The organism is Actinophytocola algeriensis, from assembly GCF_014203735.1.
In the GTDB taxonomy this organism is placed as follows: Bacteria; Actinomycetota; Actinomycetes; order Mycobacteriales; family Pseudonocardiaceae; genus Actinophytocola; species Actinophytocola algeriensis.
On sequence record NZ_JACHJQ010000009.1, the window covers coordinates 56,375 to 110,048 of the forward strand.

The 53,674-nt window shown below is 70.8% G+C and carries 61 protein-coding genes, 1 tRNA gene and 5 pseudogenes (2 of these 67 cut by a window edge); 38 read left to right on the plus strand and 29 right to left on the minus strand.

The features are described 5' to 3' along the window. A protein-coding gene (locus FHR82_RS36235; protein ID WP_184815160.1) for a zinc-binding dehydrogenase crosses the window boundary here: on the plus strand, positions 1 to 256 show its 3' portion. 704 nt of this gene lie to the left of the window's left edge; only the last 256 of its 960 coding nucleotides appear in the window; its start codon lies beyond the left edge, outside the window; it ends in the stop codon at positions 254 to 256. 366 nt (positions 257 to 622) lie between these two features. Here FHR82_RS36235 and rpsR read toward each other — a convergent pair whose 3' ends face one another. The 4 genes from rpsR to rpmB are packed head-to-tail and all read right to left on the minus strand — an operon-like array spanning position 623 to position 1,558. Then, positions 623 to 856, minus strand: coding sequence for a 30S ribosomal protein S18 (rpsR, locus tag FHR82_RS36240; RefSeq protein WP_376706466.1), 234 nt, complete (start codon positions 854 to 856; stop codon positions 623 to 625). Next, positions 853 to 1,158, minus strand: coding sequence for a 30S ribosomal protein S14 (gene rpsN, locus FHR82_RS36245; RefSeq protein ID WP_184815161.1), 306 nt, complete (start codon positions 1,156 to 1,158; stop codon positions 853 to 855). Before rpsN ends, rpsR begins: the two co-directional genes overlap by 4 nt. Next, a complete protein-coding gene (gene rpmG / locus FHR82_RS36250) occupies positions 1,158 to 1,322 on the minus strand; it encodes a 50S ribosomal protein L33 (RefSeq protein ID WP_184815162.1) in 165 nt (54 codons plus the stop codon). The genes rpsN and rpmG overlap by 1 nt, the downstream gene beginning before the upstream one ends. Beyond that, positions 1,322 to 1,558 carry a 50S ribosomal protein L28 gene (gene rpmB / locus FHR82_RS36255; RefSeq protein ID WP_184815163.1) on the minus strand — a complete coding sequence of 79 codons (237 nt, stop codon included), beginning with the start codon at positions 1,556 to 1,558 and terminating at the stop codon, positions 1,322 to 1,324. Before rpmB ends, rpmG begins: the two co-directional genes overlap by 1 nt. Positions 1,559 to 1,646: 88 nt before the next feature. Here rpmB and mrf point away from each other — a divergent pair, with 88 nt between their 5' ends. From mrf to rpmF, 3 genes are read left to right on the plus strand one after another with little or no spacing between them, the layout of a single operon-like run. Next, entirely contained in the window at positions 1,647 to 2,798 is a 1,152-nt protein-coding gene (gene mrf, locus FHR82_RS36260) for a ribosome hibernation factor-recruiting GTPase MRF (RefSeq protein ID WP_311771445.1), read from the plus strand. Continuing rightward, positions 2,795 to 3,046: a type B 50S ribosomal protein L31 gene (locus tag FHR82_RS36265; protein ID WP_184815165.1), complete on the plus strand. Its 252-nt coding sequence runs from the start codon at positions 2,795 to 2,797 to the stop codon at positions 3,044 to 3,046. The genes mrf and FHR82_RS36265 overlap by 4 nt, the downstream gene beginning before the upstream one ends. Further along, positions 3,047 to 3,208 carry a 50S ribosomal protein L32 gene (rpmF, locus tag FHR82_RS36270; protein ID WP_184815166.1) on the plus strand — a complete coding sequence of 54 codons (162 nt, stop codon included), beginning with the start codon at positions 3,047 to 3,049 and terminating at the stop codon, positions 3,206 to 3,208. 72 nt (positions 3,209 to 3,280) lie between these two features. On the opposite strand, the gene FHR82_RS36275 is transcribed toward rpmF, so the two are convergent. Continuing rightward, a complete protein-coding gene (locus FHR82_RS36275; RefSeq protein WP_184815167.1) occupies positions 3,281 to 3,937 on the minus strand; it encodes a histidine phosphatase family protein in 657 nt (218 codons plus the stop codon). 64 nt (positions 3,938 to 4,001) lie between these two features. Between FHR82_RS36275 and FHR82_RS36280 the strand changes: the two genes are divergently transcribed. From FHR82_RS36280 to FHR82_RS36310, 7 genes are all read left to right on the plus strand, one after another. Next, the gene (locus tag FHR82_RS36280; RefSeq protein WP_184815168.1) at positions 4,002 to 4,319 is read left to right on the plus strand and encodes an EthD family reductase; all 318 of its coding nucleotides are present in this window, start codon (positions 4,002 to 4,004) and stop codon (positions 4,317 to 4,319) included. Beyond that, a complete protein-coding gene (locus FHR82_RS36285; RefSeq protein ID WP_311771446.1) occupies positions 4,316 to 5,140 on the plus strand; it encodes a 3-hydroxyacyl-CoA dehydrogenase family protein in 825 nt (274 codons plus the stop codon). Before FHR82_RS36280 ends, FHR82_RS36285 begins: the two co-directional genes overlap by 4 nt. Before the next feature lie 14 nt (positions 5,141 to 5,154). Beyond that, complete coding sequence (locus tag FHR82_RS47760; protein WP_184815169.1) at positions 5,155 to 6,327, plus strand: GNAT family N-acetyltransferase; 1,173 nt, start codon at positions 5,155 to 5,157, stop codon at positions 6,325 to 6,327. Between the two features lie 43 nt (positions 6,328 to 6,370). Next, positions 6,371 to 7,060 (plus strand): response regulator transcription factor, encoded by a 690-nt coding sequence (locus FHR82_RS36295; RefSeq protein WP_184815170.1) that lies wholly within the window; start codon positions 6,371 to 6,373, stop codon positions 7,058 to 7,060. Then, a complete protein-coding gene (locus FHR82_RS36300; RefSeq protein ID WP_184815471.1) occupies positions 7,060 to 8,454 on the plus strand; it encodes a HAMP domain-containing sensor histidine kinase in 1,395 nt (464 codons plus the stop codon). Before FHR82_RS36295 ends, FHR82_RS36300 begins: the two co-directional genes overlap by 1 nt. 54 nt (positions 8,455 to 8,508) lie before the next feature. Beyond that, positions 8,509 to 9,993, plus strand: a complete 1,485-nt coding sequence (locus FHR82_RS36305; protein ID WP_184815171.1) for a trypsin-like peptidase domain-containing protein — start codon at positions 8,509 to 8,511, stop codon at positions 9,991 to 9,993. A 184-nt stretch (positions 9,994 to 10,177) separates the two neighbouring features. Continuing rightward, positions 10,178 to 11,752: a thiamine pyrophosphate-dependent enzyme gene (locus tag FHR82_RS36310; RefSeq protein WP_184815172.1), complete on the plus strand. Its 1,575-nt coding sequence runs from the start codon at positions 10,178 to 10,180 to the stop codon at positions 11,750 to 11,752. Here FHR82_RS36310 and FHR82_RS36315 read toward each other — a convergent pair. From FHR82_RS36315 to FHR82_RS36340, 6 genes are all read right to left on the minus strand, one after another. Continuing rightward, a complete protein-coding gene (locus FHR82_RS36315) occupies positions 11,742 to 12,353 on the minus strand; it encodes a mycothiol-dependent nitroreductase Rv2466c family protein (protein WP_184815173.1) in 612 nt (203 codons plus the stop codon). The genes FHR82_RS36310 and FHR82_RS36315 overlap by 11 nt on opposite strands. Positions 12,354 to 12,363: 10 nt before the next feature. Then, positions 12,364 to 12,798, minus strand: a complete 435-nt coding sequence (locus FHR82_RS36320; protein ID WP_184815174.1) for a hypothetical protein — start codon at positions 12,796 to 12,798, stop codon at positions 12,364 to 12,366. Beyond that, complete coding sequence (locus FHR82_RS36325) at positions 12,798 to 13,892, minus strand: molybdopterin-dependent oxidoreductase (protein WP_311771471.1); 1,095 nt, start codon at positions 13,890 to 13,892, stop codon at positions 12,798 to 12,800. Before FHR82_RS36325 ends, FHR82_RS36320 begins: the two co-directional genes overlap by 1 nt. A 239-nt stretch (positions 13,893 to 14,131) precedes the next feature. After that, positions 14,132 to 14,755 (minus strand): class I SAM-dependent methyltransferase, encoded by a 624-nt coding sequence (locus tag FHR82_RS36330; RefSeq protein ID WP_184815176.1) that lies wholly within the window; start codon positions 14,753 to 14,755, stop codon positions 14,132 to 14,134. Continuing rightward, positions 14,755 to 15,411 carry a TIGR04282 family arsenosugar biosynthesis glycosyltransferase gene (locus FHR82_RS36335; protein ID WP_184815177.1) on the minus strand — a complete coding sequence of 219 codons (657 nt, stop codon included), beginning with the start codon at positions 15,409 to 15,411 and terminating at the stop codon, positions 14,755 to 14,757. The genes FHR82_RS36330 and FHR82_RS36335 overlap by 1 nt, the downstream gene beginning before the upstream one ends. Further along, on the minus strand, positions 15,408 to 16,070 hold the full coding sequence (locus FHR82_RS36340; RefSeq protein ID WP_184815178.1) for a glycosyltransferase family 2 protein: 663 nt from the start codon (positions 16,068 to 16,070) through the stop codon (positions 15,408 to 15,410). The genes FHR82_RS36335 and FHR82_RS36340 overlap by 4 nt, the downstream gene beginning before the upstream one ends. Positions 16,071 to 16,212: 142 nt before the next feature. Here FHR82_RS36340 and FHR82_RS36345 point away from each other — a divergent pair, with 142 nt between their 5' ends. The 3 genes from FHR82_RS36345 to FHR82_RS36355 are packed head-to-tail and all read left to right on the plus strand — an operon-like array spanning position 16,213 to position 19,296. Beyond that, the gene (locus FHR82_RS36345) at positions 16,213 to 17,547 is read left to right on the plus strand and encodes a hypothetical protein (RefSeq protein WP_184815179.1); all 1,335 of its coding nucleotides are present in this window, start codon (positions 16,213 to 16,215) and stop codon (positions 17,545 to 17,547) included. Positions 17,548 to 17,555: 8 nt separating this feature from the next. Next, the gene (locus FHR82_RS36350) at positions 17,556 to 18,236 is read left to right on the plus strand and encodes a response regulator transcription factor (protein WP_184815180.1); all 681 of its coding nucleotides are present in this window, start codon (positions 17,556 to 17,558) and stop codon (positions 18,234 to 18,236) included. A gap of 13 nt (positions 18,237 to 18,249) precedes the next feature. Further along, a complete protein-coding gene (locus FHR82_RS36355) occupies positions 18,250 to 19,296 on the plus strand; it encodes a sensor histidine kinase (protein WP_184815472.1) in 1,047 nt (348 codons plus the stop codon). 255 nt (positions 19,297 to 19,551) lie between these two features. On the opposite strand, the gene FHR82_RS36360 is transcribed toward FHR82_RS36355, so the two are convergent. From FHR82_RS36360 to FHR82_RS36370, 4 genes and pseudogenes are all read right to left on the minus strand, one after another. After that, positions 19,552 to 20,586: an NAD-dependent epimerase/dehydratase family protein gene (locus FHR82_RS36360; RefSeq protein WP_184815181.1), complete on the minus strand. Its 1,035-nt coding sequence runs from the start codon at positions 20,584 to 20,586 to the stop codon at positions 19,552 to 19,554. A 54-nt stretch (positions 20,587 to 20,640) separates the two neighbouring features. Next, entirely contained in the window at positions 20,641 to 20,796 is a 156-nt protein-coding gene (locus tag FHR82_RS46795) for a hypothetical protein (protein ID WP_225944054.1), read from the minus strand. Between the two features lie 482 nt (positions 20,797 to 21,278). Further along, positions 21,279 to 21,398 (minus strand): annotated as a pseudogene (locus FHR82_RS48290) (FAD-dependent monooxygenase); the annotation flags it as partial. Positions 21,399 to 21,501: 103 nt separating this feature from the next. Further along, positions 21,502 to 22,420 (minus strand): annotated as a pseudogene (locus FHR82_RS36370) (IS5 family transposase). Between the two features lie 70 nt (positions 22,421 to 22,490). On the opposite strand from FHR82_RS36370, the gene FHR82_RS47765 reads away from it, so the two are divergent. From FHR82_RS47765 to FHR82_RS36385, 3 genes are read left to right on the plus strand one after another with little or no spacing between them, the layout of a single operon-like run. Then, entirely contained in the window at positions 22,491 to 23,411 is a 921-nt protein-coding gene (locus FHR82_RS47765; protein WP_184815182.1) for a TetR/AcrR family transcriptional regulator C-terminal domain-containing protein, read from the plus strand. A 4-nt stretch (positions 23,412 to 23,415) separates the two neighbouring features. After that, the gene (locus FHR82_RS36380) at positions 23,416 to 23,910 is read left to right on the plus strand and encodes a MogA/MoaB family molybdenum cofactor biosynthesis protein (protein ID WP_184815183.1); all 495 of its coding nucleotides are present in this window, start codon (positions 23,416 to 23,418) and stop codon (positions 23,908 to 23,910) included. Continuing rightward, a complete protein-coding gene (locus tag FHR82_RS36385) occupies positions 23,910 to 24,068 on the plus strand; it encodes a hypothetical protein (protein WP_184815184.1) in 159 nt (52 codons plus the stop codon). Before FHR82_RS36380 ends, FHR82_RS36385 begins: the two co-directional genes overlap by 1 nt. A gap of 415 nt (positions 24,069 to 24,483) precedes the next feature. On the opposite strand, the pseudogene mscL reads toward FHR82_RS36385, so the two are convergent. After that, positions 24,484 to 24,870: pseudogene (gene mscL / locus FHR82_RS36390) on the minus strand (large-conductance mechanosensitive channel protein MscL); the annotation flags it as partial. Positions 24,871 to 25,341: 471 nt separating this feature from the next. Continuing rightward, a complete protein-coding gene (locus tag FHR82_RS36395; RefSeq protein ID WP_184815186.1) occupies positions 25,342 to 25,944 on the minus strand; it encodes an SAF domain-containing protein in 603 nt (200 codons plus the stop codon). Positions 25,945 to 26,043: 99 nt separating this feature from the next. Between FHR82_RS36395 and FHR82_RS48125 the strand changes: the two genes are divergently transcribed. Further along, on the plus strand, positions 26,044 to 26,229 hold the full coding sequence (locus tag FHR82_RS48125; RefSeq protein ID WP_376706474.1) for a hypothetical protein: 186 nt from the start codon (positions 26,044 to 26,046) through the stop codon (positions 26,227 to 26,229). A 14-nt stretch (positions 26,230 to 26,243) separates the two neighbouring features. Here the strand turns inward: FHR82_RS48125 and FHR82_RS48130 are convergent. Further along, positions 26,244 to 26,384 (minus strand): annotated as a pseudogene (locus tag FHR82_RS48130) (FmdB family zinc ribbon protein); the annotation flags it as partial. Between the two features lie 100 nt (positions 26,385 to 26,484). Continuing rightward, complete coding sequence (locus tag FHR82_RS36405) at positions 26,485 to 27,093, minus strand: 5-formyltetrahydrofolate cyclo-ligase (RefSeq protein WP_184815188.1); 609 nt, start codon at positions 27,091 to 27,093, stop codon at positions 26,485 to 26,487. Between the two features lie 24 nt (positions 27,094 to 27,117). Here FHR82_RS36405 and FHR82_RS36410 point away from each other — a divergent pair, with 24 nt between their 5' ends. The 5 genes from FHR82_RS36410 (at position 27,118) to FHR82_RS36430 (ending at position 31,042) form a co-directional block, all read left to right on the plus strand. Next, a complete protein-coding gene (locus FHR82_RS36410) occupies positions 27,118 to 28,044 on the plus strand; it encodes a UTP--glucose-1-phosphate uridylyltransferase (protein ID WP_184815189.1) in 927 nt (308 codons plus the stop codon). Positions 28,045 to 28,067: 23 nt separating this feature from the next. Then, on the plus strand, positions 28,068 to 29,291 hold the full coding sequence (gene glp, locus FHR82_RS36415) for a molybdotransferase-like divisome protein Glp (protein ID WP_184815190.1): 1,224 nt from the start codon (positions 28,068 to 28,070) through the stop codon (positions 29,289 to 29,291). Further along, positions 29,284 to 29,952: a GNAT family N-acetyltransferase gene (locus tag FHR82_RS36420; RefSeq protein ID WP_311771447.1), complete on the plus strand. Its 669-nt coding sequence runs from the start codon at positions 29,284 to 29,286 to the stop codon at positions 29,950 to 29,952. The genes glp and FHR82_RS36420 overlap by 8 nt, the downstream gene beginning before the upstream one ends. 121 nt (positions 29,953 to 30,073) lie before the next feature. Beyond that, positions 30,074 to 30,937, plus strand: a complete 864-nt coding sequence (gene sepX, locus FHR82_RS36425) for a divisome protein SepX/GlpR (RefSeq protein WP_184815191.1) — start codon at positions 30,074 to 30,076, stop codon at positions 30,935 to 30,937. A gap of 32 nt (positions 30,938 to 30,969) precedes the next feature. Next, positions 30,970 to 31,042 (plus strand) — tRNA-Ala (locus FHR82_RS36430). Between the two features lie 203 nt (positions 31,043 to 31,245). Here the strand turns inward: FHR82_RS36430 and FHR82_RS36435 are convergent. Continuing rightward, the gene (locus tag FHR82_RS36435) at positions 31,246 to 31,602 is read right to left on the minus strand and encodes a hypothetical protein (RefSeq protein ID WP_192772876.1); all 357 of its coding nucleotides are present in this window, start codon (positions 31,600 to 31,602) and stop codon (positions 31,246 to 31,248) included. Between the two features lie 129 nt (positions 31,603 to 31,731). Here FHR82_RS36435 and FHR82_RS46810 point away from each other — a divergent pair, with 129 nt between their 5' ends. From FHR82_RS46810 to FHR82_RS36445, 3 genes are read left to right on the plus strand one after another with little or no spacing between them, the layout of a single operon-like run. Further along, a complete protein-coding gene (locus FHR82_RS46810; RefSeq protein ID WP_260418166.1) occupies positions 31,732 to 31,866 on the plus strand; it encodes a hypothetical protein in 135 nt (44 codons plus the stop codon). A gap of 54 nt (positions 31,867 to 31,920) precedes the next feature. Further along, positions 31,921 to 32,361: a hypothetical protein gene (locus FHR82_RS36440; protein ID WP_184815193.1), complete on the plus strand. Its 441-nt coding sequence runs from the start codon at positions 31,921 to 31,923 to the stop codon at positions 32,359 to 32,361. Beyond that, complete coding sequence (locus FHR82_RS36445) at positions 32,358 to 33,245, plus strand: TIGR01777 family oxidoreductase (RefSeq protein WP_184815194.1); 888 nt, start codon at positions 32,358 to 32,360, stop codon at positions 33,243 to 33,245. Before FHR82_RS36440 ends, FHR82_RS36445 begins: the two co-directional genes overlap by 4 nt. A gap of 32 nt (positions 33,246 to 33,277) precedes the next feature. Here the strand turns inward: FHR82_RS36445 and FHR82_RS36450 are convergent, their stop codons facing one another. After that, on the minus strand, positions 33,278 to 33,682 hold the full coding sequence (locus FHR82_RS36450) for a YbaB/EbfC family nucleoid-associated protein (RefSeq protein WP_184815195.1): 405 nt from the start codon (positions 33,680 to 33,682) through the stop codon (positions 33,278 to 33,280). A gap of 239 nt (positions 33,683 to 33,921) precedes the next feature. Here FHR82_RS36450 and FHR82_RS48135 point away from each other — a divergent pair, with 239 nt between their 5' ends. The 3 genes from FHR82_RS48135 (at position 33,922) to FHR82_RS36465 (ending at position 36,262) form a co-directional block, all read left to right on the plus strand. Next, positions 33,922 to 34,110, plus strand: a complete 189-nt coding sequence (locus FHR82_RS48135) for a hypothetical protein (protein ID WP_376706467.1) — start codon at positions 33,922 to 33,924, stop codon at positions 34,108 to 34,110. A gap of 2 nt (positions 34,111 to 34,112) precedes the next feature. Continuing rightward, entirely contained in the window at positions 34,113 to 35,396 is a 1,284-nt protein-coding gene (locus FHR82_RS36460; RefSeq protein ID WP_184815197.1) for a C2 family cysteine protease, read from the plus strand. A gap of 80 nt (positions 35,397 to 35,476) precedes the next feature. Then, positions 35,477 to 36,262 (plus strand): hypothetical protein, encoded by a 786-nt coding sequence (locus tag FHR82_RS36465; RefSeq protein ID WP_184815198.1) that lies wholly within the window; start codon positions 35,477 to 35,479, stop codon positions 36,260 to 36,262. Positions 36,263 to 36,298: 36 nt separating this feature from the next. Here the strand turns inward: FHR82_RS36465 and FHR82_RS36470 are convergent, their stop codons facing one another. After that, positions 36,299 to 36,907, minus strand: a complete 609-nt coding sequence (locus FHR82_RS36470; RefSeq protein WP_221464747.1) for a TetR/AcrR family transcriptional regulator — start codon at positions 36,905 to 36,907, stop codon at positions 36,299 to 36,301. An 85-nt stretch (positions 36,908 to 36,992) separates the two neighbouring features. Between FHR82_RS36470 and FHR82_RS36475 the strand changes: the two genes are divergently transcribed. After that, positions 36,993 to 37,982: an NAD-dependent epimerase/dehydratase family protein gene (locus FHR82_RS36475; protein WP_221464748.1), complete on the plus strand. Its 990-nt coding sequence runs from the start codon at positions 36,993 to 36,995 to the stop codon at positions 37,980 to 37,982. A gap of 9 nt (positions 37,983 to 37,991) precedes the next feature. Here FHR82_RS36475 and FHR82_RS36480 read toward each other — a convergent pair whose 3' ends face one another. Next, complete coding sequence (locus FHR82_RS36480) at positions 37,992 to 38,312, minus strand: hypothetical protein (RefSeq protein WP_184815201.1); 321 nt, start codon at positions 38,310 to 38,312, stop codon at positions 37,992 to 37,994. Between the two features lie 4 nt (positions 38,313 to 38,316). After that, positions 38,317 to 38,721, minus strand: a complete 405-nt coding sequence (locus FHR82_RS36485) for a MerR family transcriptional regulator (RefSeq protein WP_184815202.1) — start codon at positions 38,719 to 38,721, stop codon at positions 38,317 to 38,319. Between the two features lie 28 nt (positions 38,722 to 38,749). Between FHR82_RS36485 and FHR82_RS36490 the strand changes: the two genes are divergently transcribed. From FHR82_RS36490 to FHR82_RS36500, 3 genes are all read left to right on the plus strand, one after another. Beyond that, entirely contained in the window at positions 38,750 to 39,436 is a 687-nt protein-coding gene (locus FHR82_RS36490; RefSeq protein ID WP_184815203.1) for a methyltransferase domain-containing protein, read from the plus strand. 178 nt (positions 39,437 to 39,614) lie between these two features. Further along, a complete protein-coding gene (gene pabB, locus FHR82_RS36495; RefSeq protein ID WP_184815204.1) occupies positions 39,615 to 41,711 on the plus strand; it encodes an aminodeoxychorismate synthase component I in 2,097 nt (698 codons plus the stop codon). Between the two features lie 2 nt (positions 41,712 to 41,713). Next, on the plus strand, positions 41,714 to 42,745 hold the full coding sequence (locus FHR82_RS36500) for an NAD(P)H-dependent flavin oxidoreductase (RefSeq protein WP_376706472.1): 1,032 nt from the start codon (positions 41,714 to 41,716) through the stop codon (positions 42,743 to 42,745). A gap of 67 nt (positions 42,746 to 42,812) precedes the next feature. Here the strand turns inward: FHR82_RS36500 and FHR82_RS46815 are convergent. Then, a pseudogene (locus tag FHR82_RS46815) lies at positions 42,813 to 44,438 on the minus strand (MprF family protein); the annotation flags it as partial. Positions 44,439 to 44,450: 12 nt separating this feature from the next. On the opposite strand from FHR82_RS46815, the gene FHR82_RS36505 reads away from it, so the two are divergent. The 5 genes from FHR82_RS36505 (at position 44,451) to FHR82_RS36525 (ending at position 49,199) form a co-directional block, all read left to right on the plus strand. Further along, positions 44,451 to 45,152 (plus strand): hypothetical protein, encoded by a 702-nt coding sequence (locus FHR82_RS36505; protein WP_184815206.1) that lies wholly within the window; start codon positions 44,451 to 44,453, stop codon positions 45,150 to 45,152. 76 nt (positions 45,153 to 45,228) lie between these two features. Further along, positions 45,229 to 46,575 carry a pyridoxal phosphate-dependent decarboxylase family protein gene (locus FHR82_RS36510; RefSeq protein ID WP_184815207.1) on the plus strand — a complete coding sequence of 449 codons (1,347 nt, stop codon included), beginning with the start codon at positions 45,229 to 45,231 and terminating at the stop codon, positions 46,573 to 46,575. A 9-nt stretch (positions 46,576 to 46,584) separates the two neighbouring features. After that, positions 46,585 to 47,406: a putative RNA methyltransferase gene (locus FHR82_RS36515; protein ID WP_184815208.1), complete on the plus strand. Its 822-nt coding sequence runs from the start codon at positions 46,585 to 46,587 to the stop codon at positions 47,404 to 47,406. Next, complete coding sequence (locus tag FHR82_RS36520; RefSeq protein WP_184815209.1) at positions 47,406 to 48,641, plus strand: Gfo/Idh/MocA family protein; 1,236 nt, start codon at positions 47,406 to 47,408, stop codon at positions 48,639 to 48,641. Before FHR82_RS36515 ends, FHR82_RS36520 begins: the two co-directional genes overlap by 1 nt. Positions 48,642 to 48,800: 159 nt before the next feature. Continuing rightward, positions 48,801 to 49,199 carry a hypothetical protein gene (locus FHR82_RS36525; RefSeq protein ID WP_184815210.1) on the plus strand — a complete coding sequence of 133 codons (399 nt, stop codon included), beginning with the start codon at positions 48,801 to 48,803 and terminating at the stop codon, positions 49,197 to 49,199. On the opposite strand, the gene FHR82_RS36530 is transcribed toward FHR82_RS36525, so the two are convergent. The 4 genes from FHR82_RS36530 to FHR82_RS36545 form a co-directional block, all read right to left on the minus strand. Further along, on the minus strand, positions 49,200 to 50,666 hold the full coding sequence (locus FHR82_RS36530; RefSeq protein ID WP_311771448.1) for a beta-N-acetylhexosaminidase: 1,467 nt from the start codon (positions 50,664 to 50,666) through the stop codon (positions 49,200 to 49,202). 162 nt (positions 50,667 to 50,828) lie between these two features. After that, on the minus strand, positions 50,829 to 51,659 hold the full coding sequence (locus FHR82_RS36535) for a carbohydrate ABC transporter permease (RefSeq protein WP_184815211.1): 831 nt from the start codon (positions 51,657 to 51,659) through the stop codon (positions 50,829 to 50,831). After that, positions 51,656 to 52,645, minus strand: coding sequence for a carbohydrate ABC transporter permease (locus FHR82_RS36540; protein WP_184815212.1), 990 nt, complete (start codon positions 52,643 to 52,645; stop codon positions 51,656 to 51,658). The genes FHR82_RS36535 and FHR82_RS36540 overlap by 4 nt, the downstream gene beginning before the upstream one ends. Beyond that, on the minus strand, positions 52,645 to 53,674 hold the 3' portion of the coding sequence (locus FHR82_RS36545) for an extracellular solute-binding protein (protein ID WP_184815213.1). The gene runs 257 nt beyond the window's last position; the window shows 1,030 of its 1,287 coding nt (coding positions 258–1,287); its start codon lies beyond the right edge, outside the window; the stop codon is at positions 52,645 to 52,647. Before FHR82_RS36545 ends, FHR82_RS36540 begins: the two co-directional genes overlap by 1 nt.

The window sequence follows — 53,674 nt, forward strand, 5'->3', positions numbered from 1 at the left end:
GTTCCTGGCGTACGGGTCGTCGGCGGGCGACTTCGCGAAGACCGAACCCGCGCGTGAGGGCGTGACGGTGGTATCGATCCTGGACATCGGCAAGGACGTCGACCAGTCGTCGGCGATCGCCGAGATGCTCGCGAAGGCGGTGGACGGGACGATCACACCGCTGGTGGGACAGACGTTCCCACTGGACAAGGCCGTGGAAGCGCACGAGGCGATCGCGGCACGTCAGACGGTGGGGAAGACACTGCTGCTGCCGTGACCGGCGCGGCCTCCGGCCCCCGATCACCAGCGTAGCGCCGGGCACCGACATCGACGGGCGTCGTGAACCGAGTTGTCCACAGGGGGTGGCGTGCGGGCGCCTCCGGCCCCCGGAATCCAGCGTAATGGCGGGCACCGACAACGACCGGGGCCGCGAGCCGAGTTGTCCACAGGGTGGCCTGTGGGCGGCCTCCGGCCCCCGGAATCCAGCCTAGCGGCGAGCACCGACACTCGGCGGTCGTGCGAGGCTGGTTGTCCACAGCGGCTGTGGTTGTCCACAGAACCCGCGGTGAGCACCGGTTTTGTCGGTGGTGTGCCGTAGCGTGGTTCGAGGGGGACGGAGGCCGCCGCTGCAATGAGCGCCTTCTCAGCGAGCGCTGCCCGGATACGGCAGCAGCGCCATCTCCCGCGCGTTCTTGATCGCGGTCGCGACCTGCCGTTGCTGTCGCGGGGCCAGGCCGGTCACCCGGCGGGCGCGGATCTTGCCCCGGTCCGAGATGAACTTGCGCAGCAGTGCCGCGTCCTTCCAGTCCACAGTGGAAACACCTTCGTGCGTCAGCAGGTTCCGCTTCTTACGTGGCGCACCCTGCCGCGGCCTCACCAGCTCGACTTGCTGACGCCGGGCAGCTCACCGCGGTGCGCCATCTCCCGCAGGCGCACCCGCGACAGGCCGAACGCGCGGAAGTAGCCGCGAGGCCTGCCGTCGACGACATCCCGGTTGCGGATCCGGGTTGCCGACGCGTCTCGGGGCTGGCGGCGCAGCTCGCGGGCCGCCGCCTCGCGTTCGGCGTCCGTCGACGCCGGAGCCGCGATGGTCTTCTTCAGTTCCGCACGGCACTCGGCGTAGCGGGCGACGACCTCGCGCCGCCGGTCGTTCTTGACGACCTTGGACGTCTTCGCCATCAGCGTTCCTCGCGGAACTCGACGTGCTCGCGGGCCACCGGGTCGAACTTGCGCAGCACCATCCGGTCCGGGTCGTTGCGGCGGTTCTTCCTGGTGACGTACGTGTAGCCGGTGCCCGCCGTCGAGCGGAGCTTCACGATCGGCCGTAGTTCGTTGCGTGCCATCAGATTCGCTGTCCCTTCGCGCGTAGCTCGGCGACCACCGACTCGATGCCGCGCCGGTCGATCACCTTCATCCCCTTGGTGGACACCCGCAGGCGGATCCACCGCCCTTCACTCGCCAGCCAGTACCTGCGGCGCTGCAGGTTCGGCCGCCACTGCCGCGACGTGCGGCGGTGCGAGTGCGACACCTGCTTGCCGAAGCCGGGCGCACGGCCTGTGACCTGGCATACCGCGGACATCACACCTCCAGTTGTAGGTAACGGTTTCCATGTTCAGTTATTCCACTGTACGGTAATGACAATGATTGTCGATAGTGGGGAGGCTGTGGTGCGAGACACCCGGTTGGTGCTGGTCACGGGGCTGGACCGCGGCGCGACAGGTTGGGTCGCGGGCCGGCTTCTGCACGCGGAGCCGGACACGGTCGTCGTGCACCACGACATGAGCGCGCTCGCGGAGGGCATCGTCCGCCGAAGCGTGCGCACCGAACACGGCGTGCCGAGCGAGACGATCCTGGAACTGGCGCACGGGTGCGTCTCCTGCACGCTGCGCGAGGACACGCTGCCGCTGCTGCACGCGCTCGCCGCGAAACCCGACGTGCGGCGGATCGTCCTGCAACTCGACCCCGGCGTGGAACCGGAACCGGTCTGCTGGGCACTGCACCACGCGCTGGTCGGAGACGCCACCATCACCGATCTCGTCACGATCGAGGCCGTGGTGGCGGTCGTCGACGAAGGCCGCTGGCTCGCCGCCGCGACCGGCGACGAACCACTCGACCTCACCCCGGGCGACGACCGCACGCTCGCCCAGGTCGCGGTCGGACAGGTGGAGTTCGCCGACGCGATCGTCGTGACCGGGCAGGCCGCCGACGGGTGGGCCGCCACCCGCACCGCCGCCGTGCTCGACCGGCTCGCGCCGACCGCGCCGCGTGCGTCCTCGGTGCACCGGCTGCTCGACGCCATTCCCGACGACGCCCGCCGAGGTGAGGTGACCGACGCGCACGCGCCGTTGCTGCGCTGGAGCCCGCCGCTGGACCCCGACTGCGGCGTCACGATCACGGTCTTCGAGGCACGGCGTCCGTTCCACCCCGGCCGCCTGCACGACGCCATCGACGTGCTGCTCGAGGGCGTGGTCCGCGCACGGGGCCGGATCTGGGTCGCCACGCAGCCGGACGTCGCGCTGTGGCTGGAGTCCGCGGGCGGCGGACTGCGTGTCGGCCACGCGGGCGCGTGGCTCGCCGCGGTTGGCGACGACGCGTGGCCGAGGGCGAGTGCCGAGCGCCGCGCCAAGGCGGCCGTGGAATGGCACCCGAGGTGGGGCGACCGGATGCAGGAGATCGCGATCATCTCGCACGACGCGTCGCCGGGACACCTGGTCGCGACGCTGCGCGATGCGCTGCTGAGCGACGAGGAGCTGGCGGCCGACTGGGACCGCTACGAAGACCCGTTCACCGCACGGGAACCGTTGGAGGACAAGGCATGAAGAAGAACATCCACCCCGACTACCACCCGGTCGTGTTCCGGGACGCGTTGACGGGCATGCAGTTCCTGACCCGCTCCACCGCGACGTCCACAGTGGACGTCGCATGGCCGGACGGCAACCGCTACCCGCTGATCGTCGTCGACGTCACCGCCGACTCGCACCCGTTCTGGACCGGTGGCAGGCGGATCGTCGACAGCACGGGCCAGGTGGAGAAGTTCCACCGCCGCTACGGGAAGCGAGGCAAGTAGGTGGCCGTTCCGAAGCGGAAGAAGTCCCGCAGCCGCACGAGGTCCCGCCGCGCGCAGTGGAAGGCCACGGCCCCGGAACTGGTGGAGGTGACGACCCCGGACGGCAGGAAGCTCAAGGTGCCAGGCCGCTTGGTCGCGGCTGCCCGGCGTGGACTGTTGTAGGCCGCCTGCACGGACTCGACCACACCTGCGCGATCCGCGCCCAGCGTTCCCGCGCACCTCGACGGTGCGGGTTCAGTGTTGTGGGAGATCGGCCAGTTGTTTCGTGCCGTCCGGGGAGTCCCGCCACTGGGTGAACGGCTCGTTCAGGTGCCAGCGGGTGCCGTCGTGGTCGAGGACGCGGATCGCGCAGTGTTCGGGGTTGGACAGCGACTCGAAGAGGTCGATGCTCCACGAGAACATGCGGCGGCACAGCAGGCGCATCGTGAGACCGTGGCTGACCACCACCACCGTGTTCGGGTGGGAGGGGTCCTTCGCGATGCGGATTTCCAGCTCGTTCAGGAACGACGCCACCCGGTCGTCGACGTCGGCGCCGGACTCGCCGTGGGGGAGGCGGTAGAAGAAGTGGCCGAACTCGTTGCGGCGTCGCTTCTCCAGCTCCTGCTCCACCGGGTCCTGCAGGTTGCCCCAGTCCTGTTCGCGCAGGCGGGGTTCCGGGATCACGCGTTCGGTGGGAACGTCGAGCAGGGCGAAAGTCCGCTGGGCGCGGATGTACGGGCTCACGTAGGCGGCCGCCGGTCCGTGCAGCAGCCCGCGTACTGCCGGCCCGGCCGCTCTCGCCTGGCTTTCGCCCCGGGCGGTCAGTGGCAGGGCGTGGTCCGGGGTTCTCGTGTACGCGAGCTCGTCGACGTTGCCGAGGCTTTCCGCGTGACGCAGCAGGATGATCCGCACGGCGCTATCGTGCCTCGTCCGCAGCTATTACAGTTCGACCGCCGGTCTACGCGAGGAGTGTCACATGATCAAGTATGTTGCGTTGTACAAGCAACCCGCCGATCCTGAGGTGTTCGAGAAGGCCTACTTCGAGCAGCACAAACCGTTGATCGACAAGGTGCCAGGGCTGGTCCGGCAGGAGATCGGCAAGGTCACGCGCACGTTCGTGCCGAACTTCCTCGAAGGGTCCGAGCCCTACCTGATCGCCGAGCTGTACTTCGAGTCCAAGGACGCCATGAAGGCCGCCTTCGCCTCCCCCGAGTGGCAGGTCTCCGGTGCCAACCTGACCGAGATCGGGGGCATGGAGCTCGTCGCGATGTTCTCCGCCGAGGTGGTTGAGTGACGCGCTCCGCGGCGGTCGTCGGTGGCGGGACCATGGGCGCGGGCATCGCGCACGTACTGCTCGCCGCCGGGGACCGGGTCACCGTCGCCGAAGCCGGAGAAGAGCGGGCCGCCGCGGCGCGGGAGGCGGTGGCGCGGTCGCTGCGGAAGGCCGAGGAGCGCGGGAAGCTCGACGGGACCGCCGACGAGCTGCTCGCCAACCTCGACGTCGTGCCCGCGATCGCCGACCTGCCGCGCGGCGCGGAACTCGTCGTCGAGGCCGTGCCCGAGAACGTGCCGCTCAAGAAACAGGTGCTCGCCGACATCCGGGAAGCCTGCCCGGACGCGTTGCTCGCCTCCAACACCTCCTCGCTGTCGGTGCGGCAGCTCGGGGACGACGTCATCGGCATGCACTTCTTCAACCCCGTGCCCGTGCAGGCCCTGCTCGAACTGGTCGTGCACGACGGGCTGAGCGCCGACCAGGTCCGCGCCGCCCGCGCGTGGGGCGAGTCGCTGGGCAAGTCGGTCATCGAGGTGCGGGACTCGCCCGGCTTCGCCACCTCCCGGCTGGGTGTGGTGGTCGGGCTCGAGGCGATCCGCATGCTCGAAGAGGGCGTCGCGTCCGCGGCGGACATCGACACCGGCATGCGGCTGGGCTACGGCTGGCCCATGGGCCCGCTGCGGCTCACCGACCTCGTCGGCCTCGACGTGCGCCTCTCCATCGCCGAGCACCTCACCCGTGAGCTGGGACCGCGCTTCACCCCACCGGACCTGTTGCGAAACATGGTGGCGCGCGGCGAACTGGGTCGCAAGACTGGCCGGGGATTCTTCGACTGGACCTGAGGTAGGGAGCACACGTGATCGTTCGGCCGCCCCGCGAAGAGGATGACGAGCAGATCTACGAGATGTCCCGGCTGGCGTTCGGCGGCCCGCGCGAGCCGAGGTCCGGTGACCTGTGGTCCAACCAGCCGGGCTGGCACGGGCTCATCGCCGAGCTGGACGACCGCGTCGTCGGCACGGTGAAGGTCCGGGACTACCAGCAGTACTTCGGCGGCGCCGCGGTGCCGATGGGCGGCGTCGCGAACGTGGCCGTCGCGCCTGCCGCGCGGGGGCACGGCGTCGCGAACGCGCTGGTCGGCGCGATCCTCCCGGAGATGCGCGACCGAGGGCAGTGCGTGTCGGCGCTGTACCCGTCGGTGCCGCCGCTCTACCGCGGCCGCGGCTGGGAGCAGACGGGCAACTACGAGCGCGTCGCGCTGCGGCCCGAGCACTTCACGTTCCTGCCCAAACCGGCGGAACGGCTCGTCATGCGCCGCGCCACCAAGGACGACCTGCCCGCGCTGCACGACTGCTACCGGCGGTTCGCGCAGACCGTCGACGGCATGCTCGACCGGGACACCGACGCCTTCCAGCGCGAACGGCTCCTCGACCTGGACATCGTGGACGTCGCGCCAGGGCCAGACGGCACGGTCCGCGGCTACCTCACCGGCCAGCGACCGGAAGGCGAGAAGCTCACGATCCACGACCTCGTCGCCGACGACCTGGACACCGTGCTCGGCCTGTTCACCAACCTCGCGCGCTGGTCCGGGATCATCGAGGAGATCTCGCTGCGGATCGACGATCCCGCCTGGTGGCAGCTGATCGTGCCGCAGCCCGTGCTGTACGACGTGCGCAACCACCCGTGGATGCTGCGGGTCGTCGACCTGCCCGCCGCGGTCGCCGCACGGGGGTGGCCGATCGCCGCGCACCTCGCGGACATGGCCGTGGACATCGAGGTGGCCGACGAGCACGCGTCGTGGCAGGCGGGCAGGCACCGGATCGTCGTCGACGGCGGCAAGGTCGTCTGCGTGCCGGGCGGGCAGGGCACGGTGCGGCTGCACGCCCGCGCGCTCGGGCCGTGGTTCGCGGGCTCGGCCGACACGGCCATGCTGCGGCGCGCGGGTCTGCTGGAGGGCGACGCGACCGCGGCACGGGTCCTGGACCTCCTCACCGGCGCACCCCGGCTACCCCGAATGGCCGATTCGTTCTGACCCTTCTCAGGCGCGTCTCAGCACGGCGGGTAACACTGACCGCATGCGCATCCTCGTTGTCGACGACGACCGGGCCGTTCGCGAGTCGCTGCGGCGGTCGCTGCAGTTCAACGGCTACCAGGTCGACCTGGCCAGCGACGGTCAGCAGGCGATCGAGTCGGTGACGAACTCCCGGCCCGACGCCATGGTGCTCGACGTGATGATGCCGCGACTGGACGGGCTCGAGGTGTGCCGACGACTGCGCGGCACCGGCGACGACCTGCCGATCCTCGTGCTCACCGCACGGGACACGGTGTCGGACCGGGTGTCCGGGCTCGACGCGGGTGCCGACGACTACCTGCCGAAGCCGTTCGCGCTGGAGGAGCTGCTCGCCCGCCTGCGTGCGCTGCTGCGCCGCCGGACGTTCGACACCACCGGGCCCGCGCCGCAGGTGCTGAGCTTCGCGGGCCTGGAGCTCGACCCGAACACGCGGGACGTCAAGCGCGGCGACCGGTCGATGAGCCTGACCCGCACGGAGTTCTCGCTGCTGGAGCTGCTGCTCGCGCACCCCAAGCAGGTGCTGACCCGCAGCCGCATCCTGGAGGAGGTCTGGGGCTACGACTTCCCGACCTCCGGCAACGCGCTCGAGGTGTACATCGGCTACCTGCGCCGCAAGACCGAGGCCGACGGTGAGCCGAGGCTGATCCACACCGTGCGCGGCATCGGCTACGTGCTGCGGGAGACGCCTCCGTGATGTTGCTGTCCGGGGCGCCTGCACCAGCGAAGCAGCGGGTGTCGCTCCGGTCGCGGGTGACGTTGCTCGCGGCCAGCTGTGTGGCGGGCGCGGTGGCACTGGTGTCGCTCGGCGCCTACTGGACGGTCCGGGAGAACCTGTACGCGCAGCTCGACGAGACCCTGTGGGGGAAAGCGCAGGCCACGGTCCAGAACAAGCTGATCCTGGAGACCCCGAGCGGCGACCAGTGGCCCGCCGGGCTGTTCGGCCTGTCGGGTGTCGAGGTGGCGTTGATCGACGACACCGGGCACGCACTGATCGGCACGATGGAGAGCCTGCCGCCGATCAGCTCCAAGGAGATCGCCGTCGCGAAGACCGGCGAGCCGAGCATCCGCACCGACGGCAAGACCGACTCGCGGGTGGTCGCCGTGCCGTACCGGGGCGAGGCGCTGGTGCTGGCGCAGTCGTGGGGGCCGACGAAGAAGCAGCTCGCCGACCTGTCGCTGGTGCTGCTGCTGATAGGCGGCGCGGGTGTCGTGGTCGCGGCGGCCGCGGGCACGGCGGTGGCGCGGACCGGCCTGAGACCGGTGCAGCGGCTCACCCGTGCGACCGAACGCGTCGCCCGTACCGGTGACCTGCGGCCGATACAGGTCGAGGGCGACGACGAGCTGGCGCGGTTGTCGCACAGCTTCAACGCCATGCTGGCCGCCGTGTCGGACGCGCAGAACCGGCAGCGGCAGCTCGTCGCGGACGCCGGGCACGAGCTGCGCACCCCGCTGACCTCGCTGCGGACGAACCTGGAGCTGCTGTTGTCGGCGGAGAAGCCGGACACGCCGCAGCTGTCGGAGGCCGACCGCGTCGACATCCACGAAGACCTGCGCGCACAGCTCGACGAGCTGACCCAGCTGATCGGTGACCTCGTCGAGCTGGCGAGGGAGGACGCGCCGTCGCTCGCGCACGAGCGCGTCGACATGGTCGAGGTCGTCGAGCAGGCGCTCGCCAGGGCCCGGCGGCGGGCGGGTGACGTGCACTTCGAGGTGGACCTGCAGCCGTGGTTCCTGGTCGGGGAGCCGCACACGCTGGAACGGGCCGTGCTGAACCTGCTGGACAACGCGGTGAAGTTCTCGCCCGTCGACGGGACCGTGCGGGTCGACCTGCGGCCCGCCGCGCACGGGTACGCGTTCCTCCAGGTCGCCGACGCCGGGCCGGGCATCAAGGACACGGACCTGCCGCACGTGTTCGACCGCTTCTACCGCTCCGACGAGGCCCGCACGCTTCCCGGCTCCGGGCTGGGGCTCGCGATCGTGAAGAGCGCGGTGCAGCGGCACGGAGGTGCGGTGTTCGCGGGTAGATCGGCCGACGGCGGGGCACTCATCGCGATGAGGCTGCCCGGGAGTTCAGAGCCGATTCTGTAACTCCGCATAGGTTGGTCTCAGGTCGTTCTCAGGACCGAGGCGGAAGGTGGTCACATGACCGAGGACAACCGGCCCGAGGGGGAGCAGCCCGCCGCACCGGCCGGGCCGCAGGGGGAGACCGCGCCGCCGCAGGGCGAGCAGGCGCAGTCACAGCCTCAGCCCGCCGCGCCGCAGGACCCGCCGAGTGAGTGGGCAGTCGCGCCACAGGACCCCCCGCCCCCGCCGCAGCAGACCGAATGGGCCGCCGCGCCGCAGGTCCCGCAGCAGAGCGGGTGGGCCAGGCCGGCGGAGGGACCGGCGTACTCGCCACAGAACCAGTGGGCGGCAGGCCCGCACAGTCAACCAACGCGCGAACAGGTCCTGTTCGGCACGGCGGCCGGGGTGCCGACACCGCCGACGGGGAACTACCTTCCCAACCCGAACCCACCCAGCAGGCCCCAGCGCGACGTGCCCCAGCAGCGCAGGGGCTCGGGTCCGCTCGTCGCGAGCGTCGCCGTGCTCGCGCTGCTCGCCGGGGGCGGCGCGGGGGCGCTCGGCGGATACCTCGTCGCCGACAACACCGCGAGCGCGCCGGTCACCAACGCGCTCGACCAGAAGCCGCCGGCCCAGGAGACGTCCTCCAGTCCATCCGGGTCGGTCGAGGCGGTGGCGGAGAAAGTGCTGCCCAGCGTGGTTCAGTTGCAGGTGCAGGGCCGGTCCTCGGCAGGGGAGGGCTCGGGCTTCATCATCAGCTCCGACGGGCTGATCGTGACCAACAACCACGTGGTCGAGGGCGCCGCCGACGGCGGTCGTATCCAGGCCGTGTTCCAGGACGGCACCTCCGCCACCGCCACCATCGTCGGCCGCGACCCGACCTCGGACGTCGCCGTGGTCAAGGCCGACGGCAAGACCGGGCTGCCGGTCGTGGACCTGGGCAGCTCCGATGCGCTCAAGGTCGGCGAGGGCGTGGTGGCCATCGGATCTCCGTTCGAGCTGTCCGGCACCGTCACGTCCGGCATCGTCAGCTCGCTGCACCGGCCCACCCGCGCGGGTGGCGAGGACGGCTCGCAGGCGACCGTGCTGGACGCGATCCAGACCGACGCCGCGATCAACCCCGGCAACTCCGGTGGCCCGCTCGTCAACATGCGGGGCCAGATCGTCGGCATCAACTCGGCCATCTACTCGCCGCAGTCCGGCGCCGGGCAGGGTGGCTCGATCGGCATCGGGTTCGCCATCCCGATCGACCAGGCCCGCCGCACGGCCGACGAGATCGTCAAGACCGGCAAAGCGACGCAGACCGTGCTCGGGGTGAGCGTGAAGGACAACGCCGACGGCGGCGCCCTGATCGCGGACGTGGTCGCGGGCAGCGCTGGGGAGAAGGCGGGCCTGAAGCAGGGCGACGTCGTCACCAAGCTCGACGACCGCCGGATCGACACGTCCGACGCGCTCGTGGCCGCGGTCCGCTCCCACGCGCCGGGGGACAAGGTTCGGCTCGAGTTGGACAACGGTTCGCGCACAGTTGACGCGACTCTTGCCGGTCAGACGGTAGAACCACAATGATTGTCTCGGGAACCACTTGAGTCCCACCTGACGCTCGGCCGCGGTCAGCGGCCGAGACCAACTCCGGCTCGATGCCCCCGAGCCGGGAAGAGCTCCAAGCGGGGCTCTGCGCGACGCCGCACGCGGACGGTAAACCCCTCGCTCGTCCGCGTGCGGCGCTCGCCGTCTGGCACACTCGGACACCATGCGGCTCGCCGGGCACGTGATCGTCGAACAGCTTGCCGAGTGCGGTTCCGACCTCGCGTTCTGTGTGCCGGGCGAGAGTTATCTCCCGGTCCTGGACGGGTTGTACGCGCACCGCGACAAGATCCGGTTGATCACCGCGCGGCAGGAGACCGGGGCCGCGATGATGGCCGCCGCGTACGGCAAGCTGACCGGCAGGCCCGGTATCTGTCTCGTCACCCGAGGGCCTGGCGCGACCAACGCGAGCGGCGGTGTGCACGTAGCCCGGCAGGACGCGGCGCCGATGCTGTTGCTCGTCGGGCAGGTGCCCACCGGCAACCGGGACCGGGTGGCGTTCCAGGAAGTGGACATCCGCGCGATGTACGCGCCGCTGGCCAAAGCCGTGTTCCGGGTGGACGACCCGGACCGAGCAGCCGAGTTCGTCGCGCGAGCCATGGTGACCGCGGTGTCCGGGGAGCCGGGGCCGGTGGTGCTCGAACTGCCGGAGGACGTGCTGTCCGCGTCGACCGCCGCGCCCGTGGTGCCCGCGGTGCCGCCGGTGGTGCCCGCGCCGTCGGCAGCGGATGTCGAGGCGTTCGTCTCCACGTTGACCGGTGCGCGGCGGCCGTTGCTGGTGGTCGGCGGTACCGGGTGGACGGCCGAGGCGACCCGCGCCGTGCGGCGGTTCGCCGAGGCGGCCAGGATCCCGCTCGCCACCGCGGTGCGGCACCAGGACCTCGTCGACCCGCGCTCGCCGGTGTTCGTCGGCACGCTCGGGCTCAGCACCACACCGGGACTGTCGGCCGCCGTGGCCGACGCCGATGTGCTCGCGTTCGTCGGCACCCGGCCGGACGCGCTGACCGTCGACGACTTCGCGTTGCTCGACGTGCCGGTGCCGCAGCAGACGCTGCTCCACGTGCACCCGGATCCTGTTGTCCTGCACCGGGTTCACCGGGCGGACCTGGCGATCGTGGCCGGTCCCGCACGGTTCGCGGCCGCGCTGCCCGCCGTTTCCGGTGACTCCTCGCCGTGGCTGTCCCGGTTGCGGGAGGACTACCTGCGGGGCCCTGCTCCGTCGGTGGCGGCGGAGTTCATGCGCCTGCTGGCCGAGCGGGTGCCCGATCCCGTGGTCAGCTCCGGGGCCGGTGCGTACACGGCGTGGCCGCAGCGCCACCACCGCTTCACGACGTTCCCGTCGCACCTGGGCACGCAGTCCGGGTCCATGGGGTTCGGGCTACCGGCCGCGATCACCGCGCAGCTCGTGCACCCGGACCGGCCCGCGGTCGCGTTCGCCGGTGACGGGTGCTTCCTGATGACAGCGCAGGAGCTGTCGACCGCGGTCCGGTACGGGCTGGCGCCGCTCGTGGTGGTGGTCAACAACAACTCCTACGGCACGATCCGGGACCACCAGCAGCGCCGGTTCCCCGGCCGCGAGTACGGCACCGACCTGGTGAACCCGGACTTCGCCGCGTTCGCCCGGTCGTTCGGCGCGGCGGGGGAACGGGTCCGCACACCGGACGAGTTCGCGGCGGCCCTGGACCGGGTGCGGGGGAAGGCCGCGGTGATCGAGATCGAGGTCGGCGGACTCAGCCGATGACAGGTCGGGCGCGGGCCCGCTTCAGCTCGAAGAAGCCCGGTGTGCCGGACACGAGCAGCACGCCGTCCCACAGCTTCCCCGCCGCCTCGCCGCGGGGTACCGGCGAGACGACCGGCCCGAAGAACGCGTTGACCTCGCCGTCGGGCAGGGTCACGTGGATCGCCGGAGTGCCGAGGTCCTCGCCGACGGGCCCGAGCCCGGCGCGGTTGCCGTCGAGCAGCGCGTCGTCGAGACCGGTCGAGTCCGCGGCGTCCGCGAGTTCCTCCGGCAGACCCGCCTCGGCCAGCGCGGCGGTGTACAGGTCGCGGCCGAGGGGCTGCCTGTCCAGGTGGATGCGGTTGCCGAGCGCGGTGTAGACGGCGCGGACCTCGGCGGGGCCGTACTCCTGCTCGACGGCCTTGGCGATCCGCACCGGACCCCACGCGGCGTCCAGCCACTCGCGGTACCAGGCCTCGACCTCGCGACCTTCGTTGAGCACGGCGAGGGAGAGGACGTGGAAGCGCACGTGGACGTCCCGCACCTGCTCGACCTCGAGCAACCACCGCGACGCGATCCACGCCCAGGGGCACTTCGGGTCGAACCACATGTCCACGTTCGTCATGCGGCCAACACTAGGAAGCCGATTGGTCCTGTCCAAGAGCCAATCGTGACCGGTACTGCTGGGCCAATCCGGCGAGGAGTACGCCTGCCCAGACAACCCCGAGCGCGATGGCGAGCCCGGTGCCGTAGTCGCGGTCGTGCAGGCCGGGGTTGGTGACGACGCCGAAGGGCCGCCACAGCAGCGGGATGCCGATGAGCGTGAGCACCCCGGTGACGACGAGCCCGGCGACGACCGGTGCCCGCCACGGCCGGGGCAGGACCCGGCTCAGCCCGAGGCCGGCGAGCCCGACGACCGGCGCGACCAGCCCGTCGTGGACGAGCGGCCCGCCGATGAACCAGGCCGCGCCCTGGACGGCGTTGACGGTGCGGGAGGTGGCGAAGTCCCAGGCGAGGACGGCGCCGTAGCCGAGGAGGGCGAGCCCGGTGAGGGCGAGGAGCAGGCGCATCAGAGGACCTCCAGGCGGTGGACCCACTTGGTCTGCAGGACACCCGGGCGGCTGGGCGCGATGATCCGGGCGGGGAAGCCGTGGTCGAGCGCGAGCGTCTCCCCGTTGAGCCGCAGCGCGAGAAGCGTGTCCGGGTCACGTGTGTGGGAACCGGGAAGCGTGCTGACACGGTAGGCGCCGCGCCGCTCGAGGGAGGTGACCCGGACCTCGCTGCCAGGTGGCGCACCGATGAGCGCGAGGAGGTCGGCGATGGGCACCCCGGTCCAGGTGGCGCTCTGGCTCCAGCCCTCGACACACGCGATCGGCAGGTCTGCGGTGCGCTGTGGCAGGTCCGCGAGCTGGGTTCGGGAGAGCCGCGTGATCCCGGTGCGGGTGACGATCTCAAGCCGCCACGCCGGATCGGCGGTGACGCGGGCGGCGTTCGCAGTACGGTTGACCGGCAACCCCTGTGGCCCGCGATCGGACCGCCAGGAGAGCGGGGAAACGTCGCGCAGCAAGGGAACCGTGACCCCGGCGGTGGCGACGACCGCGGCTCCGGTGGCGAGGAACCCGGTGCGCAGGAAGGAACGTCGCGCCGGATCGACAGGCGTGGCGAGCGCCCGCCGGATGATCGGCAACTTGACCGCGACGTGCAGGACCACGGATCCGAAGGCGATCCAGGCGACGGCGTAGTGGGCGGCGGGGAAGTAGAAGGCCCAGGGGTAGTTCTGGGCGACGTTGAAGATGCCGGTGGTCAGCTCGAAGAAGGCGGCGCCGGCGAGGACGAGGATGGAGAGCCGTTCGAGCGCGTGCGGGAGCGACCGGATGACGGGGCGGCTGAACAGTTTCGGGTAGACGGACCAGAGCTTCGCGAACAGCAGCGGCACCGCGGCGACCCCGGAGATGACGTGGATGCCTTGCGTGATGCGGTAGAGGTTCGCGGGGCGCGCCGGCCAGCCGAACCAGGCGGGCGGGTGCTGGATGAGGTGGCTCAGCAGGCCGGTGAGGAAGCAGAGCAGGAACGCGACCCCGAGCCAGAGGCCCAGGCGGGCGGTGACCTTCTCGTGGTGGGCGGGACTGCGGAAGTTCGCCTCGTCGGGCTGGACCCGCCGGATGAACCGGCCGAGTCTGCTGTCGGGCGAGGGCAGGAACCTGTGGACAACTCCGCCTCGGCGGCCGTTCTTGTCGGTGCCCGCGGCTAGGCTGGATTCCGGGGGGCCGGCGGCCGCGCTCGTGCCGCTCCCGGGCTCGCGGAGGCTTGCCCTGTGGACAACTCGTCCTTCGTGGTCGTTCTTGTCGGTGTCCGCCGTTACGCTGGATTCCGGGGGGCCGGAGGCCGCGTCAGACCTCTCCGTCATGGCTTGATCAGCTCCGTGAACCAGCGGCCGCCTGCTTCGCGGAGCCAGCCCGGCCGCAGACCGGCCTGTCGCGCGGTCCGTCCGACCGCGTCCGCGCCCAGCCATGCCCATTCGAACCAGCGACCGCCCGATGTGTCGCTTGTGGACAGTCGCACCCGGCCGCGGCGCAGCCCGGTGCCCGGCGGATCCACCTCCACCAGCGCGCTCCCGCCCACGCACAGCAACTCCCGCACCCGCCCCAGCAGCCGCACCGGGTCGCCGCCGATGCCGATGTTGCCGTCGGCCAGCAACGTGTGGCGCCAGCGGCCCTCGCCCGGCTGTGGTTCGAACACGTCGCGCTGGACAGCCGGGGCACCAGCCGCGATCGTCAGTCGCACCGCCACCGGCGACACATCCGTGCCGAGTGCCAGCACCCCGCGTTCCGCCAGCGCCGCCGTCAACCGGCCCGGGCCGCAGCCGATGTCCAGCGTCGGGCCGCCACAACTGTTCAGCAACAGCTCGTCACCCGGGTCCGGCGCCGCCCGCCAGCGCTCCGTCGGCAGGCTGATCCGCTCGCCCGTCGCCAGCTCCAGCCAGCACCGCTCGCCCAGCAGGCCCGGCTCGAAATGCGTGTCGATCATCAGACCGCCTCCCGGAACGCGTGCGCGAACCGGGACGACGGGATCTGCGCCGCCACCCCGGCCGCGTCCGTCACCGTGTCCACATCGGACAACACGGGCAGCTGGGCCACCCGCAAACCCAGGTCCCGCAGGGCGAAGAGCGTCCGCTCACCGGTGTCCGCCCGCGACATCGGCACCGACCGCAGTACGTGGGCGTCCTCGGGTCGCCGCAGCCCCAGCGCCCACCAGCCACCGTCCGCCGCCGGGCCGAGCACCGCGTCGGCCTCCGACAGCTGCGTCAGCGCGCCGGTCAGCAGCGCCGGTCGCAGCTGCGGCGTGTCCATCCCCACCTGCAATACAGCTGACCCGGGAAAGTGCGCGGCCACATCCGCATGCGCGTTCGCCAGCCGGTCCGCGAAGTCCTCGCCGCGCTGCGGGAGCACCACGAAGTCCGCCAGCGCGGCCACCAGCTCCGCCGACCGCTCTGCCGCCTCGAGGTCCCCGGTCAGCGCGCACACCGGCACCACGTCCGGCACCGCGCGCACGGTGTCCACCGTGTCCAGTAGTGCTGCGGCCGCCAGCCGTGCCGCGTGACGAGCACCCACCGCGGGCGCGAGCCGTGTCTTCGCGAACCCCGCCACCGGTGCCTTCGCCACCACCAACAGCACTGCCTTCATCGCAGCACCGCCGCCATGTCCCGCACCGCGCGCGCCGTGCCGCGCACCGAACCCGACACCTTCGACCGCGTGCCCACCGCCCTCGGCCGGTACGCGACGTCGTGCTCCACGACCGTCCAGCCCGCGTCCGCAGCGCGCACCAGCAGCTCGAGCGGGTAACCGAACGCCCGGTCGCGCACACCCAGCGCCAGCAGGTCCGTCCGCCGCACCGCCCGCGCGGGCGCGATGTCCGACACCGGCAGCCCGCGGCGCCGCAGAATCGTTGCCAGCACGCGGTTCCCGGCTCGCGCGTGCCACGGCCACACGCCCCGCGACACCGGCACCCGCCTGCCGACCGCGAGGTGCGCACCCGCCTCGACCGCCGCCACCAGCGGCACCAGTTCGGCCGGGTCGAGCGAGCCGTCCGCGTCGAGGAAGCACACGATCCCGGCGCTCGCGTGCGTCAGCCCGGTGTGCACGGCCGCGCCGTAACCCTTGCGTGGTTCGTGCACGACCGTCGCGCCGTGTGCCGTGGCCACGTCCGGCGAACCGTCGGTGGAACCGTTGTCCACCACGATCGCCCGGTAGCCCGCGGGCAGCGCCGCGAGTACCCCGGGCAGCGCGGCGGCCTCGTCGAGACAGGGGAGCACCACGTCGACAGGTGCGGTCGAGGTCGTCATGGCCATGACGCTAAGTCCGCCCGGGACAGCCGAAAACCCTTGCGCTGCTTACCGAATTGTGACGGCGGACCAATCATTACGGAGTTCTGACGGATCCGGGAACGGCCGCGCGGCAACGACTTTCACGGCCTACGGTCCACCCGTGGTCCTCGCCCCTCCCCAGCAGAAGAGAGCCGATCTCGTCACCGGTGCGGCCGCTGTCGCGTTCGTCATCCTCGCGGCCGCCGTCGGGTTCCTGACCGGCGCCCGCAACTACGGCGCCGACCTGCACCCGGAGGCCGGGCCGCGGTTCGGTGAGTACCCGGTGCTCGCCGACCTGTACCCGAGGGTGGCGCCCGCGTCGCTGTTCGCCGTGGTGATCGCGATCGCCGCCGTGGTGTGGGGACCGGTGCTGGCGGAACGCCTGCGGTGGGGTGCGCTGCTCGCCGCGGGGTACGCGCTCTCCGTCGCGTGGATCTTCGCGCTCGCGCTGGTCGACGGCTGGCAGCGCGGCGTCGCGCACAAGCTCGCGTCCGGTGGCGAGTACCTCGGGGTGGTCGGCAAGATCACCGACATCCCGCTGTTCCTGTCCACGTTCGCGTCCCGCATCCTCGACTTCCAGCCGGACTCGTGGCCGACGCACGTGTCCGGCCACCCGCCGGGCGCGACGCTCGTGTTCGTGTGGCTCGACCGCATCGGCCTGTCCGGCGGTGGCGCGGCGGGCGTGGTGTGCGTGCTCGCCGGCGCGGCGGTGACCGTCGCGATGCCGGTGACGGTCGCCGCGCTCGGCCGCGTGGACCTCGCGCGGATCGCGGTGCCCTTCGTCGCGCTGCTGCCCGGCGCGATCTGGCTCGGGGTGTCCGCCGACGCCATGTTCGCCGGTGTCACCGCGTGCGGGATCGCGCTGTTCGCGCTCGGCGCGAGCCGGGGCGGGCGGTTGTTCTGCCTGGCGGGTGGGGTCGTGCTCGGGTTCGGGATCTTCCTGTCGTACGGGCTGCTGCTGATGGGGCCGATCGCGCTGGCCGTGGTGCTGGTGACGAAGAACTGGCGCGCGCTGGCCTACGCCGTGCCGGGTGCGCTGGCCGTGGTCGCGGTGTTCGCGCTCGCCGGGTTCTGGTGGCTAGACGGGTACGGCCTGGTGGTCGAGCGCTACTACCAGGGGATCGCGTCGCACCGGCCGTACTGGTACTGGGTGTGGGCGAACCTCGCGTGCCTCACCCTCGCGGTCGGGCCCTCGGCGGTGGCCGGGCTGCGCCGCACCGACTTCCTGGGGTTCCGCGAACCGGTCGACGTGCTGGTCCGCGGCGCCGCGCTCGCGGTGCTCACCGCCACCGTTTCGGGGCTCTCGAAAGCCGAGGTCGAACGGATTTGGTTACCGTTCGCGGTGTGGTTGGTGCTGGCGGCGGTGAAGCTGCCGCGCGCGTCGTGGCGCTGGTGGCTGGCGGCGCAGGCGGGAGTGGCGCTGGTGGTCGACCACGTGTTGCTGACGACCTGGTGAGGTGGCGGATGACTCAGTCGACCGTACTGGTGGTGGACGACGACCTGACGGTGCGTGACGTCGTGCGGCGCTACCTGGAGCTCGCCGGGCACCGGGTCGCGCTGGCCGACAACGGTGAGGACGCGCTCGCGTGGATCGCCGAGCACGACCCGGACCTCGTGGTGCTGGACCTGATGCTGCCGGGCATCGACGGGCTCGAGGTCTGCCGCAGGCTGCGGCAGACCAGCGGCGTGCCGGTGGTGATGCTGACCGCGCTCGGTGAGGAGGAGAACCGGATCGCCGGGCTGCAGCTGGGTGCGGACGACTACGTGACGAAACCGTTCAGCCCGCGTGAGCTGGCGCTGCGGGTGTCGTCGGTGCTGCGCCGGTCGGGCGGGTCGGCCCCGGCGACCGACGTGGTCGACGGTGACCTGCGGCTCGACGCCGGTGCCCGCCGCGCCACGCTCGCGGGCGCCGAACTGCCGCTGACGACCCGCGAGTTCGACCTGCTGACGTTCCTGATGACCCACCCCGGTGAGGCGTTCACCCGTGAGCAGCTGCTGGAGAAGGTGTGGGGCTGGGACTTCGGCGACCAGTCCACAGTGACCGTCCACGTACGACGGTTGCGGGAGAAGATCGAGAAGGCACCCGCGAAGCCGGCCCGCATCGCGACCGTGTGGGGAGTGGGGTATCGCTATGACCGCGCGTGAACAGGCGCCCGGGATCATCGACCCGGGCGAGACGTTCGGGCAGATGATGACGCACGCGCTGCACATCCTGCCGTACGCGCTCGCGTTCGTGCTGCCCGTCGTGGCGTTGGGGACGGCGCTGCTGTACTGGGTGCGCCGCGGTGCGCTGACCACGACCATGACCGTGCTCGTGCTGGTCCCGGTGGTCGCGATGCTGACCGGTGTGCTGGGCATCAGCGGTTTCATGTTCAACCCGACCCTGACGACGATGTCGTTGGTGTGCCTGCTGGTGCTGCTGGTGACGGTGCCGGTGGCGCTGGTGCTGGGGCGGGCGATCGCGCGGCGCAGCGTGTGGGAGCGGGAGGCGCGGGAGCGGGAACGCGCGGCGGAGGCGTCGCGGCGGGAGCTGGTGGCGTGGATCAGCCACGACCTGCGTACTCCGCTCGCCGGCATCCGCGCGATGGCCGAGGCGCTCGCCGATGGGGTGGTGTCGTCGCCGTCGGAGGTCGCGGGGTACGCCAGTCGTATCAGCGGGGAGTCGCGGCGCCTGTCGGGAATGGTCGACGACCTCTTCGAGCTGTCGCGGATCACGGCCGGTGCGTTGCAGCTGACGATGTCGCAGGTGGCGCTGCGGGAGGTCGTGTCCGACGTGCTGGCGGCGCAGGTGCCGGTGGCACAACGGAAACGGGTGCGCGTGCTGGCCAGCGCCGCGACCGCGCCGGTGGTGCTGGGGTCGGATCCGGAGCTGGCGCGGGTGGTGCGCAACCTGGTGTCGAACGCGATCCGGCACACACCGCCGGACGGGACGGTGGCCGTGCAGGTCGATGTCGACGGCGGGGACGCCGTGCTCGCGGTGGACGACGCGTGCGGCGGCATTCCGGATGCCGAGTTGTCGCGGGTGTTCGACGTGGCGTTCCGGGGGAGTGCGGCGCGGACGCCTTCGCGCGATGAGGAGGGCGGGGGTGGGCTGGGGCTCGCCATCGCGAAGGGGTTGGTGGAGGCGCACAAGGGGCGGATCGACGCGCACAACCACGGGCCTGGGTGTCGGTTTGAGGTGCGTCTGCCGTTGGCGACAGGGTGAGGGCGGCCTCCGGCCCCCGGATTCCAGTTTAGTCGTGGAGACCGACAATTCTGGATGGTTGTACACAGGTGACGGTGGGCGTGGCCTCCGGCCCCCTCGAACCACTTTACGGGATGGGGCTGACAATTCCGGGCCGTTGCCCCGGGCCTGTGGACAAGTGGGCGTGCTGTGGACAACCGGGCGTTCCCCGTGACGCGGGCGACTGGTTGTGTCGGTGCCCTGCTCTACGCTGGTGATCGGGGGCCGGCGGCCGCCTCAGGCGCGGGAAGCCGGGGCTCGTAGTGGGGCTGTCGCGAAGTCGGCGATTCCTTGTTCGAACGTCACCTTTGCCGTGAAGCCCAGTTTTTCCCTTGCCGCGCTTGGATCCGCCACCACGTGCCGCACGTCGCCCGGGCGGGTTCCTCCCACCACCTCGGGGGCTGGGCCGTCGCATGCCTTCGCCAGCTCCTCGGCCAGTTCGCCCACTGTGTGCGGGGTGCCCGAGCAGATGTTCAACGGGGTCAGCGTTCCGTTCTCGGGCATTGCTTCCACCGCTGATACGTTGGCCTGGGCCACATCCGTCACGTGGACGAAGTCCCTGCGCTGGTTGCCGTCCTCCAGCACCGTCGGGGCCTCGCCGCGTTCCAGTGCTGACCTGAACAGGGACGCCACGCCCGCATACGGGGTGTCCCTCGGCATTCTCGGGCCGTACACGTTGTGGTACCTCAGCGCCCACACACCACCACCGGTCTGCCTCGCCCACGCCGAGGCCAGGAACTCCTGCGCTGCTTTCGTTGCCGCGTAAGTGCTTCTCGGGTCGATCGGAGCGTTTTCCGGGACCAGGCCAGGCGTGAGCAGAGTGCCGCACGTCGGGCACGGTGGGTCGTACGGGCCTTCGGGGCTGCGTGGGCCTGGTTGGACGACGCCGTGGGCCGGGCATTCGTAGCGGCCTTCTCCGTACACCACCATGGACGACGCCAGCACCAGTCGGTGCACGCCCGCCTCGTGCATGGCGCTCAGCAGTACCGCGGTGCCGAAGTCGTTGTGCAGCACGTAGTCCGGTGCGTCGGCCGGGGACACGCCGTGCCCCACCATCGCCGCCTGGTGGCACACGACGTCCACCTCTGCCAGGAGATCCGCCAGCAGGGCTGGATCCCGGACGTCACCCACCACGCCCTCGAAGTCCGCCGGGCCGCCGTGTGCTTGTGGCAGCAGGTTGTCCACCAGCACGGTCTCGTGGCCGTGTGCGGACAGCGCCTCCGCTACGTGGGATCCGATGAAGCCGGCGGCGCCGGTGACCAACACTCGCATGTCGGTGACGGTAGGGGCGGCACCGGCGTCCGGGCGAGGGTTGGCCCCGGCACGTCACCGAACCGTCAGATTTGTGTAGTCGCGCAGCGCCACGTTGTCCGGGGAGTCCTCCGCCGTGTCCGCCGCGGCCAGTGCGTCGTACATCTCCTGCGTCGGCTGCATGCCGAACATGTCCCTCGCCTGCCTGCCCATCGCCTGGGTCGCCGTCACGTAGTCGCGTAGTGCGGCTTCGTACTCCGCGAAGGCCTGCTCGTGAGTGTCTTGTGTGGACAGTTCGCCCGCCAGCACGTACGCCCCAGCAGCGCCTGCGAGGTGCCGCGGCCCGACATGGGCGACGCGCAGTAGCCGGCGTCACCCACCAGTGCCACGCGGCCCGTCGACCAGGTGGGCATGGTGATCTGGCCCAGCTCGTCGAAGTAGAAGTCGGTCGCCGACGGCATGGCCGCCAGCAGGTCCTGTGCTCGCCAGCCGACCTGTGCGAAGGCCGTACGTACCGCGTGCTGCTGGGCGTCCCGGTTCCTCGGCACGTCCTGCGCCGGGAACATGAACATCACGCGTGCCTCCGTGTTGTGCTTGCTCGCGAAGACGTTCACCGAGCGGTCGCCCGCCACGTGGGACAGGCCCGAGTAGTCCAGGTTCAGGAAGTTGGCCGTGCTGAACGTCGCGAAGGCGTAATCCATCGGGTGGGAAGGGCCGCCGGGGCGGACAGCGGCCGCGCGTTCCACGATCGTCGCCCGCATGCCGTGGTGGTGCAGCCAGTACGCCGGGGCCGGGCCCGCGACGCTCGCCCCCGAGATCAGCACGTGCTTCATGGTGTCTCCCTTCGGCGATCGTGTATGTACATTGTATCTGTACTAGTGCACTGCGCTTTTGGCCGGAAATGGCGAGCAGGTGCACTAGGGCGTGTCCCGTGGATCATGGAACGGGATCTTTGAGCCAGATCCGGATGGACGCGACGTCGATGGTGGCCTGATACATGAAGTCGCGTTTGTCGTAGCGGGTGGCCACCGCCCGGAAACTCTTGAGCTTGTTGATACACCGCTCAGCGGTGTTGCGCTGCTTATAGCGCTCGGAGTCGAAAGCGGGCGGTCGTCCTCCGCGGCTGCCGCGCTTGGCGCGGTAGCGGATCTGGTCGGCCTTCTCCGGAATTGTCGCGGTGATCCCACGCCGACGGCACTGTTCACGGATGGTCTTGCTGGAGAACGCCTTGTCCCCCAACAGGTGCCCCGGTGTGGTGCGGGGACGCCCCGGACCGGGGCGCTCGATCCGGATACCGTCCATCACCGCGGCGAAAGCTGTTGAGTCATGCCGATGACCGGCCGTGGTGACACGCGAGATCGGACGTGCCCGCGAGTCACCGGCCAGCACGATCTTCGTGGTCAACCCACCCCGAGACCGCCCCAACGCCTCCCGCTCCGCGACCTGTTCCGCGGACAGTACGACGAAATTCTTGTCATTCGACAGACCCCCCTGTGTGGGCAGCAGGGCCGTGGCGGGCACCCGCGGCGTGCTGGTGGGCACGCACCACGGTCCCGTCCACCGCCACCGCCCAGTCCGGACCCTCCGGCAGGTCACACCCACGGCGCAACTCATCGAGGATGTCCACCCACACACCCTCAACCGCCCACCTGTAGTGCCGGTTATAGATCGTCTTCCAATTCCCATACTCGGCGGGCACATCCCGCCACGCCACACCCGCCCGCGTCCGCCACAACACCGCGTTGATCACCTGCCGGTGATCCATCCACCGACCACCCCGACACGGCGTCCGATCCGGCAACAACGGCTCCAGCCGCGCCCACTCCCCATCAGTCAAGTCATGCCGATCAAACATGACCTAGGTTCTACCGAACACACCCACCAAGATCCACGGGACACGCCCTAGTGCGGGAGAGGGGACTTCGGTGGCTGACTCGGCGGAGATCGTGGCGAGCATCCAGCGGCGCATCGCCTCCGGTGAGCTGAAGCCGGGGGACCGGGTGCCGTCCACGCGGCAGATCACCAAGCGGTGGGGTGTCGCCATGGCGACCGCCACGCGGGTGCTCACGACCCTGCAGCAGGACGGTCTCGTGGTCGCGCGGCCCGGGATCGGCACGGTGGTCGCCAGTGGTCCGCCCGCTCCGGCGCCCCGTCCTCGGCACGTGCCGCCGGAGATCGACCGGGCCGACGTGATCAGGACCGCCATGGGCATCGCCGACGCGGAGGGCTCGCCCGCGGTGTCGATGCGGCGGGTCGCGACCGAGCTGGGGGTGGCGACCATGTCGCTGTACCGGCACGTGACCGGCAAGGACGACCTGCTGGAGCGGATGGTCGACACCGCGTTCGGCGACCACCGGCTCACGTCGCCGTCGCCGGACGACTGGCAGGAGGCGCTCGAAACCGGGGCCCGCACGCTGTGGCGGATCTTCCGGCGGCACCCGTGGGCGGCGCAGGTGATGTCCCTCACCCGGCCACAGCTCACGCCGCACGCGCTGGCCTACACCGAGTGGGTGCTGAGCGCGCTGGACAAGGCCGGGGTCGCGCCCCGGCACATGTTCCAGGTGCACCTGACCGTGTTCAGCTACGTGCGCGGACTGGCCGTCAGCCTGGAACCGGAGGCCGTGGCCGAGCAGGAGACCGGCCTGACCTACAGCGAGTTCGTCGACACGCAGGACGCCGCGTTCACCGAGCTGGTCACCTCCGGCGCGTACCCGGCGTTCCAGGTGATCGCCGCCGGTGCCGACTTCGATCTGGATCTCGACGAGCAGTTCGAGTTCGGCTTGCGACACCTGCTCGCCGGGCTGGCCGGGTTGCCGGTGGGAGAGCGGCAGGCCCGGCTACGGTGAGCGCATGGAACGGAGCGCGCAACGGCTCGGCAGAGCCCTCATCGTGATTGTGGACGACCGGGTGGCGCACGGGGAGCACGAGGACACCGTCGGGCCGCTGGTCACCGAGCTGTTGGAGGAGAACGGGTTCATCGTCGACGGCACCGTCGCGGTGGCCGGGGAGAACGTGGTCATCCGCAACGCGCTGAACACCGCAGTGATCGGTGGTGTCGACGTGGTCGTCACGGTCGGCGGCACCGGTGTGTCGCCGCGCGACGTGACCCCGGACGCCACCCAGGGCGTGCTCGACCGCCCGATCCCGGGCATCGCCGAGGCGATCCGGTCGTCCGGGCTCGCCGCGGGTGCCCTGGACGCGGGCATCTCGCGCGGGCTCGTCGGGATTTCCGGCAGCACGCTGGTGGTCAACCTCGCCGGGTCGCGATCGGCGGTGCGCGACGGGATGGCGACGCTGTCCGCGCTCGTCCCCGCGGTGATCGACCAGCTCTCGGCACTGGACTGATGCCGGACCGGCCGCGGCGGGACCCCGAACCCGACCTCGACGAGATCTTCGGCGACGTGCTCCCGTCGACGACGTCCGACGAGCGCGACCCGACGCCGCCGGACGACCGCGACGACTGGTACGAGCGGGAACGCCCGCCCCACCACGACCGCGATTAGTGTTGCGTTCACCAGTTGAACCCGCCCATGGCCAACGCCGCGAAAGCGCCTTTCACAGCACAACCGGACGTCGTCAGCCCCACACCACACCCGAGGCAAAGAGCCCGTCCGGCGAGGACTAAGCACCCCGTGCAGAACGTCCGGCGAGGACAACCACGAACCCATCCCGGCCCACGTAAGTGGACACAGCGCTAGCAAGCCGACATGACAGAGCGCCGAGCAGGAGTCCTGCCCGGCGCTCTGTGCTTTGTCAGTACGGCCGCTGCGGCGGTGGCGGCCCCTGGGGCGGAGGCCCCTGAGGCGGCGGGCCCTGCGGTGGCGGGCCTTGTGGCGGCATCCCGCCCTGAGGTGGGAAGGGGTGCTGCGGACCCTGTGGCGGCATGGGCGGCTGCTGCACTCCCATGGGCACTCGCTGTTGCTGCTGGCTCAGGAGGTCCCGGATCTCGGTGAGCAACTCGACGTCGGTCGGCTCGGAGGGGCCGGCCTCCTCGCCGCGCCTGCGCCGGTCCTGGATCTTCTTCATGGGCATGACGATCAGGAAGTAGACGACCGCCGCGACGATCAGGAAGTTGATGACCGCGGTGATGATCGCGGCGAAGTCGACCGTCGACTCGGGGTTGCCCGTGACGATGTTCCACGAAAGGCCGGAGACGTTCGCGCCGCCGATGGCCGCGATGAGCGGCTTGATGAAGTTGTTGGCGATGGCGGTCACGATCGCCGTGAACGCGGTGCCGATGATCACCGCGACGGCCAGGTCCATGACGTTCCCGCGCATGAGGAAGTCCTTGAAACCCTTGAGCATCGGCGGGCTCCTTTCGTTGGTCTGCCGAGGGAGCGTAATGACCTACGGAGTGTGCTCCCCGGCGGGAGCCAACCCACCCATGGCTCACCCGATCGTGGCCTCGTTGCCGTCTGGGCAAACCGAGCTCGGTTTCTCTCTCTGACCGGCGGCATCGCACTGCCCGCACCGGCCGAGGACGCGGCTCGGCGGCTAGGCAGGTGCTGGACGGCCGGCGGTGTTTGTCAGGTGGGTCTCTGCAGGACTCCTCTCGCGCAGGGTCAGTCGAGGGTTGGGCTCGGGGCCGAGCGACGGGTTCTGGCTCGGCACGGGCGGCAAGGTGGCCGACTGGGCCGGGCTGAGTGCCAGTAGTGGCCGGACGGCTGGGTTCGGTCGGATGGGGCTCGGCTGGTTGCCGGTGGGCTGGGCTCGGTCGGACAGGGCCTGGGCTCGGCTGGTTTCCGGCGGGCTCGTTCGGCTCGTCGGGAGTCCGGGTCAGCGGAGGGTGACCGCCACCGGTTGTCCCAGGGAGGCTGCTGCCACGCGGGTCGCCTCCTCTCGGGGCAGGGCCAGCACCACCAGGTGGCCCTCCGCTGCCTCGTCCGCCGGGCGGACGGTCACGACCGTCGCGTTGGTGGCCAGGACCTCGGCTCGCGACGACGGGGACACCGTCACCACGTCCACGCGTAAGCCCGCGGTCAGCAGGCTCGCCACCGCTGGGTCGGCCAGGCGGAACGGGACGGCCGCCGCCGACGGGTCGCCTGAGGTGAGGCGCGTGTTCTCGCGGCCGAGCAGGCGTGCGCCCGTCAGTGGCTCACCGGCCGTGGTCGCGGCCGCCAGCACCCGGCCCCGCGCCTGTGCGGGGTCGGTCAGTGCGGCCTTCGGGCGTAACGACGGCGGTAGCCGCGACACCGTCAGGTCGGCGTCGGACAGGGTCGTGCCCGGGGTCAGGTCCCGGGCGGCCGTCAGCATCGGGACCGTGCCCGTGTCGCGGGGTTGCGGGCGGATCGCCAGCGCGGCCGCGGCCAGCACCAGCAGCACGGCGACCAGGCGGCGGATCGCGAGTCTGCGGGGCCAGCCGCGGAGGGGGAGCTTCATGGCGCCGACGGTACGGCGGGAAGACGACACAACCGCCCTTGTTACCGGGCGGTTGTGGACAACTCAGTGGGCTGTGGACAACTCCGTCAGGAGGCGACCTTGTCCGTCGACGACGAAGACGAGGACGACGACGAGGACGACGCCGTGGAGGTCGTCGAGGACTTGTCTGACGAGGACTTGTCCGACGAAGACTTGTCCGACGAGGACGACGTCGACGACTTGTCCGCGGCGGACGAAGCCGCCGTGGCCGCCGACTTGCTCTCCGAACGGCTGTCCGTCCGGTAGAAGCCGCTGCCCTTGAACACCACGCCCACCGAGCCGTACAGCTTGCGCAGCTTGCCGCCGCACTCCGGGCACTCGGTCAGCGAGGCGTCGCTGAACGACTGCACCGCGTCGAACCGGTGGTCGCACGCCGTACACGCGTACTGATAAGTGGGCACCGGTGGCTCCCTTTCCCCAAGTAGCTGGCACTCATAACGGTGGAGTGCTAATCCAATGATGCGTCAACGCGGGCCCGGAGCGCAAACAGCCTCCAGCGATTCACACGAAGCGCAACAGCCCGCGGTTGGGCGTGAGCACCGCCGTCATCCGCACGTCGTGCGGCTCGGTCGGCAGCGCCTCGAAAATCTCCTGGTCACGCACCACGGCCACCAGGTGTGTCCCGGTGGCCGTGTCCGCGAGCGATCGATCGTAGTGACCAGCGCCACGTCCGAGGCGTACGCCCTCCCGGTCCACCGCGAGCGCGGGCACGAGCACGAGATCGGCGATCCGCAACGCGAACGACCCCAGCAACTCGCCGATCGGCTCCCGCAGCCCGTAAGGTCCGGGGCGCAGCGAATCTCTACCCTGGTACCAGCCCCAGTCCAGCGGGCCATTACCGGTGACCACCGGCAGCAGGACCCGTGCGCCGAACTCGGCGAGGTCCTCCAGCATCTGCGCGGACCCCGGCTCGGAACCGATCGGCACGTACGCGCACACGGTCTGCCCCGGCCGGACGATCCGGCCGCTGGTCAGGTGTGTCGACAGGGAGATGGCCTCGGAGAACCGGACAGCTCCCGGCACCCGTCTGCGTTCGGCGAGCAGCTCTTTGCGCCACCGCCACTTGGTGTGTGCGGCTGACTGACTTGGATCACTCCCAGGCCGGGCCACGACATGAGGTTAGAGTCGCTGTCCATGGCGCAATCCACCGCAGTCACTTCCGGCCACGGCGCCGCCCAGGCCGCAGGCATCCGAACCGCCATCGTTCCGGCCGCCGGCCTGGGCACGAGGTTCCTGCCGACCACCAAGTCCGTACCGAAAGAGCTGCTCCCGGTCGTCGACACGCCCGGCATCGAGCACGTCGCCACCGAGGCCGCGGAAGCCGGGTTCGAGCGGCTCGTCATCGTGACCTCGCCGGGCAAGGAAGCCGTCGCACAATATTTCCAGTCGCAACCGGAGCTGGAAGAGGAGCTGCGCAGCCGCGGCAAGGAGAAGCTCGTCGAGAAGATCCGGCGCGCGCCGGGGCTGATGGCCAAGGTCGAGACCGCCATCCAGGACAAGGCGCTGGGCCTCGGGCACGCGATCGGTTGCGCGGAGCCCAACCTCGACGACGACGAGAAGGCCGTCGCCGTACTCCTCCCCGACGACCTCGTGCTGCCGCGCGGCGTCCTCGGCCGGATGCTCAACGCCCGCGCCAAGCACGGCGGCACCGTCCTGTGCGCGTTCGACATCCCCCGCGACCAGATCTCCGCGTACGGCGTGTTCGACGTCGAGGACACCGACGACCCGGACGTCAAGAAGGTCAACGGCATGGTGGAGAAGCCGCCCGCCGACGAGGCGCCGTCGACGTTCGCCGCCGCGGGGCGCTACCTGCTGGACCGGGCCGTGTTCGACGCGATCAAGCGCATCGAGCCGGGCGCGGGCGGCGAGCTCCAGGTGACCGACGCGATCGCGCTCATGATCAGCGAGGGACACCCCGTGCACGTCGTCGTGCACCGGGGCGGGCGTCACGACCTGGGCAATCCTGGGGGTTTCCTGCGTGCCGCCGTGGACTTTGCGCTCTCCGACCCCGAGTATGGGCCTGATCTGCGTGAGTGGTTGCGCGGGCGTATCGAGGAGTAGCCGAGCACGGTGAGGTCACCGCGATGAGGTCAGTCGACGAGCAGCTCGGACGCGCGCTCGCCGCCGCAGTACGGCCTGCGCCGGTGCGGGTGGCGATCTCCGAGGCGCAGGGGCTCCTGTGCGCTGAGGAAGTCGTCGCCGAGCGGGCGTTACCCGGCTTCGACCAGGCGGCGGTGGACGGCTACGCGGTCCGCAGCGTCGATGTGCAGGCGGCGGGCACCGACCCGGTGCTGCTGCCGGTCGTCGGCGAGATCGCGGCCGGGTCCCGGCAGCCGCGCAGACTCCAGCCAGGGCAGGCCGTGCGGGTCGTCACCGGCGCGCCGCTGCCCACGCTCGCCGACGCCGTCGTGCCGCTCGGCCACACCGACGGCCACCACGCGCGTGTCACCGTCAACCAGCCGGTGCCGTCGGCCGCGTTCGTCCGGCGCACCGGCGAGGACGTGCAGACCGGTGACGTCGCCGTGCGCCGCGGCTCCGCGATAGGCTCGGCACAGGTCGGGCTGCTCGCCGCCGTCGGCAGGGCCAAGGTGCTCGTGTACCCGCGGCCGAGGGTGTCGGTGATCTCGCTCGGCGACGAGCTGGTCGACATCGACCGCACCCCCGGCCAGGGCCAGGTCTACGACGTCAACTCGTACTCGCTCGCCGCCGCCGCGCGTGACGCCGGTGCCGAGGTCAACCGCGTCGGCGTCGTGGCGACCGACTCGCGGCGGCTGCGGGAGACCATCGAGGGCAGGCTGCTGCTGAGCGAGATCGTGGTCATCGCGGGCGGGGTCGGTGGTGAGCTGGCGCAGGAGATCCGCTCGTCGCTGTCCGACCTCGGCGACATCGACATGACCCGCGTCGCCATGCATCCCGGTTCCGTGCAGGGGTTCGGGCGGCTCGGTCCGGACGCCGTGCCGACGTTCTTCCTCCCCAGCAACCCGATGAGCGCGCTGATCGTGTTCGAGGTGTTGGTGCGGCCGCTGATCCGTGCCGCACAGGGGAAGCGGAACCCGCACCGGCGCCAGATCACCGCTCGGCTACTGTCCCCGATCGTGTCGGTGAAGGGACGCCGCGGTTACCTGCGCGCGCAGCTGCTCCGGGACGAGAGCAACGGCGAGTACCTCGCCCAGCCGCTCGGCCAGTCGGGGTCGCACCTGCTCGCCTCGCTCGCCGAGGCCAACTGCCTGATCCTCGTGGACGAGGAGACCACCGAGGTCGTAGTGGGTGAAGAAGTCCAGGTCAGTTTCCTGGCCCAACGTGGCTGAGCGGTTGAGCCACCGCCAGGGCCCGGTCGGCCGCCATCCCGGCTGGCCCGCCCGCCTCGGACCGCTTCGTGTCGGCGCCGGCGTGCTCGCGGTTCGCAAGCCCAAACTCTCCGACGCGGCGGCGTGGAGCCGGATCCGCCGCCGCGACCGCCGCCACCTCGAGGCGTGGGAACCCACCGCGCCCGGCGACTGGGACAACAACAACGCCGCGTTCGCCTGGCCCGGCCAGTGGTCCACGCTCCGCGGCCTCGCGCGGCGCGGCATGTCGCTGCCGTTCGTGATCACCGTCGACGGGGACGTCGCCGGGCAGGTGACCGTCGGCAACGTCGTCCGAGGGTCGCTCTGCTCCGCGTGGATCGGGTACTGGGTCGGCACGCACGCCGTCGGTGGCGGGGTCGCCACCGGGGCCGCCGCGCTCGTTGTCGACCACTGCTTCCGGGAGGCCGGGCTGCACCGGCTCGAGGCCACCGTGCGGCCGGAGAACGCGCCCAGCATCCGGGTGCTCACCAAGCTCGGCTTCCGCGAGGAAGGCCTCTTCCGAAGATATCTCGACGTCGCGGGTGCCTGGCGCGACCACCTCTGTTACGCATTGACCACAGAGGACGTTCCGAGTGGACTCGTGGCCCGGATGGTGGCCGAAGGGCGCGCTGAGCACCTCTAACCCGGTCTCATCACCCGGACGCGCGTCGGCGCGCCTCCGACACTGCTGTGACTGTTGTGACTAACGTGGCACGGGAGTTCGTACAAAAAGTCACATGTCTGCGCGGGGGAGGTGCCGAGACATGCCGAGCTCGCTTGTCGTGGTCGCGCTCGTGATCGCGTGGCTCGCCGTCCTCGTGCCGATGATCGTGCGCAAGCGGCAGGAGGTGGCGAAGACCGGCGACTCGGAGATGGGCGCGCGCGTACTGCGCAGCGGGAACGGAGAGGCGGACACGGGGGTAGAGCCCGACACGTTCGACGCGGAGCTCGACACGTTCGACACGGAGGAGGCCGCCGTGCACGAAGACGATGCCATCCGGGAAGATTTCGAGGAAGAATCGGTGGCGCAGGTCACAGATGCCTCGGAGGATGTGCCGGATGACGACGCGGACCAGGCCGACATGAGCTACTACGAGGACTACCCGCGCCGCTACCGTCCCGGCAGAGGCGGCTTCGACCCCGAGGCCGCCGCCGTCATCGCGCGTGCCAGATACGCCTTCCGGCAGCGCATCGTCCTCGCCATGATCATCGGCGCCGTCCTCACCGCGATCGGCGCCACCGTCTTCTACACCCCGCTGTGGTGGGCCCACGGCGCGATCGACCTCGTCCTCGTCACCTACCTCGGGTACCTCCGCCGCCAGGTCCGCATCGAGAACGAGATCCGCGAACGCCGCCTCGCCCGGATGCAGCGCGTCCGGCGCGCCCAGGCCCTGGCCCGGCCGCGGTACGTCGAGGACGAGCCGAGGACCGTCGAGGAGTACGTCGAAGAGGCCTACCACGACGAAGAGGAGCCCGTCGCCCGCCGCGAACGCGTGCTCGACGGACCTCCCACACCGGTCACCCACCGCGGCAACGCCGTGCTCGTCGATGTCGACGACGAGGACCCCGCCTTCGAGGACCTCGACGACCCCGGCAACTTGCCCTACCGGCGTGCGGTGGGCGAGTGAGGGTCTGATACGCTTCCCCAGCACACAGACCAGGGGCTGTAGCGCAGTTGGTAGCGCGTCTCGTTCGCATCGAGAAGGTCCGGGGTTCGATTCCCCGCAGCTCCACAGATGAACCCTCAGCGGTACCCTCAGAACGTCGCAAACGCAGGTCAGCGGCTTGTAGGGGTACCGCTGTTGTGTGTCTGATGGCCTGTCCCCCAGGTGTCCAACCGCGTGGGGGCCGACGATGTTGTCGTCCGCGCGGTGTTCATCGGGGATGCGTTTGCCGCCCGTGACGTCTGACCATGCGGATCAGGACACCGGCAACGTCAGGCACACCACCAGGAGACCGATGCCGCCGGCCATCGTCCATCCCCAGTCGCGGTCCGTGGTGTAGGCGACGGGCCTCCGGCGTCGTCGTGCAGGCGCACGTCGGCGATCTCGGCGGGCATCGGGTCAGTGCGGGAGACGCGTACCTCGTCGCGCAACTCGATGCCGGTGCGGGTGATCGTGCCTTCGTGGCTGACGAAGTCACCGATCCAGGTGCAGCCGTCCTTGGTGCAGTCGCGGTCGGTTGGGGTGAAGGTGCCGGACGGGCCATCCGCCAGCGCGGACCGGCCGTCCAGGCCACCCTTGATCAGGCCGCCGCCACCGCCGAGGCCGATGAGGGCAACGAACACGATCATGAACCAGATGAACACCCTCCCGCCTCGTGTCAGCGGCTTCTGTCGCCTCGGCGCAGTCATGGCGCACAACCTGTCACGTGCTCGAAAAGCGGCCGTGATGATGATCCTCACCATTGGATGGAACAGCCCATGGGGCATGTGAGCCGTTGTTACGGTCGCCGTGATCGGCGGGGCCGCACCGGACTGGTCGCCGTCTCGGCCGTCCAGGACGGCGAGCTCGACTACACACTCGACGTGAAGGTGGACAGCCAGCCGATGGGCTGAGTGTCACCGGGCCGATCACCGGTCGCATGTGCCGGAGGTGAAGGGGTGACCGGGATGATGGTGCTTGTCGAGCTGGCGTACCTGGTGCTGACGACACTGTGGCTGGGGTCGATGGTCTACAGCCTGGTCGTAGTGCAACCCAGGATCGCCAGATTCTTCCGGGATGACGAGCGGCGCGAGGAGTTCCTGCTCTCCTTGGCCGACGGCAACCGGTGGCCAGTCGTCGCGCTCATCGTCGGGCTGGTGCTCAGCGGCGGTGTCGTCGCGCTCGCCGGCTCCGGGGCGGTGTCCACCGGCTACACCGTGGCCGTGGGGCTTGACCTGGTCGCGGCCGGGATCTTCGTCGACGTCTCGTGGCGACACTGGCCAGCTCGGGTTTTCGCGCTGCCCGAGGAGCTGCCCGGGTTCCGCCGTCGGCTGACTGTGCGTGCGACGACCATGACAGCCCTGGTCGGAGTGTCCTATGTGGTCGCGATGGCGGTGAGCCTGCGATGAGGATCGTGATCGCGGGTTCGAGTGGCCTGATCGGGACCGCGCTGCGCCGGTCGTACGCGGCCGACGGGCACACCGTGATCCGGTTGGTCCGCAGGGAACCCGCCGCCGGCGACGAACGGCGCTGGGACCCCGCTGCTTCGCCGGACCCCGGATTGCTGGCCGGCGCCGACATCGTGGTCAACCTCGCCGGCGCCGGGCTCGGTGAGCGCAGGTGGACGCCCGCGTACCAGGAGGTACTGCGGCGCAGCAGGATCGACACCGCGCACGCGCTCGCCGTGATGACCGCGCAGGCCGACCCGCCACCCCGGATCCTGCTGTCGGCATCGGGAATGCGCTACTACGGCGTGGACCGCGGTGACCTCGAGCTGACCGAGACCGCCGACTCCGCCCGGTCCGGGTTCCTGCCCGAAGTCACCCGGGAATGGGAACAGGCCACCGAACCGGCCACGATCCCGGTGTGCCACCTGCGCATGGGTCTCGTGCTGGCCCGCGACGGTGGGGTCCTTGCCCAGTTGCTGCCGTTGTTCCGCAAGGGACTCGGCGGCAGGCTGGGTTCCGGCCGCGAGTACTGGAGCTACGTCGGCCTCACCGACGCCGTGCGCGCCGTCCGGTTCCTCGCCGAGTCGCCCGGTGCGCGGGGCCCGTACAACATCACCACGCCGAACCCGGTTCGCAGCATCGAGTTCACCCGCACCCTGGCCAGGGTGGTCGGCCGGCCCGCCGTGCTGCGCGTACCCACCTGGGCCATGCGGCTGGCCCTGGGCAAGGTCGCCCCCGAGGTGCTCGGCAGCCTGCGCGTGCTTCCGACCCGTCTGACCGAGGCCGGGTTCCGCTTCACGCAGCCGGAACTGCAACAAGTACTGCGCCACGAACTCATGCGCTGAGCCACAGGCCGAGGGTGGCTTGTTGCTCGGGCTCACCAGGTGCGGTCGCTGTTGTAGACCGAGTCCACGAAGTTGTCGTCGTCGCTGTCGTCAGCGCGGTCTGTTCTGTGTGTCTGGGGTGTGGTTCTCGGGGTGGGGTTGGCCTGGGTGTCGCGCAGGGTGTCCAGCGCGGTGGCTACGCGGGGGTCCGTGCGGAACGTCTCCAGGTGGTCGGTCAGTGCTGCTTCCGCTTTGTTCTGGGCCGCCTGCTGGGTGGTCAGGATCAGGGTGGCCAGGGTGTCCGGGCTCAGTTTCAGCGCGTTCGCGGACAGGTGGAGCGCTGTTTGCCGCCTTGCCGTTGCTTCCGCTCGGACGGTGCCGTCCGGTGACTCCGCCGAGTGGGGCGCGGTGAGGGATGACTGGACGTCCGCCAGGCTCGAGTGGATGGCATCAGGCACCCGGTCAGGATAGAGCGGTCACGCTCGTTCTTTGTCGTTTCCCCTCGGTTCGGGTGGTCGTTCGAGTAGCCTCAGCGGCGATTTGAGTCGGTCGACGAGCTTGGCGTGGAGGGGCGATGCCCGACGCTTTTCAGGTGCAGCCTGGTTTGTTGCGCAGCGCGGCCGGGTCGGTCGAGGAGTGCTGCCAGCGGATCGAGTCGGGGCGGAAGTCGGGTGCGGCCGCCAGGGTGAGTTCCGGCATGGCCGGGTTCGCTGTCGCCGGTGCCTGCGAGTCCGCGGGTGAGGCGTCGGGTACGGCGTTCTCCGGGGTCGCCAGGTCGTGGCGGGCGTGGTCGGGTGCCGCGTCCGGTGGCGCCGCGGATTACGAGCAGGTCGACGCGGGCAGCAAGTCCGCGATCCTCGGCGCGGCCGCGGAGCTGGTGGTGTGACGATGGCGATCGGCAAGGCGCAGGCGCTGGAAGGCGACGTGGGTGCCCTTCGCGCCCAGGCCGAGGAGTTCCGCGTCAACGGCAAGCTGCTGCGGGACGGGAACGAGACCGCGGTCCGGGTGCTCGGCGACCTGCTGGGCACCTGGTTCGGCGACGCCGCCAACGCGGCGGACGAGTCCATGGGCCGGGCCGAGCAGCAGGTCCGCAAGCTCTCCGACGCCCACTCGGACGCCGCCGACGCCGCCGACGCGGGCGCGGCAGGCATCGAGGGCTACCAGTCACTCGCGCGTGCGGCCATCCTCCGCGCCGAGTCCGAAGACTTCACGGTGGCCGAAGACGGGTCGGTGACCGCCCCGTCGGCCTTGCTGTACGTCCGCGGCGACGCCGACCCCGAGCAGGTGGTCACGGCCCAGCACGCCCTGGACGAGAAGGCGCGCCAGTACGAGACGACGATCAAGCAGAACCTCGCCGGCATGGCGACCGAGGACGCGGAAGCCGCAGCGGCGATCAGCAGCGCGTTCGAGGGTCTGTCCGAAGAGGACATGAACCCGGAGGGCCCGCCGACCGACCACGGCACGGAAGACCGCTCCGGCGACCCGCTCTACCCCAACGGGGAGCCGAGCCTCGCCGACATCAGCCAGGGCAACTTCGGCGACTGCTGGTTGCTGGCGGCGCTCGGCTCGACCGCGCTCACCGACCCGCAGAAGATCAAGGACCTCATCACCGACAACGGTGACGGCACCTACACCGTGCACTTCCAGGACGGCGACGTCACGGTCAACGACGACGCGTTGCTGGACCAGGGCGACGACCAGGGCAAGTGGGTCGCGATCATCGAAACGGCGTACGCCGAGCACGAGGGCGGCACGTACGACGAGATCGAGGGCGGGGACGCCAACGAGGCGTACGAGGACCTCTTCGGCGCCAACACCGGCAGTTTCGATCCCGACTCCACCAGCGACCTGTTCTTCGGGGACAACAAGTCACCTGGCGACTCGTACGACGAGATGCGGGAGGCCCTCGACGACGGGCGGCCGGTCACCGCGAGCGTGAACGGGCGGATCGGCATCGACGGTGGACACGCGTTGATCGTCACCGACGTGTACGAACGCGACGGCAAGCAGTACGTCGAACTGATGAACCCGTGGGCCTCGAACAACGACGCGATCATCAACGGCGTCGAGGAGGCAGGCGGAGAGGCCTACAGCGACGGGAGGATCGTCATGAACATGGACGACTTCTCCGAGGAGTTCTACAAGGTTCGCTACGTAGAGGACTGGGATTAGTGAAGCGGGCAGGGACCGTGGTCGCCATCCTGTCGGCGATGGCGGCCGGTGCCTGCTCAGCAGACCAGAAGGAGCAACCGATGCGGACCGAAACCACGACCGCCGAACGGCAGGCCGGCGGCGGCGACCAGGCGACCGACCCGGCCGAGCCGATCACGGAGCTGGTCGCGGACGCCGATCTGATCGTGACGGGCACGGTCGTCGAGGTCGCACCGGCCTCGGGCGCTACCGGCGCGCCAACCTTCGACCGGCAGACCGCGACGATCGAGGTCGAGTCCAGCCTGAAGGGCGCCGTCGCGCCGGGAAAGCTGGCGATCACGAAGCCGGAGTCGTCCTACTTCCTCGCCGAGGCCTCGGCCGCGTCGAGCGACCGCAAGGCCCGCTCCGGTGGCATCTTCGTTCTGCGGAACACCGGTGACACGCCCACGCTCCTCGGCCACGTCGGCGTCCACGACCACGAGTTCGCGGCGCAGTGGTTCGCCCGTGTGCTCGCCGGCCTGCCCGCCAAACTCCCGCCGCCCACCGGCAACCAGCTGGCGGAGTGGGTCACCAGGGCGGACGTGATCGTGTTCGCCGCCGCGACCGGTGCCGCGGGCCGCGTCGAGACGCACACGCCGCGGCTCGACTGGGCCGAGACCGGGACGCTGGAGCCGATCGAGGTGCTCAAGGGGGAGCTGGCCGGCCCCATCGAGGTGGCCAGGGGACCGCAGCCGACGCTTCCCGGCGGCACGTGGGCGTTCCCGGTCCAGAAGGAACGGACCGGGGTGTTCTTCCTCGACACGTCGAGCCAGCCGCCGACGGTCATCAACACGGCCGCGCCCTGGGAGGTCGCCACCACCCAGGTCCGGCAGCTGCTACGACGTTGACCGGGAGCGGAACCGGGTTCCGGTCGCTGGTCCTGCCTATGCCGGCTCGTCGCGCACCATGAACGTGGTGACCAGGCGGGCGATCTGCCGGGTCAGTTCCTCCGGGTCGTCCGTGTGGTGGGCGAGGTGGCCGTCCAGCCACAGTGACGCCAGCCCGTGGACCAGGCTCCACAGCGTCAGCGCCAGCACGTCCTTGTCCACCGGCTTCATCACGCCAGCGGCCACGCACGCCTCGACCGTGTCGTCCAGGACCGTGAACGCCTCCTCGCCTGCCTCCTCGCCCTGCGGGCTCTTGTGCGACTTCTTCAGCTCCGGGCGGAACATGAGCTGGAAGTAGGCCGGGTTGCGCTGGGCGAAGAGCACGTACGCCTCGATCATCGCGGGCAGCGCAGCGGCCGGGCCGGGCGCACCGGCCTTCGCGTCGCAGAGTTCCGCGGCCAGGCGGCGGAAACCCTCGTCCGACAGCGCGGTCAGCAGCGCCGCGCGGTCGGGGAAGTGGTGGTATGGCGCACCCGGGCTGACCCCCGCCGCACGGGCCACCTGCCGCAGGCTCACCGCGCCGATGCCCTCGGACTCGATCAGCTCGAGGGTCGCCGCCAGCAGCGCCTCCCGCAGCGCGCCGTGGTGGTAGTTCGTCCTGGTCACGTGACGAGCGTAGGTTGCCGGATCCGCACACCTCATGTATACAGTGCTCAGATTATCTGAACGGCGCATAGATGAGGGGTTCGTCGTGGCGGAGCGGGTGTTGGTGACGGGTGCGTCCGGGTACATCGCGCGGCAGGTGATCGCGGACCTGCGAGCGCACGGGTACGCGGTGCGGGGGACCGCGCGGCGGCCGGTCGACGGGCTGGACGACGTGGTGACGGCCGACCTGGCGGCCGACGCGGGCTGGGCGGAGGCGGTGGCGGGGTGCGACCACGTGCTGCACGTGGCGTCGCCGTTCCCGGTCGGGAGGCCCAACTCGGACGACGAGCTGGTGCGGCCCGCGGTCGACGGGACGTTGCGGGTGCTGCGGGCGGCGGTGGCCGCGGGGGTGAAGCGGGTGGTGCTGACGTCGTCGACCTCCGCGATCGCGAGTGGCCACCGCGACGGCCGGGTCCGGACCGAGGCCGACTGGTCCGATGTGGACCGCAGCCCGGCGTACGCGAAGAGCAAGACCCTCGCCGAGCGGGCGGCGTGGGACTTCGCGCGGGAGTCGGGGCTGGAGCTGGTGGCGCTGAACCCCGGGCTGGTGCTGGGGCCGCTGACGGGGCCGGGCGTGAACACGTCGGTGGACGTGGTGCGCAGGCTGCTGGTCCGCGACGTGCCGGGGTCGCCGAAGATCGGGTTCTCGCTGGTGGACGTGCGGGACGTGGCGGTGGCGCACCGGCTGGCGATGGAGTCGCCGATCGCGCCGGGCAACCGGTACATCCTGGCGGGCGACCACCTGGGGATGCGGGAGATCGCGGCGGTGCTGGCGGAGGAGTTCAACCCGCGCGGCTACCGCGTGCCGACCGGCTCGATGCCGACGTGGCTGCTGCGGCTCGTCGCGCTGTTCGACCCGTCGGTCCGGCAGGCGCTGGACTTCGTGGGACGTCCGGAGCTGGTCACCGCGGAGAAGGCACGCAGTGAGCTGGCATGGACCATGCGCCCGGCCCGCGACACCATCATCGACACGGCGAACAGCCTCATCGACATGGGCGTGGTGGCGATCCGGTCGAAGAAGGAAGTGGCGGTCTAGTTCTCCGGATCAGTCGATCAGGTCCGCCGCGTCCATGGCCACGCCCGCCAGTTCCACGGGGAGCGCGACCACGACGCCGTCGCCGTCCGGGATGCCGCGTTCCCGGATGGCCAGGCCGATCAGCGCGAGGGTGCCCGCGAGGTGGCGGGTGCGGCGGTCGGCGAGGGGTTCCGGGTCCACCAGCGGCACGGTGTCGTCGCGTTCCCACGCGGCCACCGCGCGCTGGGCCAGCTCCGCCGGGAGGCGGACCTGCACCGGCGGCAGGGCCGCCGCGCGCAGGAACACGCCCAGCTCGGCGAGGGTCGCCGCCTCCGTCGTACGTGTGTTCATGACATCAGGATCGCGGTGGTGGCAGGTCCTCGCATCCGGGAACGTCCCGGATGAGACCCCGGAAGTTCTCGCACGCCATCAGGTCGTCATGCTGACACGTCAGCCCGCCCTCGATCATGGCGAGCGCCGCCTGTGCGCGGGCGATCCGCTCCCGCAGTACGGCGCAGTGGTGGGCCGTGACCTCGTGCCTGACCGCCGCGGTGCCCGCGGACAGCATCGAGCGGATGTCCGCCAGCCCGAAGCCCGCTTCCTTCGCCAGCAGGATCGACGCGACCCGGTACAGGTCCGCGTCCGTGTACCGGCGGCGGTCGCCGTTCCGCGCGGGTGAGAGGAGGCCCTCCGACTCCCAGTGCCGCAGCACGTGCGTCGGCAGCCCGAAGCGGGACGCGACCTCACCGATTGACTTCATGTCGACATTAAGTCGCAGCATGGGGGGCATGTCCACACTCCTGAACCTCCTCGACGCGTTCGACGAGCTGCCGCAAGCCACTGACCTGCGCACACGTTCCTACCGCGACCTCGGTGACACCGTCGTCGACGTCGGCTGCGGCGGCGGTCGCGCGGTCGGGGAGCTGGCCGCGCTCGGGAAGAAGGCGATCGGCGTCGACCTCGACCCGGAGATGATCGAGGTCGCGGCGACACGGTGGCCCGCGGGTGAGTTCCACGTCGGCGACGCCACCGCGCTGCCCCTCGACGACGCGTCCGTCACCGGCTACCGCGCCGACAAGGTCCTCCACGTCCTCGCCGACCCCACTCCGGCGCTCACCGAGGCCTGGCGTGTGCTGCGGCCGGGCGGCCGGGCCGTGCTCACCGGCCAGGACTGGGACGCGATCGTCATCGACTCGGCCGACCCCGCCCAGACCCGTGCGCTCGTCCACGCCCGAGCCGATGGCCTCCCGAATCCGCGCGTCGCCCGGCAGTACCGGAACCTCCTGCTGGACCACGGGTTCACCGGCGTCACCGTGGCGGCGCACCTGGTGGTGTTCACCGGCGAACCGGCGCTTCCGGTGCTGGCGAGCATGGCCGAGGGGCCGTGGCTCGACGAGCAGGCCGCCCGTGCCGCCCGCGACCGGGTGTTCGTCGCCGTCCCCGTGTTCCTAGCCGCTGGGACTCGTGGTGGTTGAGTGCCGGTCGAGGCACGTTGCCGGGGAGATTTTCCTTGCCCACCATGGGATCAGGCGGTAACCCCGCGTACAGCCGCTGGCCGGCAGCGGCGCACACCTGCCACGCTGCCGGCCAGCCACCAGTGACGGACGACGCCTTGCGCCCGGCCCCGCCCATCGGCGAAGCTCCGGGGTGGCCATGCGCACGCTGATCATCGACAACTACGACTCGTTCACGTACAACCTGTGTCACCAGGTTGCGGCGGTGACGGGCGTGGCTCCGACCGTGGTGCGCAACGACGAGCACGTCGACCTCGCCACCTTCACCCACGTGATCGTCTCGCCCGGCCCCGGCCGCCCGGAAAGGCCCGCCGACTTCGGCATCTGCGGCGAGGTCATCCGCACCACGCACCTCCCGCTGCTCGGCGTGTGCCTCGGCCACCAGGGCATCTGCCACGTCCACGGCGGTCAGATCGGGCCCGCCCCGCGCGTCCGGCACGGCGAGACGTCGGCCATCCACCACGACGGCACGGGCCTGTTCGCCGGTGTGCCGACGCCGTTCACCGCGGTCCGCTACCACTCGCTGGTCGCCACGCGCCTGCCCGACGTGCTCGAACCGGTCGCCACCAGCGACGACGGTGTGCTCATGGCGGTGCGGCACCGCGAGCGGCCGCAGTGGGGCGTGCAGTTCCACCCCGAGTCGATCCGCACCGAGCACGGACACCGGCTGATCGCGAACTTCCTGCGGCAACCGGGGAGACGGCCCGCTGTCACGGTCCGCACGCGACGTCCGGCGCCGCCGGTGCGGCACCGGCGGGTCGCCACCGCGGCGAGCGCGGAGACGGTGTTCGACACCCTGTACGCCCGCGCCGACTACGCGTTCTGGCTGGACAGTGCGGACGGCGGTGCCGAGGGCGGCCGGTTCTCGATGCTCGGTGACGCGAGCGGCCCCATGGCGAAGGTGGCGACGGCGGACGTCACCACCGGCACGGTCACGGTCCGGCGCGCGGACCACCAGGACGAGGTCGTCGAGAGCGGCTTCCTGGACTGGCTGGCGGCCGACCTGGCGCGGCAGCCGGTCAGCCCGCCCTCGGTGCCGTTCGACTTCGCGCTGGGCTGGGTGGGCTACCTGGGCTACGAGCTGAAAGCCGAGTGTGGCGCGGCGGCGGCACACCGCTCCCCGCACCCGGACGCGGCCATGATCTTCGCCGACCGCGCGATCGTGTTCGACCACCGGCACGGCGACGTCCACCTGCTGACCCTGAACGACGACGAGTGGCTGGAAGAAACCGACAAGCTGCTGGCCGCGCTGACCACGGAGCCCGGTACGCAAACCCCCACCCTGTCCCGGGGGCGTCCCGCCTTGCCAGTCTACCAGGAGGGGGGCGTGGACGCCAGGGGCGGTGGGGCAACTGTGGACAACTCACCCGGCTGTGGACAACTCGAGCTGGGTCCCCTGCGGGCACGCCACCACCGCGCCCACTACCTCGACCTCATCGCCGCCTGTCAGCGGGAGATCGTCGCGGGGGAGACCTACGAGGTCTGCCTCACCAACCAGCTCACCGCCGACGGCAAGCTCGACCCCTGGCCCGCCTACCGCCGCCTGCGCCGTGCCAACCCCGAGCCGTTCGCCGCGTTGCTGCGGTTCGGGGAACTCTCGATCCTCTCCGTGTCGCCGGAGCGCTTCCTGAAGATCACCCCCGACGGCGTCGCCGTGTCCGAGCCGATCAAGGGCACCCGGCCGCGCGGCACCACCCCGGAGCAGGACACGGCCCTGCGGCTGGACCTGGGCGCCGCCGCCAAGGACCGCGCCGAGAACCTGATGATCGTCGACCTCGTGCGCAACGACCTCGGCAGCGTCGCCGCCCTCGACGGCGTCAGCGTCGAGCGGCTCTTCACCGTCGAGACCCACCCGACCGTGCACCAGCTGGTCAGCACGGTCCGCGCCACGCTCGCCCCCGGCCGAGGTGCCGTCGACGCGGTCCGTGCCGCGTTCCCCGGCGGCTCCATGACGGGCGCGCCGAAGCTGCGCACCATGGAGCTGATCGACCGGCTCGAGGCCGGCCCGCGGGGTGTGTACTCCGGCGCCCTCGGCTACTTCTCGCTGTCCGGCGCCGCCGACCTCGGCATGGTCATCCGGACGGTCGTGGCCGCCGCCGACCACGTGTCCTACGGTGTCGGCGGCGCGATCATCGCGTTGTCCACACCGGACGACGAGGTCACCGAGACCGTCGTGAAGGCCGCGCCGCTGCTGCGCCTGCTCGACCAGGACTTCCCAGGGGAAGGGGAACGATGACGATCCTCGACGGGCTCGACCACCCGGTCGTGCAAGCCCCGATGGCGGGTGGCGGTTCCACACCCGAACTGGTGGCAGCCGTGTCGAACGCCGGTGGCCTGGGCTTTCTCGCCGCCGGCTACCTGACCGCCGACGCCGTCCGTGACCAGATCACCCGGACGCGTGAACTGACAGACCAGCCGTTCGGGCTCAACGTGTTCGTGCCCGAACGTTCCGCTGTGGACGAGGCGGCGGTGACCGCCTACGCGGCCGAGCTGGCGGCCGAGGCCGACCGGTACGGCGTCGCGCTGGGCGACCCGTCCGGCGGCGACGATGACTGGGACGCCAAGCTCGCGCTGCTGTCCGAAGCCCACGTGCCGGTCGTCAGCTTCACGTTCGGCTGCCCGGCCGCCGAGGTCGTCGCCGAGGTGAAGAGGCACGGCTCCGAGGTGTTCGTGACCGTCACGTCCGTCGACGAGGCCCGCGAGGCCGTCGCCGCGGGGGCCGACGGGCTGGTCGTGCAGGGCCAGGAGGCCGGTGCCCACCGCGGCACCTTCGTGAACGAGGGCATCGACCACACCGGCCTGATCCCGGTGCTGCGCAAGGTGTCCTCGGTGACCGACGTGCCGCTGGTGGCGACCGGCGGGCTCGCGACCGGCGCCGACGTCGCGGCCGTGCTGGTCGCCGGTGCGAGCGCCGCGCAGCTGGGCACGATGTTCCTGCCCTGCCCGGAGAGCGGGGCGAACCCGCTCCACCTCGCGGCGCTCGCGGCCGGTGACACGGCCACCGAGGTCACCCGCGCGTTCACCGGCCGGCCCGCGCGGGGGCTGGTGAACCGCTTCCTGTCCGAGCACTCGGCAGCGGCGCCACCGGCGTACCCGCACGTCCACCAGCTGACCAGAGACCTGCGGAAAGCGGGCGACCCGCAGTCCATGTCCCTGTGGGCAGGGCAGTCGTACGAGTTCGCCCGGCCACTGCCCGCCGCGGACCTGGTGCGGGAGCTGGGTGCCGGCGCACGGAAGGCACTGGCCGACGCGGCGCGGCGGTGGGCTTAGCCAGGTAGGCGCGCAGCACGGCGGCGCCGATCCTCGGCAAGTCACCGGTACCGCGATACGCCAGGTACAGCGGCTCGCGGCGCGGCTGGAACTTCGCCTTGAACGCGTGCAGCGAGCCGAAGCCGTACAGGGGCTCCATGAGCTTGCCCGTGGCGTCGAGCGCGCGCTTCACGACGGTGGCCTTGTGGTCACCGGTGCGGACCAGCGGCGCACCCGACAGCGACACCAGCCGCGCGCCCTCCGACTGGAACGTCATGCAGGCCTCGGCGATCAGGAACTCGATCACCGGCCGGAAGCCGTCGGCCTTGCGGCGCATCATGTCGAGGGTCCAGCCGCGCGGCTCGCCAGTGCCGCCGTCATCGGCATCGTCCATGATCGGCAGCCAGGACGTGACGCCGTGGACCGTGCCGTCGGCGTCGACCGCGATGCCGACGCGGACGCGCGGGTCCATGGCCTCGGTGACCCCGCCGAGCGTGAACCCCAGCTCGGGGGTGCGCTTGCCGCGCAGCCAGCCCGCCGACACCTCACGCACCTGCCGGATGATCGCCGGGCTCTCGTCGGCGAGGGTGACCATGCGGAACGTGATGCCGTCCTTGCCCGCCCGGTTGCGGGCAGTGCGGATGTCCTGCCACTTCTTGCCGCGGAACTCGAGGCCCGGCAGGTCGACGATGGTGTCCTCGGCGACCTGGACGCGCTTGGCGCCGACCGCGTCTGCCGTCGCCGCGGTCACGGAGAACCACGCCGGGACCAGGCCTTCGCGCTCGCAGTGGGCGGCGAACGCCGTCGGAGCGGTGCGCTGCCAGTCGGTCGAGCCGACCGGGTCGCCGACCGCGATCGCGACCCCGGCGTGGCGGCGGTAGGCGACGTAGCCGTCCTCGCCGTACAGGTACTCCGTGCCCGGCCAGGTCGTCATCCACGACAGGGTGCCGCCGCCGTGGGTCTCGAGCAGGTCCACGGCCCGGTCGGACGCGGTCACCTTCTCGGTGCGGCGGACGAACAGCGGGCCGAGCGGCAGCGCGACCGCGACGGCGACGAGGTGCACGACGTCCGCGAGGTGGCCGATCAGCAACAGTGAACCGACGACGTAGGCGATGAGACCAAATCGTGTCCAAAGTCGCCACTTCGGGGTGAGGGTCGCGGTGGCGACCGCGGCGGCGGCCATCGCCCCGCCCGACGGGCCGACGTCCAATGCGGACACGAGCGCGCTGCCGGTGATGTCAATCAGCGCGATCGCACCGACAATCCCGGCGACGTGCCCGATCGCCCAGGTCAGAGCCGCGCGCGCGGTGCCGAGCCGGTGTTCCAGGAAGCCGGTGAACGCGGCGAAGCTCGCCAGTACCGCGACGTAGCAGAGCGGCGTGATCGAGAACGGCGCTCCGGTGAGGACGGACCACCAACGACCGTCCTGGAAGGCGGGCACACCGTAGGCAATCTGATCACCCAGCGGGTGGTCAGCCACAGCGGTGACAAATGTGCCGAAGAGAACGCCAAGGGTAACGATGACGACGAGTCCGACCGCTGTGAACGGGTGTCGGCGCAACAGCTGGGCTAGCACGGCTTCCTCCTTGTTCGGCACACGAACAAGCCTGGTCCCCACCTGGCCCGGGAACACTGGCGCCAACACCCGAAACCGGGGTAGGGCTATCCCCCCGGCTCGCGGCGGCTCGTCGAACCCGACCCACTCAGTACACATGGAAAGACAGACATGAGCCGTTACCTCCGGGCCACGCTGGCCCTCACCTCGGCGGTCGCCGGGGCTGTCCTGTTCGCCGCCCCAGCCCTCGGCCAGCCGAGTGGTGACCCGGTCTCCGGCGACGACCGCGCCACCGCGCACCCGGGCAACGTGGTCGCCGCGGACTGCGGCGCCCTGTACCCCGGCAGCCACGACGTCACCGGTGACCTGACGGCCACGGATGACGGCACCTACATCGACGTCACCGCGGTCGTGGGCGGCGTCGACGTCGTCGGCGTGATCGTCAAGGGCGGTCCGGCCTACAACCAGTACGACGTGGCGGACCTCGGCGACCTGCCGTGGCTCGACCTGCACTCGCCGATAAACGCCAGCGGCGGCCCCGCGGGCATCAGCCACTGGTTCGCCTGCGGCGTCGGTGAGAGCACCACGACCCCGACCACGACGACGACCACCGACAACACCACGACCACCGAGACCACCACGACGACGACGGACAGCTCGTCGCCTGCGACCACCACCACGACCGGCAACGGCTCGGAGTCCAGCAGCGCCGCGGTGACCACGACGACCTCCGTCGACGTCGCGCCCGCCGCGCAGGACGACGACCTCGCCTCGACCGGCTTCAACGGCGGCTGGCTGATGGCGCTCGCCGCGGGCCTGCTGATCGCGGGTGGCGCGGTGCTCCTCCTCCTGCGGGCACGCGCTCGTAGCTGACCCGAGTTGTCCACAACGGGACGCCCCCGCACCGGGGGCGTCCCGTTTTGTCGGTGCCTCGTGTCATCGTGGGGGCATGACAGAACTTCCGACGTGGCTGCGGCAGGGGGTCGACGCGATCTCCGCCTGGCAGGGCTCGTTCGCGCCGTACGAGGCGCACCCGAGCCAGCACGTCGACCCAGACGCCTTCTCGGCCGGCTTCGAGGAGCTGGTCGATCGGCTGGGCGCGGCCAACTACCCGTACTTCCACCCGGACTACGCCGGGCAGATGCTCAAGCCGCCGCACCCGGTCGCGGTGGCCGGCTACCTGACGGCCATGTTGGTCAACCCCAACAACCACGCCGACGACGGCGGTGCGGCCACGTCCAGGATGGAACGTGAGGTGGTCGCCGAGCTGGCCGGGATGTTCGGGTTACCGCAGCACCTCGGGCACCTCACCGGTGGCGGCACGGTCGCGAACCTGGAGGCCCTGTTCGTCGCGCGGGAGTCCCACCCCGGGCGCGGGATCGCCTACAGCGCGGACGCGCACTACACGCACTCCCGCATGTGCCACCTGCTCGGGCTCGAGGGGCATGAGGTGCCGGTCGACGCGGCGGGGCGGATGTCCATGCCCGCGCTCGCGGAGCTGTTGGAGACCGGTGCGGTGGGCACCGTCGTCCTCACCGCGGGCACCACCGGGCTGGGTGCCGTCGACCCGATCGACGAGGCGCTGGCGCTGCGGGAGCGCTACGGGGTCCGGTTACACGTGGACGCCGCGTACGGCGGGTTCTACACGCTGCTGCCGGACCTCGCGGACGCGGCGGCGTTCCGCGCGATCGCGCGGTGCGACTCGGTGGTCATCGACCCGCACAAGCACGGCCTGCAGCCCTACGGGTGCGGCGCGGTGCTGTTCGCCGACCCGTCGGTGGCGCGGTTCTACCACCACGACTCGCCGTACACGTACTTCACCGAGTCCGACCTGCACCTCGGCGAGATCAGCCTGGAGTGCTCGCGGCCCGGCGCGGCGGCGGCCGCGTTGTGGCTGACGCTGCGGGTGCTGGGCATGGAGGGGCTGCGCGGCGTCCTCGCGGCGAACCGGCGTGCCACCGAGCAGTGGGCGTCCTTACTGGACTCCTCGGACGAGCTGACGCTCTACCAGGAGCCCGCACTGGACATCGTCACCTACTTCCCGGCGCGGGACGCGCTGTCCGGGGTGGACGCGGCGACCGCGCGGGTGCTGACCGACGGCATGAACGCGACGCGAGACCCGGTGTTCCTGAGTGTGCTGCGGATGTCGGCCGACGCGTTCGCCGCCCGCGGGCACGCCGTGACGCCCGACGCCGACAGCGCGCGGGTGCTGAGGAGCGTGCTGATGAAGCCCGAGTCCGAGCAGCGGGTGCCGCGATTACACGGGCTGGTCACGGAGCTGGCGCGGCGCGGTTAGGGTCGGGTGGTGCTCGCCGACGTGATCCCGTACCTGGCCTGCCCGCACTGTTCCGCCGGGCTGGACATGGCCGGTGGGTCAGTGCGCTGCGCGTCCGGCCACACGTTCGACGTGGCGCGGCAGGGGTACGTGACCCTGTTGCCCGGCAAGGCGTCCGTGACGGGCGACAGCGCGGAGATGGTGGCCGCGCGGCAGGAGTTCCTGTCCGCCGGGCACTACGCGCCGATCGTCGAGGCCGTGGTCGCCGCGTGCGCGGGGGAGGGCTGCGTGCTCGACCTGGGCGCGGGCACCGGCCACTACCTGGCGGCGGTGCTCGACGCGGCGCCGGACCGGGTGGGCATCGCGCTCGAGATCGCCAAACCGGCGCTGCGGCGGGCGGCCCGTGCGCACGCTCGCGCCGGCGCGGTCGGCGCGGACACGTGGCGGCGGCTGCCGGTGCGGGACGGTGCGGTGTCGGTGGCGCTCAACGTGTTCGCGCCACGCAACGCGGCCGAGATCGCGCGGGTGCTGGCGCCGGACGGGCGGCTCGTGGTGGTGGCGCCGACCTCCGCGCACCTCGGTGAGCTGGTGTCCGCGTTGGACCTGCTGACCGTGGCCGAGGACAAGGCGTCCCGGGTGACGGCGTCGCTGCCGGGGTTCGTGGTGTCCGCGCAGGACACGTGTGAGTTCGGGATGTCGTTGGGGCACAAGGAGGTGCTGGCACTCGTCGGGATGGGGCCGAGCGCGTGGCACGTGGCCGCGGCGGCGCTGCGGGAGAAGGTGGCGACGTTGTCGTCGCCGGTGCGGGTGACCGCGTCGGTGACGGTGACGACCTACGTGAAAGGGGAGTGATGGTCCGGTACGCGATCGTGGGGGCGGGACAGCGGGGCGCCGGGTACGCGGAACTGATCGGCGAGCTGCCCGGCGCGCAGGTGGTCGCAGTGGCCGAGCCGCGTGCGCACCAGCGCGAACGGCTGGCACGCCGGCACGGGGTGACGCACGTGTTCTCCTCGTGGGAGGAGCTGGCCGCGGCACCGAGGCTGGCCGACGCGGCCGTGGTGTCCACGCAGGACGCCGAGCACATCGGCCCGGCGGTCGCGTTGGCGCGCAAGGGCTACCACCTGCTGGTGGAGAAGCCGCTCGCGCCGACCCCGGAGGAGTGCGCCGCGCTGGTCGGCGCGGTCACCGAGGCGGGCGTGTTGTTCGCGGTGTGCCACGTGATGCGGTACCGGCCGTACACACGGCTGGTGAAGCAGCTGGTCGACGACGGCCGGATCGGTGAGGTCGTCAGCGTGCAGCACCTCGAACCGGTGGGGCACTGGCATTACGCGCACTCGTACGTGCGGGGGAACTGGCGCCGCACGGACGAGGCGTCGTTCATGCTGCTGGCGAAGTCGGGGCACGACATCGACTGGCTGCGGCACATCGTGGGCAGGCCGATCGAGCGGGTGTCGAGCTTCGGGTCGCTGCGCCACTTCACGGCGGAGAACGCCCCGGCGGGCTCGGCGGACCGGTGCCTGGACTGCGGCGTGGAGCCGGTGTGCCCGTACTCGGCGCCTCGCCTGTACCTGGGCATGGTCCGCGGGGGTCGCACGGGCTGGCCGGTGAGCGTGCTGGCGGACGAGGTGACGGAGGCATCGGTGACCAGGGCGTTGCGGGAGGGCCCGTACGGCCGGTGCGTGTACCGCTGCGACAACGACGTGGTCGACCACCAGGTGGTGGCGATGGAGTTCGCGGGCGGCACGACGGCGACGTTCACGATGACCGCGTTCACCCCGCACACGGACCGCCGCACCCAGATCTTCGGCACCCGAGGCTTCCTCGACGGTGACGGCATCCGCGTGCGGTTACACGACTTCGTCACCGAGACGACCGAGGTCCTGACGGTCCCGAACGAGGGCGTGGACACCGACGCGGGCCACGCGGGCGGCGACGCGGGCCTGGTCGCCGCGTTCACCACCGCGGTGGCAACCGGTGACGCGACTCACATCCTGTCCGGCCCGGCGGAGTCGCTGGAGTCCCACCTCGCGGTGTTCGCGGCGGAACGGGCCCGGCTGACGGGGACGGTGGAACGGGTGCACGGCTAGCGAATCCGCGTCCTGTGCGCGTCGCGGACGCTCTGTCCTGATGCGACGGCTTCGGTGCCGGTCCGGAGAACGGTCCTGTCCCGATGTGGAATGTTCCACTCCTCGCGCCCACACCGGTGTTCTATCTTGGGCCGCGACTCACACTCGAGAGGACCTGCCATGGCCGTGCGTTACAACCCCGCCATCCCGATCGTGTTCATCGTGCTCGGGGTTGTCAACTTCGTGCTCGCGTTCTGGTTGCTGCAGACCGGCGGGTCGGCCGGGTTCTCGATCGTGCTGGGGCCGTTGCTCGCGTTGCTCGGGGTGCTGCAGCTCTCCCGCACCTACTTCGAGTTCGACCCGCGGTCGGGGACGATCATCACCAAGGCGTTGCTCGGGCCCATGACGCGGACCTTCGGTGGCGCGGCGGGCGGCTCGCTGCACGTCGACGGGAACCGCATCTTCTGGACCAAGACCGACGGGCGGGTGAAGAAGGTGCCCGTCACCCGGGTGATGGCCCGAAGTGACCAGTGGCGTGCGGTCCTCGCCCAGATGGGGAACCGCACGCCACTGCGCTGATCACCAGTCGATCTTCGGGGACCGGTAGAAGTCGACGCCCATGGCCTCCCAGCGCGGGGCCTCCGCGGCCAGGCGGGTGCGCATCGACTGCCAGTCGTGGCTGGACCACGGGGACCAGCCCAGTTCGGCGATCGCCGGGAGCCGCGGGAACGCCATGAACTCGATGTGGTCGCTGTTCTCCAGGGTCTCGGACCACAGCGGGGCTTCCACACCCAGCACCGACGACTCCTGGACACCCTCGACGAACGTGCCCGGGTTCCAGTCGTACGCGTCGTCCACCTCGGTGTAGCCCGCCCACGACAGGCCCAGCGGGGTGTTCTCGTCGTACTTCTGGTCGATGTAGGCCTTGCTGGCCGGGGACATCAGGATCTTGTGGCCACGGGCGGCCCCCTCGGACACCAGGTCGTTCGTGGTGGTGGTGCCCCAGTACTGGGCGACGGCCGACGTCGGCGGGGTGGCCTTCAGGTACTCGTGCCAGCCGAGCAGCTGCTTGCCGGTCGCCTCGACCATCGGGAACACGCGGTCGAAGAACTTGATGAAGTCCGGGTCCGTCGTCGAGTGGGCCTCGTCGCCGCCCAGGTGCAGGTACGGGCCGGGGGTCAGCTCCGCCAGCTCGGTGATCACGTCCTGCACGAACTGGTACGTGATCTCCTTGTCGATGCACAGCGAGCTGAAGCCGACCTCGATACCGGTGTACAGCGGCGGCGCCACGCCCTCGCAGTTGAGCTCCGCGTAGGAGGCGAGGGCCGCGTTCGTGTGTCCCGGCATGTCGATCTCCGGGACGATCGTGATGTTGCGGGCCGCCGCGTACGACACCAGGTCGCGGTACTGCGCCTTCGTGTAGAAGCCGCCGGGACCGCCGCCGACCTCGGTCGAACCGCCGTGGGTCGTGAGGTTGGGCCAGCTCTCGATCTCGATCCGCCAGCCCTGGTCGTCCGCGAGGTGCAGGTGCAGGTGGTTGATCTTGTACAGCGTGATCTGGTCGATGTAGCGCTTCACCTCGTCCGGCGTGAAGAAGTGCCGGGACACGTCGAGCATCGCGCCGCGGTACGCGAACCGCGGGTAGTCGACGATCCGGCCTGCGGGCACCACCCACGGGCCGCGCTGCTTGGAGCGCGACTCGACGGCACCCGGCAGCAGCTGGCGCAGCGTCTGCACACCCGTGAAGAGACCGGCCGGGGTCCGCGCCTTCAGCGACACACCCTTCCGGTCGACCGTGAGCTCGTGACCCTCGGTGCCCAGCCGGGCGGGGACGTACCCCAGTGACAGGTCGATGCCTCCGCCGTGGCGACGGTCCGTCACCACCGGCAGCCGGTACCCGGTCGACGGCCGCAGCACGCCGGCCAGGAAGTTCCCCACGCCCTTCGCGGCGCGGTCGACGGAGATCGCCGTACCTGGGGTGATCGTGAAACCGCCGCCGTGGCGGTCAGGTGTGACCGACACGGGTGCCGGTATCACCTGGGTCATACGGGACTCCTTCGGAACGTTCGCGGTGGCGGGCGCGGAGAGGCCGAGGACGGCCACCGCGCCCACAGCCACGACGGTCAGTACACGGGACGCAGGGAACCTGGACACAAGATCCTCCCGAAAGGTTCGGACCTCCAGGTATAAGTGGTCCAGACCACCAGGTCAACCCTTGAGGGCCCCCGCCGTCGCCCCGGACACCAGCTTGCGCTGCACGATCAGGAAGAAGATCAGGGCGGGCAGCGAGTACATCACCGAGGCCGCCATGATGCCGCCCCAGTCCGTGCCGAACACCGTCCTGAAGGTCGACAGCCACACCGGCAGCGTCTGCTTGTCCTTGTCGCGCATGAACACCAGCGCGTACAGGAACTCGTTCCACGCCGTGATGAACGCGAACACCGACGTCGCCACGATGCCCGGCCCGAGCAGCGGCAGCACGACCCGGCGGAACGCGCCGAACCGGCCGCAGCCGTCGACCATCGCGGCCTCCTCCAGCTCGTACGGGATGCCCTGCACGAACCCGCGCAGCGTCCACACGGTGAACGGCAGCGTGATCGCGAAGTACACGAGCAGCAGCGACGGCAGCTTGTTGAGCAGCCCGGCGTCCTGCATGAGCAGGAACATCGGGATGAACAGCGCCTCCATCGGCGCCATCTGCGCGATCAGCACCAGCAGCAGGAACCCCTTGCGGCCGCGGAAGCGCAGCCGGGCCAGCGGGAACGCCGCCAGCACGCCGGCGACGAGCGACAGCAGCACGGCCCCGACCGTCACGATGAGGCTGTTCGTCAGGTGCGTCAGGAAGCCCGGCTTGGCCCACGCGCTCACGAAGTTGTCGAACGTGACCGACAGCGGGATCAGGTCGTAGTCGGGCGTCAGCATCGCGGTCGACGGCTTGAACGCGCTGGTCAGGAGCCAGTAGGTGGGGAAGGCGAAGACGAGCGCGACGAGCACGCCGGCCGTGTTCAGCGTGATCCGCTGCCCCCGGGTCTTGTTCACGAGACGTCACCCTCCCGGGTGCGCAGCAAGAGCTGCAGGTAGCGCGCGGTGAGCACGACGAGCACGAGGATCATCAGCACGGCGACCGCCGACGCGACGCCGAAGTGCCGTCCCGCGATGCCACGCAGGTACAGCAGGACGGGCAGCGTGGTGCTCTCGCCGTCCGGGCCGCCGCCGCGGATCGCCCACACCTGCGCGAACACCTTGAAGTCCCAGATCACCGACAGGAACGTGGCGAGCGTGACCAGTGGCCGGATCGTCGGCCAGGACACGGTCGAGAACGTCTGCCACGCGGACGCGCCGTCCATGGCGGCCGCCTCGTACAGCTCCTTCGGCGCCTGCAGCAGGCCCGCGTAGATCGTGAAGCAGACGAACGGCACGGCCTGCCACAGGATCAGCATGCCGATCACGGTGAGCGTGCTCGTGCCGGAGGAGAACCACGAGTAGCCCTGGAAGGAGTCGAAACCCAGCTTGACCAGGGTCTTGTTGAGGATGCCGTACTGCTGGTCGAAGATCCACTGGAACACGGTGGTGGTCGCGAGGATCGGCGTCGCCCACGCGAGCACGAGCGTGACCTGCACGAACACCTTGACCGGCCCGGTCAGGTGCCGCATGAGCACCGCGATCAGCAGACCCGCCACGACCGTGCCCGCCACGACCGCGGCCGTGAACAGGACCGTCCGCAGCGTGATCGTCCAGAACTCCGGGTCGGACAGCACCTCCGTGTAGTTGGTGACACCGACCCAGACCACTTCGCCGCGCACCAGCTCACCGAGGTCGAGCTTGCGGAAGCTGATGCCGATGACCTGGAGTGCGGGCCAGGCGAGCAGCACCAGCATCACGAGCACAGCCGGTGCGAGGAGCAGGTAGGGGATCGTCTTCTCACCGAGACCGGCGCGCTTGCGCCCCGACGCGCGCGCCGGTGCCGGCGGGGAGGTCCCCGCCGGCACCGTGTCAGTGCGGATGGTGTTGTGAATGGTTGCCATCAGCCGGTGAAGGCGGCGTCCAGCGCGGTGTCCGCGTCCGTGGTCGCGGTGTCGATGTCCTTCACGCCGGTGAGGTAGGCCGTGAGCATGTCCTTCAGCGGGTTCTGGCCCGCCTCGATGGTCGCCCACGTCGGGGTCGCCGGGACGGAACGGCCGTTCTTCGACGCGGCGGCCATCGCCTTGCTGACCGGGTTCGCGTCCAGCGCGGACAGGTCGGTCGACGCGCCCGGCACCATGCCCGCCTCGGCGAACTGCGTCTGGTACTTGTCGGACAGCAGCAGGCGCAGGTAGTCCTTCGCGAGGTCGGTGTTCTTGCTGTTCACCGGGATCGCGAGGTTGGAGCCGCCCTGGAACACGGGCGCGGTCTCGCCCGCGTTCTTCGACGGGATCGGGAAGGCGGAGCTGTTCTTCTCGATGTCCGGGTTGTCCTTCGCGGCGGTGCCCAGCTCCCACGGCAGCGCGATCATCATCGCGACCTTGCCCTGGCCGTAGATGCCCGCCTGCTCGGGGTTCTGCTCGTCGTTGTCCTTGGGCGCGGTCGTGCCCGACGCCTCGACCAGCTCCTTGTAGAACTCGAGACCGGCCTTGGCCTCGGGGCTGCTCATGGTCGCCTTGAACTCGGTGCCGTTCGCCTCCGCGATGTCGCCGCCCTCGTCGTAGATGAAGGACAGCAGCGTGTACCAGTTCTGGCCGGGCAGGTAGAGCGCCTGGAACTGCGGGTCACTGCCGAACTTGGCGCGCAGCTTGGTGATCGCGTCGAGCCACTCCTGCCGCGACGTCGGCGCCGCGGCGATCCCGGCCTGCTCGAACATGTCCGTGCGGTAGATGACCGACCGGTTGGCGGCGTAGAACGGCGTGGAGAACTGCTTGCCGTCCCACTCGCCGGAGGCCTTCAGCGACTGCAGCCACTGGCCGCCGTTCATGCTGTCGACGTCGGCGGTCAGGTCGGTCAGCACGTCGAGGGCCGCGAACGACGGCGCCTGGGTGTTGCCGAGCTCGATGATGTCCGGCGGGTTCTGGCTGGCCAGG

Coding starts and splice junctions, on each gene's coding strand:
- FHR82_RS36305 (WP_184815171.1), top strand. CDS start 8,509: ATGACCGAGGACAACCGGCCCGAGGGGGAGCAGCCCGCCGCACCGGCC.
- FHR82_RS36315 (WP_184815173.1), bottom strand. CDS start 12,353: ATGACGAACGTGGACATGTGGTTCGACCCGAAGTGCCCCTGGGCGTGG.
- FHR82_RS36490 (WP_184815203.1), top strand. CDS start 38,750: ATGTCCACACTCCTGAACCTCCTCGACGCGTTCGACGAGCTGCCGCAA.
- FHR82_RS36350 (WP_184815180.1), top strand. CDS start 17,556: ATGACTCAGTCGACCGTACTGGTGGTGGACGACGACCTGACGGTGCGT.
- FHR82_RS36530 (WP_311771448.1), bottom strand. CDS start 50,666: ATGACCCAGGTGATACCGGCACCCGTGTCGGTCACACCTGACCGCCAC.
- FHR82_RS36295 (WP_184815170.1), top strand. CDS start 6,371: ATGCGCATCCTCGTTGTCGACGACGACCGGGCCGTTCGCGAGTCGCTG.
- FHR82_RS36395 (WP_184815186.1), bottom strand. CDS start 25,944: ATGAAGCTCCCCCTCCGCGGCTGGCCCCGCAGACTCGCGATCCGCCGC.
- FHR82_RS36505 (WP_184815206.1), top strand. CDS start 44,451: ATGAGCCGTTACCTCCGGGCCACGCTGGCCCTCACCTCGGCGGTCGCC.
- rpsN (WP_184815161.1), bottom strand. CDS start 1,158: ATGGCGAAGACGTCCAAGGTCGTCAAGAACGACCGGCGGCGCGAGGTC.
- FHR82_RS36320 (WP_184815174.1), bottom strand. CDS start 12,798: ATGCGCCTGCTCCTCGCCCTCACCGGGCTCGCCCTCCTCGGCTACGGC.
- FHR82_RS36340 (WP_184815178.1), bottom strand. CDS start 16,070: ATGACGACCTCGACCGCACCTGTCGACGTGGTGCTCCCCTGTCTCGAC.
- FHR82_RS36525 (WP_184815210.1), top strand. CDS start 48,801: ATGGCCGTGCGTTACAACCCCGCCATCCCGATCGTGTTCATCGTGCTC.
- sepX (WP_184815191.1), top strand. CDS start 30,074: ATGCCGAGCTCGCTTGTCGTGGTCGCGCTCGTGATCGCGTGGCTCGCC.
- rpmG (WP_184815162.1), bottom strand. CDS start 1,322: ATGGCACGCAACGAACTACGGCCGATCGTGAAGCTCCGCTCGACGGCG.
- FHR82_RS46810 (WP_260418166.1), top strand. CDS start 31,732: ATGGGGCATGTGAGCCGTTGTTACGGTCGCCGTGATCGGCGGGGCCGC.
- FHR82_RS36435 (WP_192772876.1), bottom strand. CDS start 31,602: ATGATCGTGTTCGTTGCCCTCATCGGCCTCGGCGGTGGCGGCGGCCTG.
- FHR82_RS36265 (WP_184815165.1), top strand. CDS start 2,795: ATGAAGAAGAACATCCACCCCGACTACCACCCGGTCGTGTTCCGGGAC.
- pabB (WP_184815204.1), top strand. CDS start 39,615: ATGCGCACGCTGATCATCGACAACTACGACTCGTTCACGTACAACCTG.
- FHR82_RS36385 (WP_184815184.1), top strand. CDS start 23,910: ATGCCGGACCGGCCGCGGCGGGACCCCGAACCCGACCTCGACGAGATC.
- FHR82_RS36280 (WP_184815168.1), top strand. CDS start 4,002: ATGATCAAGTATGTTGCGTTGTACAAGCAACCCGCCGATCCTGAGGTG.
- FHR82_RS36465 (WP_184815198.1), top strand. CDS start 35,477: ATGCGGACCGAAACCACGACCGCCGAACGGCAGGCCGGCGGCGGCGAC.
- FHR82_RS36360 (WP_184815181.1), bottom strand. CDS start 20,586: ATGCGAGTGTTGGTCACCGGCGCCGCCGGCTTCATCGGATCCCACGTA.
- FHR82_RS36335 (WP_184815177.1), bottom strand. CDS start 15,411: ATGAAGGCAGTGCTGTTGGTGGTGGCGAAGGCACCGGTGGCGGGGTTC.
- rpmB (WP_184815163.1), bottom strand. CDS start 1,558: ATGTCCGCGGTATGCCAGGTCACAGGCCGTGCGCCCGGCTTCGGCAAG.
- FHR82_RS36445 (WP_184815194.1), top strand. CDS start 32,358: ATGAGGATCGTGATCGCGGGTTCGAGTGGCCTGATCGGGACCGCGCTG.
- FHR82_RS36330 (WP_184815176.1), bottom strand. CDS start 14,755: ATGATCGACACGCATTTCGAGCCGGGCCTGCTGGGCGAGCGGTGCTGG.
- FHR82_RS36520 (WP_184815209.1), top strand. CDS start 47,406: ATGGTCCGGTACGCGATCGTGGGGGCGGGACAGCGGGGCGCCGGGTAC.
- glp (WP_184815190.1), top strand. CDS start 28,068: ATGAGGTCAGTCGACGAGCAGCTCGGACGCGCGCTCGCCGCCGCAGTA.
- FHR82_RS36310 (WP_184815172.1), top strand. CDS start 10,178: ATGCGGCTCGCCGGGCACGTGATCGTCGAACAGCTTGCCGAGTGCGGT.
- FHR82_RS36410 (WP_184815189.1), top strand. CDS start 27,118: ATGGCGCAATCCACCGCAGTCACTTCCGGCCACGGCGCCGCCCAGGCC.
- FHR82_RS36460 (WP_184815197.1), top strand. CDS start 34,113: ATGGCGATCGGCAAGGCGCAGGCGCTGGAAGGCGACGTGGGTGCCCTT.
- FHR82_RS36440 (WP_184815193.1), top strand. CDS start 31,921: ATGATGGTGCTTGTCGAGCTGGCGTACCTGGTGCTGACGACACTGTGG.
- FHR82_RS36300 (WP_184815471.1), top strand. CDS start 7,060: ATGTTGCTGTCCGGGGCGCCTGCACCAGCGAAGCAGCGGGTGTCGCTC.
- FHR82_RS36485 (WP_184815202.1), bottom strand. CDS start 38,721: ATGAAGTCAATCGGTGAGGTCGCGTCCCGCTTCGGGCTGCCGACGCAC.
- FHR82_RS36540 (WP_184815212.1), bottom strand. CDS start 52,645: ATGGCAACCATTCACAACACCATCCGCACTGACACGGTGCCGGCGGGG.
- FHR82_RS48135 (WP_376706467.1), top strand. CDS start 33,922: ATGGCCGGGTTCGCTGTCGCCGGTGCCTGCGAGTCCGCGGGTGAGGCG.
- FHR82_RS36380 (WP_184815183.1), top strand. CDS start 23,416: ATGGAACGGAGCGCGCAACGGCTCGGCAGAGCCCTCATCGTGATTGTG.
- FHR82_RS36510 (WP_184815207.1), top strand. CDS start 45,229: ATGACAGAACTTCCGACGTGGCTGCGGCAGGGGGTCGACGCGATCTCC.
- FHR82_RS36480 (WP_184815201.1), bottom strand. CDS start 38,312: ATGAACACACGTACGACGGAGGCGGCGACCCTCGCCGAGCTGGGCGTG.